The sequence below is a fragment of the Synechococcus sp. BS56D genome (assembly GCF_004332405.1).
In the GTDB taxonomy this organism is placed as follows: Bacteria; Cyanobacteriota; Cyanobacteriia; order PCC-6307; family Cyanobiaceae; genus Synechococcus_C.
Map to the genome: position 1 here is coordinate 227,649 of NZ_PHQU01000004.1, position 44,479 is coordinate 272,127.

50 protein-coding genes, 2 tRNA genes and 2 pseudogenes (1 of these 54 running past the window's edge) are annotated in these 44,479 nt (G+C 62.1%); 26 read left to right on the forward strand and 28 right to left on the reverse strand.

Going from position 1 to position 44,479, the window contains the following annotated elements; all coding sequences use genetic code 11:
- Positions 1–149 carry the 3' portion of a DUF3146 family protein gene (locus tag CWE17_RS07630; RefSeq protein WP_131455877.1) on the forward strand. It extends 109 nt beyond the left edge of the window, so only the last 149 of its 258 coding nucleotides appear in the window; its start codon lies beyond the left edge, outside the window; the stop codon is at positions 147–149.
- Here CWE17_RS07630 and CWE17_RS07635 read toward each other — a convergent pair.
- The 4 genes from CWE17_RS07635 to rph form a co-directional block, all read right to left on the reverse strand.
- Entirely contained in the window at positions 119–571 is a 453-nt protein-coding gene (locus CWE17_RS07635) for a pre-16S rRNA-processing nuclease YqgF (protein ID WP_131455878.1), read from the reverse strand. The genes CWE17_RS07630 and CWE17_RS07635 overlap by 31 nt on opposite strands.
- Positions 572–1,777: a DUF3084 domain-containing protein gene (locus tag CWE17_RS07640; protein WP_131455880.1), complete on the reverse strand. Its 1,206-nt coding sequence runs from the start codon at positions 1,775–1,777 to the stop codon at positions 572–574.
- Between the two features lie 63 nt (positions 1,778–1,840).
- On the reverse strand, positions 1,841–2,590 hold the full coding sequence (gene ntcA / locus CWE17_RS07645; RefSeq protein ID WP_131455882.1) for a global nitrogen regulator NtcA: 750 nt from the start codon (positions 2,588–2,590) through the stop codon (positions 1,841–1,843).
- A 68-nt stretch (positions 2,591–2,658) separates the two neighbouring features.
- Complete coding sequence (gene rph / locus CWE17_RS07650; RefSeq protein WP_131455884.1) at positions 2,659–3,393, reverse strand: ribonuclease PH; 735 nt, start codon at positions 3,391–3,393, stop codon at positions 2,659–2,661.
- A 153-nt stretch (positions 3,394–3,546) separates the two neighbouring features.
- Between rph and CWE17_RS07655 the strand changes: the two genes are divergently transcribed.
- On the forward strand, positions 3,547–4,155 hold the full coding sequence (locus tag CWE17_RS07655; protein ID WP_131455886.1) for a cob(I)yrinic acid a,c-diamide adenosyltransferase: 609 nt from the start codon (positions 3,547–3,549) through the stop codon (positions 4,153–4,155).
- Positions 4,155–4,748: a dCTP deaminase gene (dcd, locus tag CWE17_RS07660; RefSeq protein ID WP_130128322.1), complete on the forward strand. Its 594-nt coding sequence runs from the start codon at positions 4,155–4,157 to the stop codon at positions 4,746–4,748. The genes CWE17_RS07655 and dcd overlap by 1 nt, the downstream gene beginning before the upstream one ends.
- Positions 4,749–4,764: 16 nt before the next feature.
- Here the strand turns inward: dcd and thyX are convergent, their stop codons facing one another.
- Both thyX and CWE17_RS07670 read right to left on the reverse strand, forming a co-directional pair.
- Positions 4,765–5,490, reverse strand: coding sequence for an FAD-dependent thymidylate synthase (thyX, locus tag CWE17_RS07665; protein WP_131455888.1), 726 nt, complete (start codon positions 5,488–5,490; stop codon positions 4,765–4,767).
- Positions 5,491–5,576: 86 nt separating this feature from the next.
- Entirely contained in the window at positions 5,577–6,137 is a 561-nt protein-coding gene (locus tag CWE17_RS07670) for a thioredoxin domain-containing protein (RefSeq protein WP_131455890.1), read from the reverse strand.
- 122 nt (positions 6,138–6,259) lie between these two features.
- Here CWE17_RS07670 and CWE17_RS07675 point away from each other — a divergent pair, with 122 nt between their 5' ends.
- The gene (locus CWE17_RS07675) at positions 6,260–6,790 is read left to right on the forward strand and encodes a hypothetical protein (protein WP_131455892.1); all 531 of its coding nucleotides are present in this window, start codon (positions 6,260–6,262) and stop codon (positions 6,788–6,790) included.
- Here CWE17_RS07675 and CWE17_RS07680 read toward each other — a convergent pair.
- On the reverse strand, positions 6,732–8,759 hold the full coding sequence (locus CWE17_RS07680; RefSeq protein WP_370318288.1) for a transglycosylase SLT domain-containing protein: 2,028 nt from the start codon (positions 8,757–8,759) through the stop codon (positions 6,732–6,734). The two genes, CWE17_RS07675 and CWE17_RS07680, sit on opposite strands and share 59 nt — an antisense overlap.
- Before the next feature lie 51 nt (positions 8,760–8,810).
- Here CWE17_RS07680 and CWE17_RS07685 point away from each other — a divergent pair, with 51 nt between their 5' ends.
- Both CWE17_RS07685 and glmM read left to right on the forward strand, forming a co-directional pair.
- Positions 8,811–9,014 (forward strand): hypothetical protein, encoded by a 204-nt coding sequence (locus CWE17_RS07685; RefSeq protein WP_131456009.1) that lies wholly within the window; start codon positions 8,811–8,813, stop codon positions 9,012–9,014.
- Between the two features lie 46 nt (positions 9,015–9,060).
- Entirely contained in the window at positions 9,061–10,458 is a 1,398-nt protein-coding gene (gene glmM, locus CWE17_RS07690) for a phosphoglucosamine mutase (protein WP_131455896.1), read from the forward strand.
- Here glmM and CWE17_RS07695 read toward each other — a convergent pair.
- The 4 genes from CWE17_RS07695 to CWE17_RS07710 are packed head-to-tail and all read right to left on the reverse strand — an operon-like array spanning position 10,445 to position 14,694.
- Positions 10,445–11,416 (reverse strand): BadF/BadG/BcrA/BcrD ATPase family protein, encoded by a 972-nt coding sequence (locus CWE17_RS07695; protein ID WP_131455898.1) that lies wholly within the window; start codon positions 11,414–11,416, stop codon positions 10,445–10,447. The two genes, glmM and CWE17_RS07695, sit on opposite strands and share 14 nt — an antisense overlap.
- Positions 11,413–12,723, reverse strand: a complete 1,311-nt coding sequence (locus CWE17_RS07700; RefSeq protein WP_131455900.1) for an IctB family putative bicarbonate transporter — start codon at positions 12,721–12,723, stop codon at positions 11,413–11,415. Before CWE17_RS07700 ends, CWE17_RS07695 begins: the two co-directional genes overlap by 4 nt.
- Entirely contained in the window at positions 12,716–13,432 is a 717-nt protein-coding gene (gene trmB / locus CWE17_RS07705) for a tRNA (guanosine(46)-N7)-methyltransferase TrmB (protein WP_131455902.1), read from the reverse strand. Before trmB ends, CWE17_RS07700 begins: the two co-directional genes overlap by 8 nt.
- Positions 13,432–14,694, reverse strand: coding sequence for an FIST N-terminal domain-containing protein (locus tag CWE17_RS07710; protein WP_131455904.1), 1,263 nt, complete (start codon positions 14,692–14,694; stop codon positions 13,432–13,434). Before CWE17_RS07710 ends, trmB begins: the two co-directional genes overlap by 1 nt.
- 70 nt (positions 14,695–14,764) lie before the next feature.
- Between CWE17_RS07710 and CWE17_RS07715 the strand changes: the two genes are divergently transcribed.
- Positions 14,765–15,376 carry a DUF3177 family protein gene (locus tag CWE17_RS07715; RefSeq protein ID WP_131455906.1) on the forward strand — a complete coding sequence of 204 codons (612 nt, stop codon included), beginning with the start codon at positions 14,765–14,767 and terminating at the stop codon, positions 15,374–15,376.
- Entirely contained in the window at positions 15,366–15,674 is a 309-nt protein-coding gene (locus CWE17_RS07720; RefSeq protein ID WP_131455908.1) for a hypothetical protein, read from the forward strand. The genes CWE17_RS07715 and CWE17_RS07720 overlap by 11 nt, the downstream gene beginning before the upstream one ends.
- A gap of 27 nt (positions 15,675–15,701) precedes the next feature.
- Here CWE17_RS07720 and ileS read toward each other — a convergent pair whose 3' ends face one another.
- Complete coding sequence (ileS, locus tag CWE17_RS07725; RefSeq protein ID WP_131455910.1) at positions 15,702–18,608, reverse strand: isoleucine--tRNA ligase; 2,907 nt, start codon at positions 18,606–18,608, stop codon at positions 15,702–15,704.
- A 22-nt stretch (positions 18,609–18,630) separates the two neighbouring features.
- Positions 18,631–19,209, reverse strand: coding sequence for a Ycf66 family protein (locus tag CWE17_RS07730; protein WP_131455912.1), 579 nt, complete (start codon positions 19,207–19,209; stop codon positions 18,631–18,633).
- Between the two features lie 55 nt (positions 19,210–19,264).
- On the opposite strand from CWE17_RS07730, the gene CWE17_RS07735 reads away from it, so the two are divergent.
- Positions 19,265–19,346 (forward strand) — tRNA-Leu (locus CWE17_RS07735).
- 58 nt (positions 19,347–19,404) lie between these two features.
- A complete protein-coding gene (gene crtR / locus CWE17_RS07740; protein ID WP_206338368.1) occupies positions 19,405–20,424 on the forward strand; it encodes a beta-carotene hydroxylase in 1,020 nt (339 codons plus the stop codon).
- Between the two features lie 53 nt (positions 20,425–20,477).
- On the opposite strand, the gene gatC is transcribed toward crtR, so the two are convergent.
- Genes gatC through CWE17_RS07760 form a run of 5 tightly spaced genes read right to left on the reverse strand, consistent with a single transcriptional unit; the run spans position 20,478 to position 22,999 of the window.
- Positions 20,478–20,771: an Asp-tRNA(Asn)/Glu-tRNA(Gln) amidotransferase subunit GatC gene (gatC, locus tag CWE17_RS07745; protein ID WP_131455914.1), complete on the reverse strand. Its 294-nt coding sequence runs from the start codon at positions 20,769–20,771 to the stop codon at positions 20,478–20,480.
- Positions 20,768–21,556, reverse strand: a complete 789-nt coding sequence (locus CWE17_RS07750) for a creatininase family protein (protein WP_131455916.1) — start codon at positions 21,554–21,556, stop codon at positions 20,768–20,770. Before CWE17_RS07750 ends, gatC begins: the two co-directional genes overlap by 4 nt.
- Before the next feature lie 19 nt (positions 21,557–21,575).
- A complete protein-coding gene (locus tag CWE17_RS12235) occupies positions 21,576–21,719 on the reverse strand; it encodes a hypothetical protein (RefSeq protein ID WP_164498747.1) in 144 nt (47 codons plus the stop codon).
- Positions 21,720–21,754: 35 nt separating this feature from the next.
- Positions 21,755–22,513 (reverse strand): queuosine precursor transporter, encoded by a 759-nt coding sequence (locus CWE17_RS07755; protein ID WP_131455918.1) that lies wholly within the window; start codon positions 22,511–22,513, stop codon positions 21,755–21,757.
- A 3-nt stretch (positions 22,514–22,516) separates the two neighbouring features.
- A complete protein-coding gene (locus CWE17_RS07760) occupies positions 22,517–22,999 on the reverse strand; it encodes an HXXEE domain-containing protein (protein WP_161971423.1) in 483 nt (160 codons plus the stop codon).
- A 65-nt stretch (positions 23,000–23,064) separates the two neighbouring features.
- Between CWE17_RS07760 and CWE17_RS07765 the strand changes: the two are divergent.
- The 5 genes and pseudogenes from CWE17_RS07765 to CWE17_RS07780 form a co-directional block, all read left to right on the forward strand.
- Positions 23,065–23,328: pseudogene (locus CWE17_RS07765) on the forward strand (DNA-3-methyladenine glycosylase); the annotation flags it as partial.
- 79 nt (positions 23,329–23,407) lie between these two features.
- Positions 23,408–23,563 carry a hypothetical protein gene (locus CWE17_RS12240; protein ID WP_164498748.1) on the forward strand — a complete coding sequence of 52 codons (156 nt, stop codon included), beginning with the start codon at positions 23,408–23,410 and terminating at the stop codon, positions 23,561–23,563.
- Between the two features lie 41 nt (positions 23,564–23,604).
- Positions 23,605–23,883, forward strand: a pseudogene (locus CWE17_RS07770) (DNA-3-methyladenine glycosylase); the annotation flags it as partial.
- Positions 23,884–24,098: 215 nt separating this feature from the next.
- On the forward strand, positions 24,099–25,169 hold the full coding sequence (locus tag CWE17_RS07775; RefSeq protein WP_240789311.1) for a site-specific integrase: 1,071 nt from the start codon (positions 24,099–24,101) through the stop codon (positions 25,167–25,169).
- Positions 25,170–25,487: 318 nt separating this feature from the next.
- The gene (locus tag CWE17_RS07780; protein WP_131455926.1) at positions 25,488–26,042 is read left to right on the forward strand and encodes a hypothetical protein; all 555 of its coding nucleotides are present in this window, start codon (positions 25,488–25,490) and stop codon (positions 26,040–26,042) included.
- A 646-nt stretch (positions 26,043–26,688) separates the two neighbouring features.
- On the opposite strand, the gene CWE17_RS07785 is transcribed toward CWE17_RS07780, so the two are convergent.
- Positions 26,689–27,396 (reverse strand): hypothetical protein, encoded by a 708-nt coding sequence (locus CWE17_RS07785; protein ID WP_131455928.1) that lies wholly within the window; start codon positions 27,394–27,396, stop codon positions 26,689–26,691.
- Positions 27,397–27,458: 62 nt separating this feature from the next.
- On the opposite strand from CWE17_RS07785, the gene CWE17_RS07790 reads away from it, so the two are divergent.
- Together CWE17_RS07790 and CWE17_RS07795 are read left to right on the forward strand one after the other, a co-directional pair.
- The gene (locus CWE17_RS07790; RefSeq protein WP_131456014.1) at positions 27,459–28,082 is read left to right on the forward strand and encodes a DNA-3-methyladenine glycosylase; all 624 of its coding nucleotides are present in this window, start codon (positions 27,459–27,461) and stop codon (positions 28,080–28,082) included.
- Positions 28,079–29,137, forward strand: coding sequence for an aspartate carbamoyltransferase catalytic subunit (locus CWE17_RS07795; protein WP_131455930.1), 1,059 nt, complete (start codon positions 28,079–28,081; stop codon positions 29,135–29,137). Before CWE17_RS07790 ends, CWE17_RS07795 begins: the two co-directional genes overlap by 4 nt.
- On the opposite strand, the gene CWE17_RS07800 is transcribed toward CWE17_RS07795, so the two are convergent.
- The 6 genes from CWE17_RS07800 to CWE17_RS07820 form a co-directional block, all read right to left on the reverse strand.
- Positions 29,080–30,591, reverse strand: coding sequence for an NAD(P)/FAD-dependent oxidoreductase (locus CWE17_RS07800; RefSeq protein WP_131455932.1), 1,512 nt, complete (start codon positions 30,589–30,591; stop codon positions 29,080–29,082). The genes CWE17_RS07795 and CWE17_RS07800 overlap by 58 nt on opposite strands.
- Positions 30,592–30,655: 64 nt before the next feature.
- On the reverse strand, positions 30,656–30,997 hold the full coding sequence (locus CWE17_RS07805) for a DUF565 domain-containing protein (protein WP_131455934.1): 342 nt from the start codon (positions 30,995–30,997) through the stop codon (positions 30,656–30,658).
- Positions 30,998–31,231: 234 nt separating this feature from the next.
- The gene (locus CWE17_RS07810; protein WP_131455936.1) at positions 31,232–31,432 is read right to left on the reverse strand and encodes a hypothetical protein; all 201 of its coding nucleotides are present in this window, start codon (positions 31,430–31,432) and stop codon (positions 31,232–31,234) included.
- A 56-nt stretch (positions 31,433–31,488) separates the two neighbouring features.
- Positions 31,489–31,647, reverse strand: coding sequence for a hypothetical protein (locus CWE17_RS12245; RefSeq protein ID WP_164498749.1), 159 nt, complete (start codon positions 31,645–31,647; stop codon positions 31,489–31,491).
- Entirely contained in the window at positions 31,644–31,805 is a 162-nt protein-coding gene (locus CWE17_RS07815) for a PCP reductase family protein (RefSeq protein ID WP_131455938.1), read from the reverse strand. The genes CWE17_RS12245 and CWE17_RS07815 overlap by 4 nt, the downstream gene beginning before the upstream one ends.
- Positions 31,806–31,826: 21 nt before the next feature.
- Positions 31,827–31,899: transfer RNA gene (locus tag CWE17_RS07820), tRNA-Ala, on the reverse strand.
- 59 nt (positions 31,900–31,958) lie between these two features.
- On the opposite strand from CWE17_RS07820, the gene CWE17_RS07825 reads away from it, so the two are divergent.
- A complete protein-coding gene (locus tag CWE17_RS07825; RefSeq protein WP_131455940.1) occupies positions 31,959–32,171 on the forward strand; it encodes a DUF2555 domain-containing protein in 213 nt (70 codons plus the stop codon).
- Between the two features lie 23 nt (positions 32,172–32,194).
- Entirely contained in the window at positions 32,195–33,466 is a 1,272-nt protein-coding gene (coaBC, locus tag CWE17_RS07830; RefSeq protein ID WP_240789312.1) for a bifunctional phosphopantothenoylcysteine decarboxylase/phosphopantothenate--cysteine ligase CoaBC, read from the forward strand.
- Here coaBC and CWE17_RS07835 read toward each other — a convergent pair.
- Positions 33,439–33,756, reverse strand: a complete 318-nt coding sequence (locus CWE17_RS07835) for a hypothetical protein (RefSeq protein WP_370318289.1) — start codon at positions 33,754–33,756, stop codon at positions 33,439–33,441. The two genes, coaBC and CWE17_RS07835, sit on opposite strands and share 28 nt — an antisense overlap.
- Positions 33,757–33,873: 117 nt before the next feature.
- Here CWE17_RS07835 and CWE17_RS07840 point away from each other — a divergent pair, with 117 nt between their 5' ends.
- From CWE17_RS07840 to CWE17_RS07860, 5 genes are all read left to right on the forward strand, one after another.
- Positions 33,874–34,698, forward strand: coding sequence for a photosystem II manganese-stabilizing polypeptide (locus CWE17_RS07840; RefSeq protein WP_131455947.1), 825 nt, complete (start codon positions 33,874–33,876; stop codon positions 34,696–34,698).
- A 106-nt stretch (positions 34,699–34,804) separates the two neighbouring features.
- Positions 34,805–35,974, forward strand: a complete 1,170-nt coding sequence (gene sat / locus CWE17_RS07845) for a sulfate adenylyltransferase (RefSeq protein ID WP_131455949.1) — start codon at positions 34,805–34,807, stop codon at positions 35,972–35,974.
- Between the two features lie 46 nt (positions 35,975–36,020).
- Entirely contained in the window at positions 36,021–37,871 is a 1,851-nt protein-coding gene (ftsH3, locus tag CWE17_RS07850; protein ID WP_131455951.1) for an ATP-dependent zinc metalloprotease FtsH3, read from the forward strand.
- Positions 37,846–38,550: a bifunctional 4-hydroxy-2-oxoglutarate aldolase/2-dehydro-3-deoxy-phosphogluconate aldolase gene (locus tag CWE17_RS07855; protein ID WP_131455953.1), complete on the forward strand. Its 705-nt coding sequence runs from the start codon at positions 37,846–37,848 to the stop codon at positions 38,548–38,550. Before ftsH3 ends, CWE17_RS07855 begins: the two co-directional genes overlap by 26 nt.
- Before the next feature lie 39 nt (positions 38,551–38,589).
- A complete protein-coding gene (locus tag CWE17_RS07860) occupies positions 38,590–39,315 on the forward strand; it encodes a histone H1-like repetitive region-containing protein (protein ID WP_131455955.1) in 726 nt (241 codons plus the stop codon).
- Between the two features lie 3 nt (positions 39,316–39,318).
- Here CWE17_RS07860 and aroC read toward each other — a convergent pair whose 3' ends face one another.
- Positions 39,319–40,410, reverse strand: coding sequence for a chorismate synthase (gene aroC / locus CWE17_RS07865; protein ID WP_131455957.1), 1,092 nt, complete (start codon positions 40,408–40,410; stop codon positions 39,319–39,321).
- A gap of 37 nt (positions 40,411–40,447) precedes the next feature.
- Positions 40,448–41,731, reverse strand: a complete 1,284-nt coding sequence (locus CWE17_RS07870) for a glycosyl transferase (protein ID WP_131456016.1) — start codon at positions 41,729–41,731, stop codon at positions 40,448–40,450.
- Between the two features lie 67 nt (positions 41,732–41,798).
- Between CWE17_RS07870 and CWE17_RS07875 the strand changes: the two genes are divergently transcribed.
- On the forward strand, positions 41,799–43,541 hold the full coding sequence (locus CWE17_RS07875; RefSeq protein WP_240789313.1) for an alpha-amylase family glycosyl hydrolase: 1,743 nt from the start codon (positions 41,799–41,801) through the stop codon (positions 43,539–43,541).
- Positions 43,542–43,543: 2 nt separating this feature from the next.
- A complete protein-coding gene (locus tag CWE17_RS07880; RefSeq protein ID WP_240789314.1) occupies positions 43,544–44,335 on the forward strand; it encodes an HAD-IIB family hydrolase in 792 nt (263 codons plus the stop codon).
- Positions 44,336–44,479 lie beyond the last annotated feature (144 nt).

Genomic DNA, 44,479 nt, shown 5'->3' on the forward strand with positions numbered 1-44,479 from the left:
GCTGGGCCTTTGATCGCGGCGAGCTGACGGTGGAGCCATCCCTCGGCAGGGCCTTGATCCAGGACGCCCTCCAGCGATTTCTGGTCAAGGCTGACTATCACCTCGAGCCTGGCGGCGATTACACCTTCACCGTTCGGGCGCGATTTTGAATCGGTGGAGGGCAGGCCCATTCCAGGGGCCGGCCAAGGTGGTCTTCGAGCAACACCAGAGCAGCAATGGCATCCAGCTCCACAGGAGGCAGGTCGAGCCCGCGAGGCAGCAAGCGTCTCCAGCCTTGCGGTGGCCATAGCTGCCAATAACGCTCTCTCGCTCGCAGGGTGGTGCCCCGCTCGTCCATGAGCTCAGGCTCCAGCTGAAGTTGCTCCTGCAAACGTTCACGCCAGAGGCTGCTGCCGGTGCCATTGCCAAGAAGGACCTGATCGATCGGACTGCTGCTGCTCCAGTGCTGGATCTGATCGAGCACTGTGTCGATGGGATACACGCCTGATGCAATCACCTGGTGGCGTTCCTTGTCGCAGAGCACCAGGCCGCATTTGCTGCGGCCAGGGTCGATGGCCAGGAGCCGTGCCATTTAGGTGGGGCCTGAGACCTGGCCTGGGCGCACCCCATTGATGGGGCGCAGCTCCACGACGATCGGGTCTGCGGTGTCGCTGCTGCGCAGGGCCACGACCTCAAGCTCAACGCGGGATGGTGCTCGGCTCAGGAGCTGTTTGCCAAGGCTGTTCAGGGCTGTCGCGTCAAACTGAAGTCCCTGACTGAGGGATCCCCGGCGCTGGACCTCCGCCAGGGCGGAGGCGAGCAGGAGGTTGAGCCGATTGCGTACGGCTTCCCCGTCAGTTTCCTGGCGTTCGAGGGAGGTGCGGGCCAGCACGTCGCCGGTTTTCACGATGCGGGTGTTCGGACGAGCTTCTGGGAAGGCGTACACCACCTTTTCGCCCAGAAGAACATTCGCTGCCGAGCGCACATTCACCACCCAGGTGCCCGGTTGGCGGATGGTTTTTTCAAGTCGTTCGATGTCGCTGCGAGGCACCAGCAGGATCTGTCGATCGGGTTTTACCCCTGGGAGGACCTGCTGGTAGGCCTGCAGGTTCGCTTCCCGCAGCAGCTGATCAATTACCTGTTTCGCCTGTCTGGGGTTGTCGAGCCGCAGGGTGGCGGTGGCCAGGGGCTGGCCGCTGCTCAGCACCACGTTCCCCTGCCGCAGTGCGAGCACGTTTTTCTCGAGTTGGCGCAGCTCCGCTTCACCGTTGCTGATGCGCTGCCGCACGCTGGCCAGCTCCGCTTCGGTGCGTCGGATTTCCGCATCCCGAGCCTGCACGTCGCGACTGAGGCGAGTCCGTTCTGCTTCCAGACGTTCCCGCTGCTTGTTGAGGGGAACCAAGGCTTGGCGCAAGGTCTCTGCCTTTGCCTTCGCTTCCGCAAGATCCCGTCGGGTCCGTTCCCGTTGCTCCTGGGCTTGCGCCAGTTCTCGGGTTGCTTCCTTCTGGGCTCTGCGGCTGCTCTCAAGGGCCGTGCGGCTGTCATTCAGCCGCTTCTGCAAGGCATCCAGTTCAAAGAGGCCCACGCGCAGCTGGCGGCTCACCAGCAGCATCAGCCCAAGGGACAGCGCTGAGATCAGGCTCCCTGTGAGCACCGTGATCAGCACGGCGGTGCGGCGGGGGCGCATGCCCAGCAGGCTGAGACGGGCCTTCCCGACCTTGGAGCCGAGTCGATCGCCCAGGGTGGCGAGCACGCCACCGAGCACAAGCAGGGAGAGGATCAGCAGCCAGCCGGTCACGAATTCAAGGGCGAGGGAAGGCGAGCTGAGGCCGTCCGGGCTCCATCTTCTCCCGTGACCCGCTCAGCTGAAGCGTTTCGCCAGGGCGATTGGATCGAGCACCGTGATTTTCTTGCGGTCGATCTCCACCAGACCAGAGTTGCGCAGATCCCCGAGCAGGCGCGTAATCGTGACCCGGGTGGAGCCGATGGCCTCGGCGATCGACTGGTGCGAGAGGCGCAGGTCAATGGTGATTCCCTTATCGCCAGGCACTCCGAAGTCACGGCAGAGCACCAAAAGAAAACTCACCAGGCGGGACGACATGTCGCGATGGGTGAGGGTTTCGATCATGGTCTCGGTTTGCAGGATCCGGCTCGAGAGACCCTGCAGCAGCAGCAGGCCAACACCGGTATCGGCTTCAATCGCCTGGCGCACCGAGGCAGCTGGTGCCGTGACCATCTCCACGCGGGTGAAGGCCACGGAGTGATAGAAGCGATCGGAGCGATGGCCGGTCAACAGGGACAGCACGCCGAACAAGCTGTTTTCCCTGAGCAGAGCCACGGTGATTTCCTCCCCGGACTCGTAGACCCTGGAGAGGCGAACCGCCCCGCGCCTGATCAGATAAACCCGTTCAGCGGGATCTCCGGGGAAGAAAATCGTCTTGCCGCGTTCCACCAGCTCCGTGCTCGCGCCCTCGAGATCTCGGATCACTTCCAGCAGCGTGCGTGCGTTGGCTGCAGGAGCGTTCGCCAGGGTGACTCCCGCTCCGGCACTGGCCGTTACGGAGGCGGTCTGCGGTGAATATCGGCTGAAGCCGCGTGTGGCTCCGACCATGGCGACTTTGCAGTTGGCAGGACGCTACGGATGGTCCTGGCTCCACCTTGTAGCAACCCACACGAAATTCAGCGTTGATGCAGGGCGCTGCGTTGGTGCTGCATCAACTCCGTCAGGCCTGGTTCGGCAAGGTCCAGGAGGCCGTTGAGGGCGCTGCGACTGAACGGAGCTCCCTCCGCTGTGCCCTGCAGCTCCAGCAGACGCCCTTCGCCGTCCATCACCACATTCAGGTCCACGTCGGCCCGGCTGTCCTCGCTGTAGTCCAAGTCGAGCAGGGGGGTTCCCTGCACTAAACCCACGGAGACGGCCGCCACCTGCTGGCGGACCGGTTGACGCGTGATGACCCCGTTCGTCAGGAGTTGGTTGCAGGCGTGCTGAAGCGCAATCCAGGCGCCGGTGATCGAGGCCGTGCGCGTGCCTGCATCGGCCTGGATCACATCGCAATCGATCAGCAACGTGTTTTCACCCAGAGCTTCCATGTCGAGGCAGGCCCTGAGGCTGCGGCCGATCAGGCGCTGGATCTCCTGAGTGCGACCCGAAAGTTTGAGCAGCTCCCGGTTCTGGCGTTCGGGAGTGGAGCCAGGAAGCAGCCTGTATTCAGCACTAAGCCAGCCCTTGCCTTCCCCCTGACGCCAGCGCGGGACACCTTGTTCATGGCTGACGCTGCAGAGCACGGCGGTGCGGCCCGTGCGCACGATCAGGGAGCTGATGGCAAAGCCCATTGGATCCCACTCGATCGCGAAGGGGCGCAGCGCGGCGGCATGGCGACCGTCGTGACGGAGTGGGGGCTGGTGGCTGGTCATCAACCGCAGAAGCGCTGCAATTGAGCCTGACAGGGCGGCTGTCACCAGCAGGCGGGGCGCTCAAACACCATCAGTGGTGTATCAGGGGCTTGTGAGCTGCGTCTCCGGCGCTAGATTTTGCTTCTGCCGGCATGCCGGCCGTGTGAGGAATCAATGACCGCCAGCCTGAGCTCCAGTCATCGCCCTGCCGATCCGCGCACTGCGGATCACCGGGCACTGGAGCGAGCGGGTCTACGGCCTTTGCCCCCTGTGCCGCCCCGGGCACCCCTCCATCTGGTGGCTGCCGAGGGTCAGCTGCAGGTGCATACCGCCCCCTACCGCGGCAGTTTTTCCAATGTGCTCAGCCAAGCGTTGCGTGCTGCCGGTCTGGGCAGCCGTGTGCTGATTGTGCAGTTCCTGAAGGGAGGGGTCGACCAAGGCCCGGAGCGGCGTCTGACGCTCTGCGGTCGGCTCGGCTGGTTAAGGCCTGCTGTCTCCACTTGCCTCGATGGGCCTGCCGTTGACCAGGGTCAGGCTGTGCAGGAGGCGGTGGAGCAGGTCTGGCAGGTCTGCCGACGTGAGCTACTGGCTGGCGAGCTCGATCAGCTGGTGCTTGATGAGCTGGGGCTGGCCATTGCCCTGGGCTACCTCAGCGAGGAGGAGGTGCGTGCGACTCTGGAGCGCCGCCCCGGCTCGGTGGACGTGATTGTCACCGGACCCTCCATCCCCGAGTTCTTGATGGGGCTTGCCGATCAGGTCACTGAACTGCGTCGAGGCTTCTGATGCTCAAGAACGATCGCTGGATTACTGAACAAGCTCAGGCCGGCATGCTTGAGCCCTTCCAGGCGGGGCTGGTCCGTCATCTAGAGCCGGATCAAAAGCAGCGCCCGGTGCTCAGTTTCGGTTGTTCGTCCTATGGCTACGACCTGCGCCTGTCACCTCAGGAGTTCCTGATCTTCAAGCACGTGCCGGGCACGGTGATGAATCCCAAGCGGTTCAATCCGGCCAATCTGGAGCCCACAGAGCTTCATCACGATGAGGATGGTGATTACTTCATCCTCCCGGCCCATTCCTACGGGCTTGGTGTGGCCCTCGAAAAGATGAAGGTGCCCGCGAACATCACGGTGATTTGTCTTGGCAAGAGCACCTATGCGCGCCTGGGAATCATCGTGAACACCACCCCGGCGGAAGCGAGCTGGGAGGGACATCTCACCCTGGAATTCAGCAACAGTTCCGGTGCTGATTGCCGCATCTATGCCAATGAGGGCATCTGTCAGCTTCTCTTCTTTGAAGGTGATCCCTGCGACACCACCTACAGCGACCGCCAAGGCAAATACCAGCATCAACCGGAACGGGTGACGCTGGCGAAGGTGTGATCAGGGATCAACCTGATCAGGGCGCCAGCCTGGCTTTATGGAGGCGACTCTTTTCGTACCAGGCTGCGAATTCAGGGGCCCATTCCTGCAGGTGCGGCCACATCAGGTCGCACAGTTCGCGGATCTCCTGCTGAGCATCGAGCTTGGCGCGGAGGTCCATGAAGTGCAGGAAAGCTCGCAGGCTGAAGCTCACCACGAAGTGCTGGCGGTAATCAAAGGGCAGGATCCCGCGCGCGTGTTCTTCCGCGAAGCCTGCCTGGAGAAGATCCCGATAGCGGGCAGCAGCCTGCTGGCAAAGCTCCAGATCCTGGCGGCGCAGATCTTCGCTGTAGTGATACTTCTTGCCTTGACGATCGCTGTAATCCCCCACCGGCCGGAGGTAAAACACCTCCTCGAGGGGGAGCTCGCCGTTGGCGGCTTTACAGATGCGATCGCCGGTGTAGCGCATCGACTGCACGTCGAAGCTCACACCCACCCGGTGGGTGCGGGCCTGTTGCATCACCGAGTGGGGGAACCAGCCCACGTTGAGCACGATCTGGGCATGTTCGAGCGGTCCGTAATGGCCTCGCTCACCCGCCAAGAGCCGTTTGACGCAGATTTCTCCGGCCCGCGTTTCATCCGGCCATTGCTCCCGATCAGCGGCTACGAAGCCTTCGCTGTAGTCCTGGTGCATGCCGGCATACACACACTGCTGAGGGTTGGGTGTCGCGGCAATCAGGTCGACCCGGAAGCGGGGATCCATGGCGGGCGTCAGGTCGGAGTGAACGGTTGTGGGCTGATCATGGCCGGTTCGCGCCTGGATGGCCGCCCTTCATGAAGGCTCAGCCCTCAGGAATGGCTGCGCGGACCGGGGCTGCTGACCAGGGAGCTGGCTGTCGTTTCGCTGGCGGTGAGTGCCGAGAGGCTGCCGATGCCGGCCAGCTGTGGGAGCTTCGTGTTGTCGATCAGAGCGTTGCTGATGGCCTCCAACTGGGCAGCGCTACGCACCCCCAGAGAGCGGCCCCGCAGGCTCCCGTCAGCGGCGAACAGATTCAGTTGAGGGATGCCATTGACCTCGTAGCGATCGATGAGGTCTTGCCAGCGAGGGTTCTCGATGTTGACCAGCACCACGTTCATGCGGCCATTGGTGCGGCGTTCGGTCTCCAGCATCGCTGGAGCCATTTCCCGACAGGCTTCACACCAATCGGCGTAGAACTCGAGCATCGTTGGCTTCTGATTGCTGAGCGCTTGCTCGGGGGTCAGAGAACGTCGCGCCAGCTGATCCATCGGCGACTCCACGCTCAGGCCATTGCGAAGCAGAAACAGGATCAGCGCCAGTGCGATGGCACCGATCACAAGCAGGGCCTTCTGGCCGACGGAGAGGCTGGCGGATGGTGCGCTGCCGGTCATGCCTCGAGCGATGGACGCTTCGCCACTCTGGCAGGACTCCCGCGTCAACGTTGCTAGTTTGAGCGCGGCTTTCTGGCTGTTGCGGCGCTCTGCCGGATGACCCGAGTCCTGATGTTCTCCTGATGGCTCTGCTGCGTTTCCTGGCCCTGCCGTTCCGCGCGCCGCTGTTGCTGGTGTTGTTCGTGGTGGCGATCCTGCTTGGTCACCACTGGACCATCTTTCAGCAGGACTTAATGAATGATCGGGGAATTGACCCTCAGCTGTTCTGGACCGTGGAGGTGGTTCAAGCTCTGGTGGTGGTGGTGGTCTGCACGATGCCCGATCTGCTGCTTCGGCAGGTGTCGATGTTGATGGCCTCCAGCAGGGTGATCAGTCTTGTGGTCACCCTCCTGCTGGTGATCACCGGTGGCTTGTATGTGCTGCAGCTGAGCCTGCTCTCCGATGTGCTGATCCTGTCCTCGGCGGTCTTGTTGGCCCGCCTGGATCTCACGCGCATCAAGGTGGTGCCACCGCCGGTTGTGATGGCCGCCTGGATGTCCGTGATCGTGCTCTGCGGGGTGTGGCTCGGCCACGTGCTGCCCAATCCATTTGCGATTAGTCCCCTGGGGGCCGAAGCGCTTCGCTTCTTGTACACCCCTGGTCTGCCGGCTTGAGATAGGCCCAGAGATTCCCCAGCACTTTCTTGGTATAAAGCCGCGTTTCTGGATAGGGGATCCGCTCAACCCAGAGCTCCGGGTCGCGTGTCAGTTCTTCGTTGCGCCAGCGGCCTGCGGCGCCTGGGCCTGCGTTGTAACTGGCGATTGCCAGCCAGGCATTGCCTTGCCACTGCCGGAGCAGCTGGGACAGGTAGCGCGCTCCGAGCCGGGCATTGGCGCTTGGCTCCTGCAGTTCCGCCTCGCTGAGGGGGGCACCGGCCAGCTCCGCCGCGGTTTCCGGCATCAGTTGCATCAGCCCGATCGCTCCCACGGGTGAGGCCACCCCTGGTGAGAAGCGTGATTCCTGCTTGGCGATCGCTTGAAGTAACTCTCTGCGAACGCTTGCCTCCTGGCCGGCAGTCGACAGGTGGTCGAGGAAGGTCTGGGGCTGCTGACTGCGATGCACCAGGGTGCGGGTGGAGCAGTCGTCAGACACCAGGCGGAGGCTGGCACGCCAGAGACGCTCGAGGCCGTTCCAGCTGTCGCCGTTGGCCAGCCGCAAGCGGCCCTCCACCACCCCTTCTTTGGCAGTGGGCGGCTGGGGATGGCGGCTCTGCCAGGTTTCAAGGGCGGTCTTGACAAGCCCCAGGCGCCAGAGCTCATCCACCTCCTGGTCGCCACTCTGCAGTGGTTGCCAGGGGGCCAGCTCCGGGGCCGAACTGGTGGCTGTATCCAGGGCTGGCAGGGGGGTGCCTTTGAGCCGATGCTCCGCCCGCCAGGTGTAAAAGCCGGGAGGATGCTCCGCCAGCAGACGTTTCCAGATGTCCGCTGCGGCCTGAGGGCGTCCCTGTTTAGCGATCGCTAGCCCCAGCCAGAACTGCTGACGTGCTGCCAGAGGTTCCGGCAGCTGATCGGAGGGAATGCGCCCGAGCCAATCTTCCGCCTGTCGCCATTGCCTTTTCAGCAGAGCCTCCCGGGCAAGATCCCATTGCAACTGCCAGCTGGCGGGATGTTGGGGCCAGCGACTCAGCACCGCGGCCCCATCACGGCGACGACCCAGACGGACCTCGGCAGCGGCCACATCGGCGGAGCGATTGCGAACTGCTTTGGGGATCGCCTCCAACAGCGCGGTATCCGGTTTCAGGGGGGCGCTCAAGAGTTCCGCCGCTGCCAGGGGGATGTCGATCTCTTGCGACCCCTGCGCTGGCGTGGACTGGATCTGGCTGAGCTGCACGAGCATGGCTTCGGCAGTCCGTTGCTGTTGGGCATCTCCCTGCAGCAGCGCCCGTGCCAGAGCCAGCGCTGTGATCGGTTGAGGGGGTTGTCCGTTCAGGCAGCGCAATGCCGCAGGGCCATCGCCCAGCTCTGCGAGGCCCCGGGCCAGCCACTGGCGCTCATTGGCAGTCGCCGCTGACAAGGGTGCGTTGCAGGCCCGACGCAGGAGTGCTGCAGCGCCGGGATGCCTCGGGGCCCAGCGGGCCAGGTGCAGCGCCTCGCCATCGCGGACGGCGCTGTCGAGAGCAGCGGGGTGGGTCGGTTGGCGTCGGCGCAGCTCCCGCTGGAGGGCTGGATTGGTTGCGCTGAGGTGATAGCGCGCATCGGCGCTGGCGGCGCTGTCTGGAAAGCGCTGCAACAAGTCGCGCCAGAGCCCTTGTGCTGCTTCTGAGGCCTGGCGCTGTTCGGCGGTTTGGGCCTGGCGTTGCAGGGTGACTGCCGCCAGGGGGGAGTGCCCCCAGCCCTGCCCAGCCAGCAGTCGTTGCCTGGTGCTGGCGTCGTTCACCGTTGTGCTGAGCAGCAGTGCCGCCTGGCGGCGCTGACCTGGATCGCTTGACCAGCGGTATTGGTTCCAGAGGGTGGTTCCATCGAGTTCGGGCGTGAGCTTGAGCTGCAGCTGCTGCAGGAGTGGCTGGCCCGCCAGGATCACCGCAAGGCTGGCGATCGCCGTGCCACCGATCAGCAGCAGCCCGCGGGGGAACGACTCGGACACGCCACAAGCGATGACTGCTGGCATTCTGGGCGCAGTCAGGGACCGATGGCGATGGCAGAGGATCCGCGCTGGACGCGCCCAGGACAGGGTCAGCGCCGCCGCTGCGGACTCGCCTGGTTGCTGTTGCTGCTCGTCTGGGGGTTCCGCTGGCTCTGGCCCCTCCAGTGGCTTCCCGGTTGGGTCGTGGTGGCCGTGGCGGTTTGGGCCATGCTCGAGCTGGTGGGGCTGCTGGTCGCGCCGCGGCGCTGGCGCTGAGTGCATGGGCTGGGCCCCGTAATCTTGGTTGCCTTCCCTGGATCCCATGGACGAGATCGCGGTTCCGCCCTTGGGCACGCCACACCCTCCCTCCCAGGTCAGCTTCGGGACCGATGGTCTGAGGGGACGGGTTGGCTCCGCGATTACCCCTGCCCTGGCGCTGCAGGTGGGCTTCTGGTGTGGACGGGTGCTGCCGCAGTCTGGTCCAGTGCTGATCGGGATGGACTCCCGCAGCAGCGGAGCGATGGTGGTGGCCGCGCTCACCGCCGGGCTGACGGCCGCCGGTCGTGAGGTTTGGACCCTCGGACTCTGTGCCACCCCCGCCGTTCCCGGACTGATTCGCCGTTGCGGTGCCGCAGGCGGCCTGATGGTCTCGGCGAGCCATAACCCCCCGCACGACAACGGCATCAAGGTGTTTGGCGCCGATGGCAGCAAGCTGCGAGCGGAGTTGCAGCAGGCGATCGAAGCCGGACTGCGTGGTGAGCGGGATGCCGGGCCTGCCGATGGGCTGCTCAGTTGCGCAGCGGCGCACCATCGGCCGGAGTTGCTGGTTCAGTACCGGGACTCCTTGCTGGACAGTGTGGGCGGCCAGCGCTTGGACGGGGTGCCGATTGTGCTGGATCTCTGCTGGGGATCGGCGACCGCCTGCGCTGCGGATGTGTTTGCAGCCCTCGGCGCTGAGCTGACCGTGCTGCATGGTGAGCCGGATGGAGCACGGATCAATGTGAATTGCGGCTCCACGCACCTGGAGCCCCTGCGCCAGGCCGTGCTGCAGCAGGGGGCTGCCATGGGTTTTGCCTTTGATGGTGATGCTGACCGCATGCTTGCGGTGGATGGCAGAGGCCGAGTGGTCGATGGCGACCATGTGCTTTTTCTCTGGGGTGCCGCCCTGCAGGACGCCCAGGCCTTGCCGGAGCAGCGTTTGGTCGCCACCGTGATGTCCAATCTCGGGTTTGAACGGGCCTGGCAGGCGCGGGGTGGCGTGCTTGAACGCACGCCGGTGGGCGACCAGCACGTCCATGCCGCCATGGTCAGCACGGGCGCGGCCCTCGGCGGAGAGCAGTCGGGCCACATCCTTTCCGCGGCCCATGGCCTGGCCGGTGATGGGGTGCTGACCGCTTTACAGCTCGCCAGTCTTTGTCAGGCCCGGCAGCTGACCCTGGCTGATTGGTTCGATCAGAGCTTCCAGGCCTATCCGCAGAAGCTGGTGAACGTGCGCGTTCCTGACCGAACGCGCCGCAAAGGTTGGGCCGACTGTGCACCGCTTCAGGCTCTGGTGCTTGAGGCTGAGGCGGCCATGGCCGATCAGGGCCGGGTGCTTGTGCGGGCCAGCGGAACGGAGCCCCTGCTGCGGGTGATGGTTGAGGCAGCGGAGCAGGCTGTGGTGGAGCACTGGACGAGTCGCCTGGCTGAGGCGGCTGATCACCATCTCAACGCGGCCTGAGCAGCCCCTTCGCGAGGGCCAGTGCTCCGGTGCAGGCGTCGCCACCGCCCTGCTGCCAGTGCCAGCCCGGTAAGCGTTCGCCGAGAGCGTCCTCCACAAGGTCTCGCATCAGCGGTAGGTGACTGAGCACGCCGCCTCGGGGACTGATCGCAGGAGCCCTGAGCGCCAGGGTTGTGGCCACGGCCGTAACCGCTTCCGCCAGGGCCTGAGCCGAGTGCTGCACGATCCTGCGGGCGTCGTGATCCCCATGGCCGGCGGCCTCCACCACGAGCGGTGCCAGTTGGGCTAAAGCGGCCACGCTTCGCTCCGGTCGCACCACCAGGGCCTTGATCTCTGCCGCACTGTTGCAACCCAGGGCATCCCAGAGCCGATGACGCAAGGGGGCATCGGCCATGCGGCCATCGGCCATGCGCAGGCTCAGCTGCAGCCCTTGATGGCCAAGATCGAAGGCGCTGCCGCCTCCATCCAGCATCCAGCCCCAGCCACCACTGCGGGCCTCAACGCCTTGGTCATCCCTGCCGACGGCGATCATGCCGGTGCCACTGATCAGCACGATGCCTGGGCGATTCGGGAAGGCGCCGTGCAGGGCGGTGCGCTCATCACCGGTGGCCAGACAATGCTCCGCCGGCAGTCCAAGGGCTGCAGCCATCAGTGCTTGGGCTCGCCCCTGCAGGGCGGTTCCCTGCTCCAGGCCGCTGGCGCCGATCACCGCGGCGAGCGGCGCTGCCGTTGACGGCAGACCCGCCGCTGCCTTGGCGGCGGTCAGGCTGCTGTTGATGGCAGCGATGAAGCGGGCTTCACCGTGTTCAGCATCAAGGTGGCTGACACCAGACCCCTCGCCATCTCCAAGCGTTGGCTCGTCGATGCCGTCGCTGGGGTTGGTCGGGTCCCAGCGCAACAGCCGGCAGCGGCAGGTGGTTTGGCCTGCATCGAAGCCGGCCACAAACTGGGGACTCATCGGTCGCTGGGCTCCGCCGTCAGGGGCTGCGCCAGGGTCGCCAGACAGAACCAACCGATGATCTGCACCTCCGGTCGGAAGAAGATCGTGTCGGTGGCGCCCTGCACCAAAAGGCCGGCGATGGCCGCCAGGGCCGCCAGGCGGGGCAGGCTGAGGTTGCCGCGCTCCCGCAGTCCGATCAGGCCCTGCTGCAGGCTGCTCCAGGCCAGGCCAAGGCAGGCGATCAGGCCGGGAACACCGGTCTCAACCAGGATCTCGAGGGGCACCGAGTAGGCGCTCAGGGCATTGAATTTGGGTTGTTGGTAGAGGGGGTAGATGCTGTTGAAGGCGGCATTGCCAGGGCCAATGCCGATCCAGGGGCGGTCTTGGATCATGTCGACTGCGGCGAGCCAGACGTTGATCCGGAAGTTGTTGGAGCTGTCGCCACGGCCGGCCAGCAGGCTCACCACCCGGGTGCGGATTGGCTCGATCTGGGTGGCGGCGATGGCGATGGCCAGTCCGGCCAGCACGAGCAGGGCCAGGGGCAGCAGCCTGCGCCAGAGGGCAGGCCAGTCGCGGATCGCCCGCAGCAGCAGCACCAGCACGAACAGCCCAAGTGCAGCGAGCATGCCCAGCCAGCCACCGCGGCTGTAGCTGAACAGGGTGGCTGCGCTGCCCAGCAGGAGGCAGCAAGCGGCGAAGAGCCGCTGCCCCCAGCCGCGCCAGCGGATCAGGGCCACAGCGGCGATCGGCAGGATTGGCACCAGATAGCCAGCCAGCAGGTTGGGATTGCCCAAGGGGCCGTAGATGCGGATCGTTCCTTCGGCCACGGAATTGGGATCGGCCCAGCGGGCTAGTTCTTCGGTTGGGCCATAGAGCTGACGCAGGGCGATCACGCTGCTCACCAGTTCTCCGGCCAGCAGGGCAGCCACGAGTCGGTCCCACCAGGCCGGCTGGCTTGCCAGCAGCTGTCGCATCAGGGCGTACACGCCCAGATAGCTGAGCAGTTTGGCCAATCCTTTGGCGGCAGCCATCGGCACCGGTGAGAGACCCGTGGCCAGTACTGCGATGCCCAGGAAGAGCAGCAACCAGCCGCTGATGGTGCCGATCCGTCCGGAGGGGGTGCAGGCGGCCCAGAGCAGCCACAGCGCTCCGGCGCTCAGGACCACTAGGCCGAGGCCGGTTCTGCTGATCAGGGGTAGGCCCGCGAGCAGGGCGATCAGGATCAGACCCGCCCAGGTGCTCAGCCGTTGCCTGAGGGCATAGCTGCTGGGAAGCAGGCCCTGCCAGCGCAGGAGCAGAGGAGTCGGGGCCGCAGCCTCAGCCATCGGGGGTGCCTGGGGTGTCGTCTGCCGGATTATCGACCCGTTCCCAGGCGGTTTCGAGTGCCTCCCGCCCGGGCAGTGGGCGATCGTTGCGACGGAACAGTGCCCGGTAAACCGGCAGGTCCTGGGCGAGCACGTAGCGCTCCCGTTCGGTGGCGACGGGTAGGGGATTATCTCCGCGCCAGGGCCTTTCATCCTCTGGAGGCCTGGAGAAGACCCCGGACAGCTCCGTGAGCTGCACCATCGGTTCAATCACTTCGAGAACATCGCTCTGCAGGAACAACTCCCGGCCGGGGGCGAGGGCCGCGGCGATGGCAAGCAGCAGCGACGGTTGCAGCACCCGTCGCTTGCGATGGCGCTTTTTGAACCATGGGTCGGGGAACTGGATCGAGACCCGCTGCAGGCGGTCGCTCGCTAGTGCGCCAAGCCAGCCCTCCAGGCTGACGTTGGCGTTGCAGAAGAGGAAATGAAGGTTGCCCAGCTCCAGCTGTTGGCATTCGCGCTGGGCGGCGTCCACGAGGGGCCGTCGAATCTCCACGCCCAGATGATTCCAGTGCGGTTGCACGGCGGCGAGATCGAGCAGGAAGCGACCGCGGGCACAACCGATGTCGAGGTGAATCGGCTGCAGGGGATCGTTGAAGAGCTCGGTGGGACCAGGCAGCTCACGGGGCAGCTGGAAGAACCGGCTGAGGGGATTGACGTGCTGACGCATCAGACGTTGAGAGGGGCATGTCGCAGAAGCCCCCAGCAGGCGGTGTAGCCGTGGAGGTGGGTGCTGCCGCCGAGGGGACCGATCTCGCCGTTGCAGAAGGCGCCGGCGATGGGCAGATCGGCCATCACGCTGCGGGCGATCGAGACATCCCCGTCGGCGCAGCCAAAGAGCCCGCTGCCGCGGCCCAGGCAGGCGAAAAGTAGGCCCATGAGCGGAGCGCTCTCGCAGCGTTCGCGGGCCGCGCAGAGCAGCTGACTGGCCTCCTGGCGGGAGGCATTGGCTTCCCGCAGCTGAAACTGCACGTTTTGTCCGGGGCGCACCCGCTCCGCTACCGCAACAGCGCCGTTGCGGGGATCCACGCCGATCAGATTGCGCACCAGGAAGGCGCTGCCTGGCCCCGCGTCGTCTTGATGACCGACCACCCAGTCACGACGTTCGACACCAAGGAAGAGGGAATCCTTGGCCTGTTCCCGCTCCTCGTCGGAGAGACCGGCCAGCACCCGCTGTAGGCAGTCCACAGGGCTAGCACTGGTGTTGTTGGCACTGAGCTGCAGGAGCACATTGCGGTGCGACTGCTCAATGGCAAACACCGGCCCAATCGGCCGGCAGCCCTGGGCGACCACCGGTTCGAGGGTCCAATCACCACCGATGCCGAGCCCGATCGCTCCATTGCAAACCTGGTCACCGATCAGCAGGGAGCCGTGGGGAGCGTTGTGGGGCGCTGCGATGCCGCCGATGCAATCCGCCCCGGCATAGGCATAGTCGCGACCGCTGATGAGATCGTTGATGCCACTGCTGCCTGGATCCACCAGCAGCAGCATTGAGCGCGTGGTCGCGGGGTCGAGATCAAACCATTCCTGCCACCGCTCGGCGGGGCCATCGAGATCCGGCAGTGTCTCGGTGGTGACGGCAAAAGGCTTGAGGATTGCCCCCGGCAGGTTGAGCAGGGTCACGCTGAGGGCTGCACTGCGCTCAAGCTCTGAGGCCTGGCCACTTCGGTCTGTGCCGACGACTCCACCCCCGGTGCAGCCCAGCCAGTGTTCCGCCTTCAAACGCTCCCTCAGCAGCGGCAGCAGACGGGGGAGGTCACTGGCGAAATGACTGGACACAAAGACAAGCGCCAGATCAGCTGAAGCACTGCCCAGTTCATCCGCCACCTGTTTTACGGCCGCGTCCAGGGAGGTCTGGCTCGAGAGGGCCGTGCGGCATCGGGCCTGCGCAGCGGGCGAGCGGAACCAGTTGAGCGGCGAAAACGGCGTCATAAATCGGACCCTACCAACGGCGGCGGTCCTTGCGCCGGCGTCGATAATGGCGCCTTCCCGAACCTTCCTGGTGCCTGATCTTCCCTATCGCAGCCTGGTCTGGCTCACCTACAGGCTGGGGGCCACATTCGCCTTCGGTGTGCCGCTCCTGCTCCTGATCTGGGCGGCCGTGCGCCGGGAGGGGGCGATGGTTCGCCTGCTCACGATTTACTGGAAGGTGGCGAGCCTGATGGCGATCAGCCTGCTGCTGCTCACCGATCAACGGCCCCTCGGCTACATCGTTCTCTTCATCGCGCCGATTCTCATGTTGGTGTCGGTGTGGTTCTGGGTGGATCTGAATGAGGAGCTGGCGGATCTGCCCCCTTGGCGTCCGCTGCCGCTCACTGTGCGGGTCTGGCGCTGGGCCCTTAGTGGCTTCGCTGTGCTGGCGACACTGATGGCCGCCAGCAGTCTTCCTTGCAGTCGTGTTTTGGCGACTGCCGATTGCAAGGCATGGCTGGAGGCGCCCCAGGGGCTGCACCGGGTGGTGGAGCGATTGTTTGATTTCGTCTTCGGTGGGCAGTGGACTGAAGCAGTGGCCGCCTTCATTGGCTATGTGGTGCTGGTGGCTTACCTGGTGGGCTTGATCCAGTGGCTGCTGGTGCGGTTGCCGAAGCAGGGGCGGGTCGCTGGTGAGTTCTGAACTGCTGCAAACGCTGGAGACGATCAGCCGCGAGCGGTCGGATCGGGTCGTGCGTCTCAGGGGGATGGTGACGGCTGGTGATGGGGGGGCAGAGCCCCTGGAGGTTTTGATCTTTCGCGGTTTCAGCAGCTGCACGACGCATCCCACCGCCTTCGATCCCGATCAGAGCGTGCTGCCTGATGGAGCCTGCATCCAACACGCCGATCTCCTGCAAGGGCCCCTCAACCCCCTCCAGGAACAGCTGCTCCTGGAGGGGGTGCCTCCGGAAAGGCTGCTGGACCCTTTGGCCTGGGGTTGAGTGAAGGGTGCTGGAGCGACGGGCGAATTAGCGCCGTTCCAGCACGGCCACGCAGCGGCCGCAGAGGCTGGGGTGGGCACTGTGTTGGCCGATATCGCCCTCGTAATGCCAGCAGCGCTCGCATTTCTCGCCGCGGGCGCGGGCGACTTCGATCACAGCGAGGTCACTGTTGTCGCTGGCCAGCAGCTCTGCCCAGGGTTCACCCCCGAGTTGCAGCTGGGAGACCAGCAGCCAATCCCGCAATCCATCGACCTCCGGATCACCATGACTGGTCAGCCAGGACAGCGCTGACTGGAGCGTTTCGGAGCAGGCGTCGATTCGCACGGATGCCTCCAGGGAAGCCCCCAACTCCTGACGGCCGCGGCAACCCTCCAGCACCCGGTTCACAGCACCGCGCAGGTCGCGCAGCTGTTGCATCGGTGCTTGCAGGCTGTCATCGCGCCAGCTCTCTGGCACCACGGGCCAGCCACGACGGAAGACGGAGTCGTCCTTCACCGGATAGGGCAGGTTCTGCCAGATGTCTTCGGCCATGTGGCAGAGAACGGGCGCGATCGCTCCGGCGAGTCCTTCGATGATCAGAGCCATCACCGTCTGGCAGCTGCGCCGCCGCCTGTCGTTCGGTGCGCTGACGTAGAGCCTGTCCTTGGCGATGTCGAGGTAGAAGTTGGAGAGATCGGCAACGCAGTAGTTCTGCAGGATCTGGAAGAAGCGGAAGAACTCGTAGCGTTCGAAGGCTTCGCTGATCTCATCAAGCACCACGGCGGTGCGCTGGAGCATCCAGCGATCCAGGAGCGGTAGCTCCTCCACTGGCATGCCATCGCGGGCGGGATCGAAGTCGTGGAGGTTGCCAAGCAGATAGCGAGCGGTGTTGCGCACCTTGCGGTACACGTCGGCCAGTTGGCGCAAAATTCCGGCACCGATCGGCACGTCGGCGGAATAGTCGACTGAGCTCACCCAGAGGCGCAGCACGTCGGCGCCGTAGGGAGGTTCCTGTTTCTGGTTCTTTCCACCCTCGATGATCACCATCGGATCCACGACATTGCCGAGGGATTTGCTCATCTTGCGGCCCTTCTCGTCGAGGGCGAATCCGTGGGTGAGCACCGTCCGGTAAGGGGCATGGCCATTCACCGCCACGGAAGTGAGCAGGGAGCTTTGGAACCAGCCGCGGTGCTGATCCGATCCCTCGAGGTAGAGATCGGCCGGATAGCTAAGACCATCGCGCTGACTGGCAACGGCGGCCCAGCTGGAGCCGGAGTCAAACCACACATCCATCGTGTCGGTGCCCTTGCGCCATTGGTCAGCCTCGCCCTGATGGCTTGGGGGGAGTAGCTCGGATTCGTCTTTCTCCCACCAAACGTCGGCACCGTGTTCGGCGATCAGTGCCTGGATGTGCGCAATGGAGTCGGCGTTGAGCAGCACATCGCCACGACTGCGGTGATAAAAAACCGGGATTGGCACACCCCAGGTGCGCTGACGGGAGATGCACCAGTCACCCCGTTCCGCCACCATCGATTCGATCCGGTTGCGCCCGGAAGCCGGCAGCCATTCCACCGCGTCGATCGCGGCGAGGGCTTCGCTGCGGAATCCCTCCACCGAGGCGAACCATTGTTCGGTTGCGCGGAAGATTGTCGGCTTCTTGGTGCGCCAGTCGTAGGGATAGCGGTGGCCGTAGTTCTCCTGCAGCAGCAGCGCACCGGAGGCCTCGAGGGCTTCGAGGATTGCCGGGTTGGCGTCCTTGAGAACGTTCAGGCCCGCAAAGGGGCCTGCCTCCTCCGTCAGGTTGCCGGCTTCATCGACGGGGCACAGCACGGGCAGGCCGTGCTTGCGGCCAGTGTTGAAGTCATCAACGCCATGGCCAGGGGCCGTGTGCACAAGGCCTGTGCCCGATTCGGTGGTGATGTAGTCGCCACCGATGACCACCGGGCTCTGACGCTCGAGTAAGGGGTGGCGGTAGCTGAGACCCGCCAGCAGGGCGCCCTTGACGACCGCTTTGGCCTGAAGTGGGCGCTCGAGTTTGCTTGCCAGGGTTTCGCGTAATTCGGCTGCCACGATCAGCAGTCGGCCACTGCCGTCATCGGCTAGGCAGTACTCGAGCCGATCATTCACCGACACCGCCAGGTTGGCGGGCAGCGTCCAGGGCGTGGTGGTCCAGATCGCCACCTGCAGGGTGCTCTGCAGGCTGTCCCCATCAGCGGGTAGATCAACGCCCTGGTCCTGCAGTGCCGCACGAAGCTGCTGCGGTGCCTCAACAGCAGGGAACGCCATATAGACGCTCGGGCTGGTGTGACCGTCGGGATATTCCAGCTCAGCTTCCGCCAGGGCGGTGCGGGAGCTGGGGCTCCAGTGCACCGGCTTGAGGCCTCGATAGATGTGGCCCTTCAGAGCCATGCTGCCGAACACCTCGATCTGAGCGGCCTCGTACTCCTTCTGGAGGGTCAGATAGGGGTTGTCCCAGTCGGCCCAGATTCCCCAGCGCTTGAAGCCGGCCATCTGGCCATCCACCTGTTTGCGGGCGTAGGCGGCTGCTTTTTTGCGCAGTTTGAGGGGGGTCAGTGTCTGGCGCTGCTCCTGGTCCATCGCCTGAAGCACCTTGAGCTCGATCGGCAGGCCGTGGCAGTCCCAGCCGGGCACGAAACGCACTTGGCGGCCCTGCATCAGCCGGTGCTTGTTGATGATGTCCTTCAGCACCTTGTTGAGGGCATGGCCCATGTGCAGGGCCCCGTTGGCGTAGGGCGGCCCGTCGTGCAGGGTGAACACCGGGCCCGGATTGTTCAGTCCCAGCTCGAGATCGATGCCTCGCTCGCGCCAGAGGGCTTGAAGTTCCGGCTCGCGCTGGATGGCATTGGCACGCATCCCAAAACCAGTCTCCAGCAGGTTGAGGGTGTCCTTGTAGGACGGTCGCGCATCAGCGTCAGGGCGCGTCTGCTGGGTCACGGTGGCGCTGCAGCAACCGGAATTATCCGTCTTTGCTGGCACCTGCGGTGGATTGCGGCTCCGCTGTGGGTTCTGGATCGTCTTCAGCAGACTTCACTGGGGCTGATGAGGCTCCTGCATCGGCGTCCTCTGCCTGTGAAGCCGTGTCCGTCGTTGCGGCTGGCTCGGGTCTGACCCAGCGCTTGCCGCTGCGGTTGCTGCCTTCCGGGCGGTTGTCTGCCGGAGCAGCTGGTTTCAGGCTGGAGAGCGCAGTGCCGGCATTGCCGGCCAGGCGGGTGATCGCGGCGATCAGCTGCTGGAGGCTGGTGGTCCAGCGTTCGCGGGAGCCAAGCCGTTGCTGCTCCTCGGGGGTGAGTTGATTCCATCGGTTCTGGCCCACTTCCGTTCCCAGGCGGGCGATTAGCAGGGAGGCGCAGACCACGGCGAGCATCGGTGCGCCCCGTAGACGATCACTGCTGGTCACCAGGACCAGGCCAAGGAGCAGGACGACCGCTCCCCAAACCCCATCCCGGGGGCGACTCAGTTCGGTGGCCAGCAGGGGCAGCAGCAGCACCAGCAGGCCGAGGAGGAGGCAAAGGTCTCCAGTGAGAGAAGCAAGCATGTCGGAGAGTCGCCGCTTGGCTCCATTGTGGGTGGATGCCTAGAGTTCGTCCCTTGCCCATCTGGCGGAATTGGTAGACGCGCTGGTTTTAGGTACCAGTGGCTTCGGTCGTGGGGGTTCAAGTCCCCCGGTGGGCATCACGAGTCCTCTAGGGTTCAGAGGGTTCGAGGCAAGGTGAGAGGGCTGGGTCCACTGATGACACAAGTTGTGACTCCAGCTCCTTCTGCGGCATCGCCGACTCGCTTGGCTTCAGTGCCGAAAGAGTTTCTTGATCCTCCAGCCGCCTGGAATCCCACGGTTGCCCTGTTTTTGGGCGGTTATGCCTTGGCGGCGATCACGATCTGGGGTTGGTTTGTTGCTGGTTGGCCGCTGCCTGTGCTGCTGATCACAGGGTTTCTGGCTCTCCACCTTGAAGGCACCGTGGTGCACGACGCCTGCCATAAGGCGGCCCATCCGGTGCCTTGGATCAACCAGGCCATGGGCCATGGATCAGCCTTGCTGCTCGGTTTCAGTTTCCCTGTCTTCACTCGGGTGCACCTGCAGCATCACTCCCATGTGAACGATCCCAAGAATGACCCGGATCACATCGTGAGCACCTTCGGGCCGCTCTGGTTGATTGCTCCGAGATTCTTCTATCACGAGCTTTTCTTTTTTCAGAGGAAGCTCTGGAAGCGCTGGGAACTGATGCAGTGGGGTTTCGAGCGGGCCGTCTTCTTCACGATCATTGCGGCAGCGGTGAGCTTCGATTTCTTGCCCTTCATCTTCAACTGCTGGTTTGCTCCGGCGTTGATGGTGGGAGTGACCCTGGGGCTGTTTTTCGATTATTTGCCCCATCGGCCATTTCTCTCTCGCAACCGCTGGCAGAACGCCCGGGTGTATCCAGGGCGCACCATGAATTGGCTGATCATGGGTCAGAACTATCACCTGGTTCATCACCTCTGGCCGTCGATTCCCTGGTTTGAGTACAAACCGGCTTATGAGGCCACCAAGCCTCTTCTCGATGCGAAGCAATCACCCCAAAGGTTGGGTCTGTTTGAAACCCGTCGTGATTTCAATAACTTCCTCTACGACATCTTTCTGGGCGTGCGCAGCCACAAATCCCATGGCAGCAAGATGCGTCCCCTGGCTCGTCTGATGCCGACAGCACGCATGCGCCGGGGTTGGCTCAACCTTTTGCAGCGCACTGCCGTAACACCAGCACGTCGGCGTTACTGAGCTAACGCGCCAATGGCACGATTGCGTGTCATTGGCTGGTTTGGCTGGCCGGTTCAGTCCGCCAGGATTTTTGGCACCCGGAAGAAGTCGCCTTCTCGCAAGGGCGCTTGGTTCAGCAAGTCTTCGCGCACGTCGGTGGTCTCCACCCGATCGTCACGGGTGGCATTGACCACCTCCACCGCGCGCGTGGTGGGGGCAACCCCTTCGGTGTCCACCGCTTGCAGCTGGTCGACGTAATCGAGGATGCGCTCGAGCTGACCGGTGTAGGTGGCGATGGTCTCCTCGGGAAGCTCCAGCCGTGCAAGCTGGGCCACCTTGCGCACGTCATCGGCGGTGATCTTGCTCATGCGGCGGCCAGGAACGTCTCGAGATCATCGCGCAACGCCATCGCTGCCTTGCTGAGAAACTCAGCGCCGTGTTCTGGTTTGGCCAGATAGGGATCCGATCCCATGCGTCCATCCGGATGGCGGCGGCGGAAATCGGCTGGTCCATGGATGGCACCGCAAGGCGCCGGCTCCGGCAGGGGGCGTTGCTTTTGGATCAGGCAGTCGTGCAGGTGCAGGGTGAGGGCAATCTCGCTGGGGGTGGCGTGCTGGCCCTCCCGTTCGCCATAGAGCGCCCGAGCGTGCTGCATCACCGGGCCGGCCATAAACCAGTTCGCCAGACGGCAGCGAAGACGGGGAGCCACCGGCAGTCCTCGGCTGGCGGCGGTGCCGTAGGCCTGGGCGAAGGCAGCCTTGGCCGTGGCGATGTTGCCGCCGTGCCCATTCACCACAAAGATTCGCTCGAAGCCATGGGTGGCCAGGGAGAGCACCAGGTCGTGGAGCACCGCCAGCAGGGTGCTGGGCTGGAGGCTCATGGTGCCCGCAAAGCCCAGGTGATGTTCGGCCATCCCAAAGGCTTGGGCTGGCGTCACCAGAACGCCGCTGAGGCGGCCTAGCTCCAGGGCTACCGCTTCGGCTGTGAGTGCATCGGTGCCGATGGCGCCGGTGGGGCCATGCTGTTCGGTGGATCCCAGGGGGATGATCACCCCTCGGCATTGCTGCAGATAGCTCTCAACCTCAGGCCAGCTTTGGAGGGCTAGGCGAATGGCGTCAGTGCTGGCGACGGGACCGGGCAGGAGTGATGTCATCGCGCCAGTCTGAATGGCATCAGTGAGCGGTGCCGTTGCCGTCGTATTGATCGGTGTTGTAATAGCCGCCCCGGGTGCCGAAGTAGAGCGTTGCGAGCACGAACAGGCCACTGCCGAAGAGCAGCACGGTGCCCAGATTGAAACCGGAAAGAGCTGCGTCCATCAGACATCGTCCATCTCTTTAAAGCCTGGCAGGGATTAGGCGCTTGTCACGCTTCCAGTGCGCGCTTCGTCATCGAGATCGCAGCCGATTTCGCTCCCGCGCCTTGGTACGTCGAGCCATTGGCGCAGCCAGCCGGTGAGCCAGATGAAAGGCATGGTGTCGGCCAGTGCGGCAAGGGCTTTAAACAGATAGCCACTGGCAATGAACGCGCCGAGCTGAGGCAGCACCGGTTCGCCGGCGCGCACGGGCAGCACGTGGGCGCCGTAGTGGCTGATCAGGACGACCGCACTGGTGTCGACCAGCTGGCTGATCAGCGTGGAGCCGTTGTTGCGGAGCCAGAGTGCTTTGCCATTGGTGCGTTGTTTCCAAAAATGGAAGAGGCGCACATCCACGAACTGGGCCGTGAGATAGGCCGCCATGGAGGCCCCCACCGAGCCGAAGGCGAGGCGTTGAATTTCAAAGAAGGTGCCCTCCGGCGCACCGGCCAGTCCTGGCAGGAGGCCTCCCAGCCAGAGGATCAGCACCACCCAGCCATTGAGCAATAAGCCCACCCACACCACCTGGGAGGCGCGTTCCTCCCCCCAGAGCTCGCTGATCAGATCGGTGCAGAGAAACGTGATCGGGTACGGAAGGGCGCCAACGGCGACCACGATCGGCCAGGAGCCGATGTGCCCGAGTTCGAGAAACCGTGTGAGCCCAAGGATGTTGAGCATCCCGAGGGTGCCGAGGAACAGGCCTGCCAGCACCAGGAAGCAGAGGTCGCGGCGTTTCTGGAGGGTGGCGTTGATGGGCATGGGTTAGCCGAAGGCCAGCAAGGGTTTCAGTTTCAGCATCACCACCGGGAATGCCATGAGCAGCACGGACACCGGCATCGCAAGCAACAGCGCCCTGCGGTGATGGCGAAATGCGGTGATCACACACCAGCCTCCGAGCGGTAGAAACAGCACCAAGGCAGAGATCAGGCCGGGGGAATAGAGCCCGGTGCTGATGGTGGGAAGGATGTGGAAGCCCACCATGTTCACCAGCATCACCCCGGGGAGTAACAGCGAGGCGGCAGGGACGCTCCAGCCCAGGCTTCCGGCCAGCAGTCCCAGGGGCACAACGCCGAATCCGTTGGTGATAAAGAAGTCGCCCCAGGTCACCGGCAGCCCCAGCACCTCCACGGCCCAGGGTTGCCAGCCGAGGTCGTATTCCTCAATCACATGCAATCCGTAGGCCAGCAGACACAGCCAGAACACCGAACGTCCCAAGGGGGAGCTGGTTGAGAAGCGTTCGTTCATGGTTGAGCTGAGACAGGAGGGCGCGCTGGACAGCGTTAAAGGCATGATCGAGAGCCCTTGAGCATTTGTCCATCGCTTGCTCAGCCCTGACTTCAGCCTTCTTCTGCCGCCCTGCTCAGCTCGTCGCCCCCGACCTGATTGGCTGCAGGTTGGTGAAACGCCAAGAGAGTGGCGAGTTGCTTTGGGGCGTGATTGTGGAAACGGAGGCGTATTCCCAGGAGGAGCCTGCCTGCCACGGCTATCGGCGCAGGAGCCCTCAAAACGAAATGCTCTTTGGTGAGCCAGGGCGGTTTTATGTGTATGTGAGCTATGGCATCCACCACTGCGTGAAATGAGTCCTGACGCAGAAGATCCAAAGCTGGGCTTGAGATTTCTGAAGTAGTATTCGTTGGTTGATATTCAAGACTGATGCCTAAGAATCCTCTTCAGTCCGTGGTTCAAGGAGATCGCAATGCCTATTTCTGGATCAAGAAGAAGCTCAACCTGAGTGAATACCAGATGGGAGCCCTTGTCTGGTTCTCAGCTCTCATCCTCGGAATCGTGATTGGAGCCTGTCTCGGGTAGTGATAGTTCAGAGCTAACTAGAAAGACAATCATTTCAACCAATAGCCACCACGAACAACACCCAGCACCCCCCAGCGCTCCCCCAAGCCTTCTTCTGCCGCCCTGCTCAGCTCGTCGCCCCCGACCTCATCGGTTGCCTGCTGGTGAAACGCCAAGAGGACGGCAGCCTGCTCTGGGGCGTGATTGTGGAAACGGAGGCGTATTCGCAGGAGGAGCCTGCCTGCCACGGCTATCGGCGCAGGAGCCCTCAAAACGAAACGCTCTTTGGTGAGCCTGGGAGGTTTTATGTGTATGTGAGCTATGGCATCCACCACTGCGTGAAGCGAGCCGTGAAGCAGAAGACCCCAAGCTGGGCTTGATTTTTGAGTGGTCGCCCTGGGTCTCCCAGCCAACTGCCAAGCCACTCCCAGAAAAATCCCCGATTTTTTTTCTCCCAACGACGCCCCCAGCTACGAAGGGCTACAAGCCCAGTTGACTGGCTTGGCTGGGTCAGTGGTGCAGCCGTAGCCCTGGTGTCAGCAGCGGCGGCAGCACCTTGAAGAAACCACCCTCACTCCGCAACAACAACGGCAGCCTCCAGGTGCGGGTGCGGATTGATGGGAAAGATGCCTTCATCAACCGCCTGGGTCGCTGGGACGACCCTGTGGCAGTGGCTACAGCCCACGCAATCGCCGCCCAGATTTGGAGCGACTACCAGCAGGGCACCTTTGACCGCAGCCTGATGGCGTATCAGCCCCTCATCAACGGCAAGGAGGTGGGGGTGCTGGAGGCGTTGAGGGTGAGGGCAGAGACCAAGCGGCAGGCAGCAGCCATTCACGCCTACAGGGTGCTGCAGCGGTATGGAAAGCCCATCCGCACCAGAAGCGATGCAGAAGGCTTCCTGGCTTGGCTACGGGCAGAGGGCTTGAGCGACTGCACCATCGCTGGCTTGATGACCCACTACCGCCAGTGCTCGGGTGGAAACCGCCACCTGTTTTCCCACAAGCTCAAGTGGCAGCGGCGGTCAGTGCAAAGCGATGTGCTGAGCGTGGAAGATATCCAGGTGGTGCTGGCTGACCTGGAGAGCAACGAGCCCTGGTATTACCCGTTGTTTTTGCTGTGGCTCAGCACAGGGATGCGTAATGCAGAAATCAGGGGTTTGACCTGGGACTGCATCCGCTGGGAAGACGGCGAGGTGCTGGTCTGTAAGAGCCTGCGGCGTGATGGCTACTCATCAGGGCATCACAGCTGGGCGTCTACCAAGACAGGGAAGGAGAGGGTGGTGCCACTGACCGCACAGGTGCGGGAGGTGTTGAGACAGCACAAGGAGCAGATGGAGCAGCTGGCTATCTACGACCCTTATGGGCTGGTGTTTGTCGCCCCCACCAGCTACAGCAACATCTACGACCATCTGGTGGGTCGTGTATGGAAGCGGTCGCTTGAGCGTTGTGGATTGAAGCCCCGCCGTCTTTACGCCCAACGCCATAGTTTCCTGTCTCACGCATTGGCGATGGGAAACTCACCAGCTGACTTGGCAGCGGCAGCAGGTCATTCCACCAAGATGCTGCTGGATACTTATGCCAAACCCACAGGCAGATTGAAGATGCCGAGTTGGCAGACACCCTGAAGCCGTTAGCCAAAAAAGATGTTGCAATTCAAGCTATAAAAGTGGTTACATCACAGGGCTTTAGTGCGGTAAAGCATGAATAAAACTGGCTTGATCTAATCATCTCTTTTGTTGCCTTTGCCTGTAGGTGATGAAGTGTTAGTAAATCAACATATGCCGACCCTGTAAAAACTGCAACTCGCATAAATAATCATCCCCTGCAGTGCTTACTCGGTGGATTGAGAAGCAAAAGCTGCAAGTAACTAACAGAAGAGATTTCCTGGGTGCCAAGGAGTTGGTGTCAGTGTCTCAGCGTGGCAAGCGATAGGAAAAATACAAATGACATCAATAAAAACTCAAGACCAACAACAAGAGCGGCAACAGGCTCAAAGATTAAAACGGAATATCAAATACCTCATCCGTAATGAGCTCCAAAGCATCAACCCCTGGTGGCTCATCAGCTTTCACTACCGCGACCACCACAGCAAGGAAGATGAGTTACTCCAAGATGTTGCCGACCTCAAGCGGAAACTTCATCGCATCATCTACAAGAGCCGTGATAAGAGCATCAAGGGTGCTGGTGAATACTTCTACCCACGAATGCTGTTTTTCCACGAAACCAGCCACCAGGGCACAGGTCAATTTCATACGCACCTCATCACCGAAAAATTGCCAGCAAGCCTAAATAGTCAAGTTGGGATGGAAACCCTGTTTCATCAGCGATTGCCCCAGAAAGTCCAGGCGTTGTCTAAGTGGAAATCCATAGATATTCAACGCATTAATCCTGATGAGCCCGATTACAGACGCATCAGTAGCTATTTGGGAAAACAGACCAACTTGGAGCTGATTGCCCTTGATCCATTCAATAGTGACCTATCAACGAGAAAGAGATGAGACGAAACCAACTCACGATTACCTACCCCGAGGGAGAGGCTCAACAACTTCATCAGGCACTGCTCCTCCTGAAGACAAGCCGCTGCTTGAATATCTCAGCATTTTGCAGAGCAGCGATTGCGGAGAAGCTGGAGCGATTGGAGTCAGTTAAATGAAGAGCATCACCATTCGCCTGCCTGATGTGGAGGCAGCGATGCTGGTGGAGGTGCAGAGGTCAAATCCAGCCTATAGAGATCTCTCAAAGCTTCTGATTTCTTTGATCCGAAAAAGCTATCAACGAAAGTAGTCCTCCATTTGGCTCTCGAACTGAAGAAGTTTTTGATCCTCTTCTCTCTTTCTCTGTTCTTCTGCTGCACGTTGCTGTTGATATCTTTCACTGTTTCTCCTGGCTCTTTCTCTTGCCCTTTCTTGGTCTGCCTCGTGGTTGCGGATTAATCTATTGGCATCCTTCATGCAGGAGTTGTAAGCCTTCTGAAGGTCGTATTGGAATGTGCTCGAATTTATATGAGACCTGGCTCTTGCGTAGTCGCTGCAAAATGCATGTCTTATGGAGTACTCGTACCCATAGGCTGATCCAGCTACCGTTAGAGGAGAGACCGCTAATCCTCCTAGTAAAAGAATTCTTATCGGTCGTAGCATGTCTAATCTAGAATGCGAATCCTGGCGCTTTCTGTATGTAGCGGGGCTTTATTATGTACTTCACGGTCATCACAAGTAGTGGTGAGTCATAGCTCTCTCCGTATTCGTTCGTCAGCTTCATCTTGAATGGATATACACTCTTGTAAGTGAGGTTTTCGTCAAGTGTGTTGCAGGACAGCGAAAAGGCGCCTCGGTGATTTGTGTGAATGTCAATCTTGTTTCCTCTCCCGTCCAAGGCATGCCCGTAGTAGGGCGTGTAGTGATGCTTGTCAAAAACAATGGAAAGCTCAGTACCATCTGCGTTCTGGAATATGAATCTGTCGCTCTTCCTCGGGTATGAGCCCCTTCTCCATAGATCATAGCCTTTGATCGTGTATGAGGTTTGGGGTTTTATGTCTCTGGCTAAAAATGTTTTAGTTACTGAATTTAAGTTGCCGATATTCCCCTTTGCTATGGCTATCCAGGCGTCAGAGTCTGCGAGAGGAAGGCTGAATGAACTGGCTCGGTACATATTTGTTTCCCATTTCCTAAGGTGCGCTGCGCCTCCTGGGCTCTCGGGGATGTTGTCTAATGGAAGTACTCTGTTGTCACTAGGGCAGGTCCAGTAGTTCCCTTTTTGCACCATTGAAGGTCCAGGCGAAGCAATAGCTCTTCCTGTGAAAATGAATATGAAGGAAGTGCTGGTGAGAAATATTTTTTGTAGTTTTGAATTCATTTTCTTTGTGTTGGCTCATCTCTACTTTAAATCCTAAAGCCATTCCCATAGCCATCCAGCCCATCACCAAGTATTTCCCAGCCCTGCCCCAGACCTTCTTCGCCCGCCCCGCCGAGCTAGTCGCCCCCGACCTGATTGGTTGCCTGCTGGTGAAACGCCAAGAGAGTGGCGAGTTGCTGTGGGGCGTGATTGTGGAAACGGAGGCGTATTCGCAGGAGGAGCCTGCCTGCCACGGCTATCGGCGCAGGAGCCCTCAAAACGAAACGCTCTTTGGTGAGCCTGGGAGGTTTTATGTGTATGTGAGCTATGGCATCCACCACTGCGTGAATGTGGTGACCGATCGGGCGGACTGGGCCAATGGTGTGTTGCTTAGGGCCGTGGCACTGCCTGGTGAGCCTGAGCGCGTGTCAGCGGGGCCTGGGCTACTGGCCCGTCGCTTCGGGATCGACCGCCGCCATGACAGCAGCTCCGTCTGTGGGGAGAATGACGTGTGGTTGGCGACCCGGCCTTCCGTTCTCGGTCATCCTGAGCTTGTGAGCACCACACGGATCGGCATTACCCAGGGGCAGGATCTGCCCTGGCGCTGGTACCTCAGGGGCAGCCGCAGCATCAGCCGTCGCGCCTCTGGTGATCGCATGCCCGGGAAGGCGCAGGCCTGGAGCCCCGACGGGCTGGAGTCTCCATGAGTCGCTGGACCCATCGCCACATCCTCGATCTTGCGGCCTTCTCACGGGAGGACTACGCCGCTGTCCTTGAGCTTGCCCATCGGTTCCGGTCCATGCCGGTCACCGGTGCCCGCAAGCTCCCTGCCCTGCAGGGACGCCTCGTGGCGACCCTGTTCTTTGAGCCCAGCACCCGCACGCGCAGCAGTTTCGAGCTGGCGGCTAGGCGTCTGTCTGCCGATGTGTCGAGTTTCTCGCCGGGCAGCAGTTCTCTGAGTAAAGGGGAATCACTGCTCGACACGGCCCGCACCTACGTGGCCATGGGCGCGGATGTGCTCGTGGTGCGCCATCAGTGCACCAGTGTTCCTCAGCAGCTGGCGGAGGCGTTAGAGGCCTCTGGTGAGCGCACGGTGGTTCTCAATGGTGGTGATGGACTCCATAGCCACCCCAGCCAGGGACTGCTGGACCTTTACACCCTGGCCCATCATTTCGATCCTCTGCACCCACTGCCTGAGGCGTTGCGGGGTAAACGGATCTTGATCGTGGGCGACATCCTGCATTCGCGGGTGGCCCGCTCCAACCTCTGGGCCCTCACCGCCTGCGGTGCTGATGTGGTGCTCTGCGGCCCCCCCAGTCTTCTGCCGTCCGCTTTTGCCAGCTTCGTGGATGCGCCACCACCTGGACAGTCTGTGGACCCGGTGCCCGATCGCGGTTCCGTGACCGTGAGCCATCGGCTCGATGAGGCCTTGCCTGGTGCCGACGCCGTGATGACCCTGCGCCTGCAGAAAGAGCGCATGAGCCAGCACCTGCTCACCGATCTGGATCGCTATCACCGCGACTATGGCCTGAGCCATGCCCGGCTCGAGCGGTGTGGCAAGCCAGTGCCGGTGCTCCACCCCGGCCCGGTGAACCGCGGGGTGGAGATGACCGGGGCCCTGCTCGATGACACTGGCCGAAACAGTGGCCGTTGTCTGGTGGAGGAGCAGGTGCGTCATGGCATCCCGATCCGGATGGCACTGCTCTATTTGATGGCAGCTGCAGAGTCGTCTGCTGATTCGGCACTGGCCTCGGTGGGTTGATGGCCCTGGCCTGACATCTGATTGGAGTAATACTCCATGGCTGCTTGCAGAGCCGCATCCGGTGAGGCGATCGAGGGGCCGCTGCCGCTCTTCATCGGGAATGGCGCGTCGGGTGCATCAAGACCCATGTGCTGGCTGGGCATGCCAGTGAGCAGCATGGAGGCCCGGGCCTGGGAGACCACGGCGAAGATCCACTTCAGCAGGAGGGAGAGACGATTTTCCCGATCGGGCATGAAGGCCAGGTGGGCAGCAGCCCAGAGCAGCCAGCCGATGCCGCCTGAGAATTTGAAGCCGCGCAAATCGGCGACGGCATCCACTCGATCGAGCACGGCCATGCTGCCGAAGTCGAACCAGCTGAAATTTGGACGATTGGTTCCGGCGATGATCGCTGCAATGTCCTTGCCCACGAAGCCCCCCGCTTGTGTGGCCGGGCCGGCCATGCCCGGGAGTGGGTTGCCGTCGCGGGTGTGCTTGTAGCAGCAGAGATCACCCACGACGCGGATCTCGGGGTGCCCTTTCACGGAGAAGTCGGGTTCCACGATCACCCTGCCACCACGGTCCAGTTCACACTCGATCGAGTCGGCCAGCTTGCGCCCCAGGTGGGAGGGGCGAACACCGGCGGTCCAGATCACGGTGGCGGCCTGGAGGCGTCGATCGCCATTGGGGGTGCCAACCGTCACTTCGCCTGGTTGCATCGTCTGCACCCGACCTTTGAACAGCATCTCCACACCAAGACCCTCCAGAGTCTTCTGGGCTCGCTCCGACAGCAGTTCAGGCATGGCCCGCAACAGTCGCTCCCCGGGATCGACGAGCACGATCCTGGTTTTGGCTGGGTCCAGCTGTCTGAATTCCCGGCGCATGGCGTTACGCATCAACTCGGAAACCGCGCCGGCCATCTCACATCCGGTGGGGCCACCACCCACAATCACAACGGTTTGAAGGAACTGACGGGCCTGAGGGTCAGGCGTCTGCTCGGCCTGCTCCATGGCCATCAGCAACCGGCGGCGAATCTCCTCGGCGTGCTCGAGGATCTTCATCGGCGGCGCGAAGGTGCGCCAGTCTTCATGGCCGAAGAAGGTGCTGCCGGAGCCGGTGGCCAACACCAGGTGGTCGTAGCTGTAGGCCTTGCCGTTGAAGACGATCTGCTTGCCTTCTGGATTGATCTGGGTGACTTCCCCCAAGAGCACCTGCACATTGCGCTGGCGGCCGACCAGTTGGCGCAGGGGGGTAGCCACATCCCCGCGGGAGACCAGTCCGGTTGCCACCTGGTACAGGAGTGGTTGAAACAGGTTGAAGTTGCGCTTGTCGATCAGGGTGATGCGCACGTCTGCATTGGCCAGGGCTTTGCAGGCGCGCACTCCGGCAAAGCCACCGCCCACGATCACCACATGGGGGGCATGGCGAAGTCGCTCCTCAGGTGGTTCGAGCTCCAGAAAGAAATGGTCTCCAGCCATGGGACAAGACGCAGTAGGGCTTTCCCGAAGGGTATGGATAACCCGGCGATTTGTCCGTGAGCCGTCAGAGCAGTTTGAAGCCTTCGAGAAGAAGGCCATACAAGAGCCCGAAGCGGCCCATGTCGAGGACTTGCAAGGCCAGGCCCCCTTGATTGAGGGGACGCCAGCTGCGCCGGAGCCTCACCATCAGTTCCAGCAGTGCCACCGTCACCAGGGCGGCGATTGGATCGAGCTGGCCGGTTGCGCCGGCGATGCTCGCCACTGAACTTCCGAAAAAAAAGCCACCCATCAAGACGATGGCCAGCAGAGAAGCGCGTCGCCAAGGATTGTCTGCCCAGGCCTCAAGACGGCTAGCCCACTCGCCCAAATTGCGCTGGAGCCTGGTGGATTGCAAACGCGCGGCCATGAGTCGACGGCTCGAACGTCAGAAAAAAGGAGGCAGGGGGTGAACCGAACGATCCCCATCACCCGGCCCGTAGCCCTGCCAATGCCTGTATACACCATTTCTGGTGATCGTGCCGTCTTCTGGCGCTACAGATGGGGTATTGCTATGAAAAAGCTCGGGCGAGCCCGAGCCGGGTGATGGGGTCTGGCGAAGGAAAGCTTGCCTAGGTCCCCTTGGCAAGGGGGGCTGAAGCAATCAGTCGGAATCAGCCTTGGCTTTGCGGGACCCTTTGCCTTCGAGTAACTCGAGAAGTGCTTCCATCTGGGCCATCACCCCGCGCACTTCACCTGCTTCGGGCAGCAGGCCATCTTCCATGACGCCCTGATGCATCTCACGAAGTTCCTGGCGGATGTAGCGCAGATGGCTCACCACCTGTTCGCGTTTCGACTGAGACATCGGTGCGTATACCCCTCAACCTCTCTTTTACCAAATCGTCATCCCAGGCTGGTCGCTCAGGGCTGTCGACGCCCTTCGCTCCACTGCCCAGCAAGGGCGATCAGCGCAAAGGTCAGAAGGGCGGAGGGCCTGGCAATCACGCTCAAGGTCACCAACGCACCCAAGCCCGTCAGCAACGGGGGGCGGGGGAGCGAGCTGGGCCAGGGGCTGCTCATGACTGGCCAAACCGGGCGCGGGCCTCGGCGTAGAAGGCGGCATCAATGCTGGATCGACCGCTCTCCTTGGCCATCGACTCAATGCGCTTGCGCACGGCTGGACGCACGAAGAACGGCACTTCTTTGAGAGCCTGCTCTGCGTCTGCGCTCCAGTCCACGTCTGGTCCTGTTGGTCTCAATGGAGAATAGGGGACTCGAACCCCTGACCTCTGCGGTGCGATCGCAGCGCTCTACCAGCTGAGCTAATTCCCCCCAGGCGAAAAACTAGCGTCTGAGCCCAGGCAGAATGGATGGGCGCGCCAGGCGGCCCAATGTCCAGTGCAGGTATCACGGAGGAACAGCTCGCCCGCTTTGATGAGGAGGGTGTTGCCGACCTGGCCAGGCGTCTGGAGGACGATGACTACGCCACCCCGTTTGCTGGTCTGGCTGACTGGCACCTGTTGCGGGCCCTCGCGATTCATCGCCCAGAGCTCACGTTTCCCTATGTGCATCTGATCGATCAGGAGCCTTTTGATGAGGACTAGTTCCCTTGGCTGGCACTGATGGCGTGACTTCCTCGCCTCTTCAGGGAAAGCGTCTTCTGGTCGCTGCCAGCGGAAGCATTGCAGCGGTGAAGACACCCCTGCTGGTGAGTGCCCTGGTTCGGGCCGGCGCCGAGGTGCGCTGCCTCATCACGCCCAGTGCCTCACGCCTCGTGAGCGCTACGGCGTTGGCCAGCCTCAGCCGCCATCGTTGCTATCAGGATGAAGACCAGTGGGACCCTGCAGAACCCAGGCCCCTCCATATCGCCCTGGCGGAATGGGCCGATCTTGTGATCGTTGCCCCCTTGAGTGCCACCAGCCTGGCCCGCTGGAGCCAGGGGCTGGCAGAGGGACTGCTGGCTGGGGTACTGATCGCAACGGAGCGTCCCGTGCTCGCGGCCGCGGCCATGAACACCGGCATGTGGAGGCATCCGGCCGTGCAGCGCAATTGGCAGGAGTTGCAGGCCCATCCCCGGGTGCTGGCTCTGGGTCCGGAATCCGGCCTGCTCGCCTGTGATCGGATCGGCGATGGGCGGATGGCGGACCCCGCGTTGATCGAGCTTGCGGCCTCCAGTGTTCTGGAACAACAGGCTGCCGGCGGGACGCTGTCTTTCGATTGGTCTGGCCGTCGGTTGCTGGTGTCAGCCGGCCCCACGCGGGAGCAGCTGGATCCAGCGCGGTTCATCAGTAATTGCAGCAGCGGTCGGATGGGCGTGCTGATCGCCCAGGCAGCTCGCCTGCGCGGAGCGGAGGTGACGCTTGTGCATGGCCCCCTCGATGTGCCGCACACCTGGCTGGAGGGGCTTGCCTGTCATCCAGTGACCAGTGCCCTCGCCATGGAGCAGGCCCTAGGGCAGCACTGGCCTTCGTCCGATGCCCTGGTGATGGCGGCCGCTGTTGCTGACTGGCGTCGACGCGGTGGCCCCTCCGGCGTCAAGCTGCCCAAGCAGCAGATGGTCGCCGATCTGTTGGCGGATCTAGAGCCAGTGCCAGATCTGCTCGCAGGGTTGATGCAAACCCGTCGCCCCGGCCAGGTGGCTCTGGGATTCGCCGCCCTCAGTGGTGAGTCATCGGCTCTGCTCGAGCAGGCCCGGAGCAAACGTCAAGCCAAAGGTTGTGATCTGCTGTTTGCCAATCCGGTGGACCGTCCCGGCCAGGGATTTGGTGCGGTCAACAATGGTGGCTGGCTGCTCTTGCCCAAGGATCGGGTGGAGGAGTTGCCGGTCACCAGCAAATTACGGCTGGCCCACCAGCTGCTGGACAGCCTGATTCAGGCTGCAATCGAGGCGGAATCCTGATCGAGGAGGGCGATGAAGGTCTTCAGCTGCAGGCGGGGGATGTAGGGCCAGCCGCCACTGCGCTCCAGGGTCTGAAGGAAGCTAAACAGCTTGTTGCGGTCTTCCGGAAGGCTGCTGCGGAAGGGGCCCTCCTGGATCGTGCGATGCAGAGCCTCGAGGCTGCGAAGGATTTCGAGCAGAGCCTCCGGATCGCCATTCTCTTCAGCGGCTAGGCCTTCCAGCGCCGACAGCAGGGGGCTGAGCCTCTCCTGCAGGTCTCCCTTCGTCATGGTTGGGTCGGTGCTGGACACGCGGTTCGCGACGGGTTGTTGAGAGCTGCAAAAGGCTAGCCGGTTCCAGGATTTAACCCCTGTAGGATCCGCCTGATCGGTGGATACCGTCATCGTCTGGCCTTTTGGCTTTCTTCCATGAGCATCCGTCCTCTGCTGGCCTTGGTGCTGGCTCTCTGTCTCACCCTGGTCACCGCATGCAGTGGTGATGCCCAAGCGGTGGACCGTACCAATGCCACCCGTTACGAAGACATCGTCAACACGGGCAAAGCCAATGATTGCCCGACCCTTTCTGATTCAGCTCGCGGCTCGATCAGCCTCAATGCTGGTGGCTCCTATGAGCTGCGTGGCATCTGCCTGCACCCCTCCCAGGTGTTCGTGAAGGGCGAGCCCACCAACAAGCGTCAGGAAGCTCAGTTCGTCGAGGGCAAAATCCTCACCCGCTACACCTCAAGCCTTGATGAGGTTTACGGCACCCTGACGGTGTCCAGCGATGGACTCAGCTTCAGCGAAGAGGGTGGCATCGACTTCCAGCCGATCACCGTGTTGCTTCCTGGCGGAGAAGAGGTGCCTTTCACCTTCTCCAGCAAGAATCTCCAGGCCAAGGCTGACGGTGCTGTTCTCAACACCAGCACCGATTTCGAAGGCGCTTATCGCACCCCTAGCTACCGCACCAGCAACTTCCTCGATCCCAAGGGTCGCGCCCTGACCACCGGCGTGGAGTACGCCCAGGGTCTGGTGGCCCTCGGGGGAGATGACGACGAGCTGAAGGGTGAAAACGTCAAGCGCTACATCGACGGCACCGGCCAGATGAGCCTCTCGATCACCAAGGTCGACAGCGAAACCGGCGAATTCGCTGGCGTGTTCACGGCGATCCAGCCTTCTGACACCGACATGGGTGGTAAGGAGCCTGTTGACGTGAAGATCAGTGGTGAGCTCTTCGGTCGCCTCGAAGAGGCCTGATCGGCTGACCGCTTCCATCACAGCGACGGATCGGGGGGGCAAGGCCCCCCTTTTTTGTGCGATCTGGGAGAATCGCGCCGTTGTCTGAATCCAGCCAAGGCCTGCCATGACCGCGACCTCCTCCCCCTCCCGGGCCTCCGGCGTGATCGCTCCCTACGGGGGAACTCTGGTGGACCTGATGGTTCCGGAGGCGGAGCGGGCTTCCCTGAAGGCTTCTGCCACGCGGACTCTGGAGTGTTCCGACCGCAATGCCTGCGATGTGGAATTGCTTGTGGTCGGTGGCTTCTCCCCTGAGCGGGGGTTCATGCATCAGGCCGACTACGACGCAGTGGTGGCGGGTCATCGCACCACCTCCGGCTATCTCTTCGGTTTGCCGATCGTGATGGATACCGATCGCGACGATGTTGCTGTCGGCGACAAGGTGCTGCTGACCTACAAGGGCCAGGACCTGGCGGTGCTCACGGTTGAGGACAAGTGGGAGCCCGACAAGGTGGTTGAGGCCAAGGGTTGCTACGGCACCACCTCCATCGAGCACCCCGCCGTGCGCATGATCACGATGGAGCGCAAGCGGTTTTATCTCGGCGGTTTGATCCAGGGCCTGGAGCTGCCCAAGCGTGTGTTTCCCTGCAAGACCCCGGCGGAAGTGCGCGCCGGGCTGCCTAACGGCGAGGACGTGGTGGCGTTTCAGTGCCGCAACCCGATCCACCGAGCCCATTACGAGCTCTTCACCCGTGCGCTTCATGCCCAGAACGTGAGTGAGAACGCTGTGGTGTTGGTGCATCCCACCTGCGGTCCCACCCAGCAGGACGACATCCCTGGTGTGGTGCGCTTTCAGACCTATGAGCGCCTCGCCGCTGAGGTGAACAACGACAGCATCCGCTGGGCCTATCTGCCCTATGCCATGCATATGGCTGGCCCCCGCGAGGCCCTTCAGCACATGATCATCCGCCGCAACTACGGATGCACCCACTTCATCATTGGTCGGGATATGGCTGGCTGTAAGTCCTCACTCACCGGTGATGACTTCTATGGCCCTTACGACGCCCAGAACTTTGCCAAGGAGTGTGCAGAGGAACTGATGATGGAAACGGTTCCGTCTCTCAACCTCGTCTACACCGAAGAGGAGGGATACGTCACCGCCGAACATGCCGAGGCTCGAGGCCTGCATGTGAAGAAGCTCAGCGGCACCCAGTTCCGCAAGATGCTCCGCAGCGGTGAGGAAATCCCCGAGTGGTTCGCCTTCCGTAGCGTTGTTGACGTGCTTCGGGCCGCCTGAGTCCTCAGGATCCCATTAACATTCCTTCATCAGAGGCAAGACAACCTTGAACAAGCGCTGGCGCAACGTGGGGCTTTATGTCCTCCTGGTGGTGGTGGTGATCGTCGTTGGTACGGCGTTTCTGGATCGTCCTGATCCAGCCACTGCTGCCCGCACCCTTCGTTACAGCGACTTCGTGGAGGCGGTTCAGGAGAACCAAGTCAATCGTGTGCTGATTTCTCCCGATCGGGGCACCGCGCAGGTGGTTGAGAACGACGGACGACGCGCTGAGGTCAACCTCGCCCCCGATAAGGATCTGCTCAAGCTGCTCACCGACCACAACGTCGATATCGCAGTGCAGCCCACCCGTCAGCCAGGTGCCTGGCAGCAGGCGGCAGGAAGTTTGGTCTTCCCCCTGCTGCTGCTGGGTGGCTTGTTCTTCCTGTTCCGCCGCGCCCAGGGTGGTGGTGGTGGCGGGAACCCCGCCATGAACTTCGGCAAGAGCAAGGCCAGGGTTCAGATGGAACCCTCCACCCAAATCACCTTTGGTGATGTCGCCGGCATTGAAGGGGCCAAGCTCGAGCTCACCGAGGTTGTCGACTTCCTCAAGAATCCCGACCGCTTCACTGCAGTTGGAGCCAAGATTCCCAAGGGCGTTCTGCTGGTCGGTCCTCCCGGCACCGGTAAGACTCTGTTAGCCAAGGCCGTGGCCGGTGAAGCAGGGGTTCCCTTCTTCTCGATCTCCGGCTCCGAGTTCGTCGAGATGTTCGTCGGCGTTGGTGCCAGCCGCGTGCGCGACCTGTTTGAGCAGGCGAAAAAGAATGCTCCCTGCATTGTTTTCATCGACGAGATCGATGCCGTTGGTCGTCAGCGGGGTGCAGGTCTCGGCGGTGGCAATGATGAGCGCGAGCAGACCCTCAACCAGCTGCTCACCGAAATGGATGGTTTCGAGGGCAATACCGGGATCATCATTGTGGCCGCCACAAACCGGCCGGATGTGCTGGATGCCGCTCTGATGCGTCCAGGTCGTTTCGATCGTCAGGTTGTGGTGGATCGCCCTGACTACAACGGTCGCCTGCAGATCCTCAAGGTTCATGCCCGTGGCAAGACCCTCGCCAAGGACGTCGATCTCGACAAAGTGGCCCGCCGTACTCCCGGCTTCACCGGCGCTGACCTCTCCAACTTGCTCAATGAAGCGGCGATCCTCGCGGCCCGTCGTGAACTCACCGAGGTCAGCAATGACGAGATCAGTGACGCGATTGAGCGTGTGATGGCTGGTCCGGAGAAGAAAGACCGGGTGATGAGCGAGCGTCGTAAGCGCCTTGTTGCGTATCACGAGGCTGGTCATGCTCTGGTTGGCGCCCTAATGCCCGACTACGACCCGGTGCAGAAGATCTCGATCATTCCTCGCGGCAATGCTGGTGGTTTGACGTTCTTCACCCCGAGTGAGGAGCGCATGGAATCCGGCCTTTATTCCCGCGCCTACCTGCAGAATCAGATGGCTGTGGCCTTAGGCGGTCGTGTCGCTGAGGAGATCGTTTACGGCGAAGACGAAGTCACGACCGGTGCCTCCAATGACCTTCAACAGGTCGCCCAGGTGGCTCGCCAGATGGTCACGCGTTTCGGCATGAGCGACAAGCTCGGCCCGGTGGCTCTTGGTCGTGCCCAGGGCGGCATGTTCCTCGGCCGCGATATCGCCGCCGAGCGTGATTTCTCGGAAGACACTGCGGCAACGATCGATGAAGAGGTCTCTGATCTCGTTGCGGTTGCCTATCGTCGCGCCACCAAGGTGCTGAACGACAACCGCTCTGTTCTCGACGAACTGGCCGACATGCTTGTTGAGAAGGAGACGGTCGATGCGGAGGATCTGCAGGACTTGCTGATCCGTCGTGATGTGCGGGTCGCTGAGTACGTCTGACCCTGGTGTCGGGGAGGTCAGCTGCTGGCAGAGCCGGCAGCTTGATCTGATCGCCTCGTTGCGGCGGCAACCACTTCTGATGGTGGTTCGCCCTCAAGAAACAGATCTCAATCGGCCCTTGGCTGAGGTTGGTTCGTTGTGGAGGCTGCTCGAAAGCCTCGCCCTCCATGGCGTTCATCATGTGGAGGTTGCCTGGAGTCGGCACCCACGCTGGCCGGAGCTGATCCAGGCAATTCAGCACCGCTTTCCGGCCTTTTCCCTCGGGGCTGCCTCGATCGTCTGCAGGGATGGATTGGAGTGTGCGGCCGAGCTTGGGCTCGCTTATGCGATGTCTCCTTGCCTTGATGACGATCTGATCGCCCATTCCCGCGCCCTCGGCCAGGTGCTCGTTCCTGGTGTGATGACACCCACGGAGATTCACCGTGCTGCTTTACAGGGCTGCCGACTTGTCAAACTTTTCCCCGCAGCGGCACTGGGGATTGACTACCACCGGCAGTTGTCGGCTCCCATGGGGTCCTTGCCGTTCATGGTCGCAGCCGGTGGGCTGCGCGTGAATCAGCTGAGCGATTGGTTGCATGCCGGCTATGACGCTATTGCGTTGGGTCGATCGGCGATCCACGCTGATTGCCTCGACCCGGTGCTGCATGCATGGCTGGAAAGCAATCGCTGGTCGACTTGAGTCCCGGATGCTACAGATGAGATAGGTATTTGTGGATTCATGTCTCAGCTGTCGATCAAATTGAGCGACAAGGCCGATGCTCTGATCGCTCAACTTCAGAAGGAGATCTTCAACCGTCGCCGCAAAAAGGTCACTGCGGCAGGTGTCGTGGAATCTCTTGTCGAGAGTGGTGCCCGCTCTCAGTCCGACAAGCGTTTCGCGACGTCCTGGACGAATCTGATTCAGGACATTGAGAAAGCAGCCAAGCTTGCGAATGCCCATGGCAGCAAGCCTTCATCGCTCACCGATGAAGAGTGGGTGATGGTGCTCAGTCACCGGGCCCGAGCACAGTCTTCTCCCGTGCGATCGGCGAAGAAAGCTGTTGCGAAGACAGCCGTCGTTAAGAAAGCCGTTGCCAAGACAGCTGTTGCGAAGAAAGCTGTTGCGAAGAAAGCTGTTGCGAAGACAGTGACTGCCAAGAAGCCAGCGGCCAAAAGGTCTGCTGTTGCAAAGACTGCTGCGAAGAAACCAGTCGCTAAGAAACCAGTCGTGAAGAAGGCTGTTGCGCAGAAGGCTGGTGTGGCGAGATCAGGTACGGCGACAGCCACAACCGTCGTCTCCAAACCCAGGCCCGCTCGTCGCGCCCGCAAAACGGCTGCGTCAGGAAGCACCAGCACCTCGGTGGCCAAGCGCATGGCCAAGGCAGCGGGGCGTCTGGCCAGCGGCGGCAGCTTGCTGTCAACCACCGCTGGAAGCAACGGGATCAATTCTCCGGCCCGTAGCTAAGCGTCACGCCAGCAGGCTGCACTGACCCTGTTGGCGCAAGAGGTGATCGGCTAACACCAGATTCACCATCGCTTCCACCATCGGTACGGCCCTTGGCAGCACGCAGGGGTCGTGCCGTCCCTTTGCAGCCAGGGTCGTGGCCTGGCCGGCGGCATTGATCGTTTGTTGTTCCTTGCGGATGGTGGCGGTGGGTTTGAAGGCCACCCGGATCAGAATCGGTTCGCCGTTGCTGATGCCTCCCTGGATCCCACCGGAGTTGTTGGTGGCAGTGCGCAGGCGACCATCGTCTGTGGGCAGAAAGGCATCGTTGTGCTCGCTGCCTTTGAGCAGAGTCCCGGCGAAGCCCGATCCGATCTCGAATCCCTTCGTGGCGGGTAGCGACATCACCGCCTTAGCCAGATCGGCCTCAAGCTTGTCGAACACCGGCATCCCCAGCCCCACAGGTGGCTGGCGCACGATGCATTCGATCACGCCGCCACAGGAATCGCCATCCCGTCCGATCGCCTCGATCCGCTCGATCATCCGCTCGGCCATCAGCGGATCAGGGCAGCGAACGATGTTGGCCTCCACCGCATCGGCCTGAACGCTTGCAGGATCGATGCTTGCCTCCAAATCATGGATCCGTTTCACCCAGGCGATCACTTCCGTTCCATGGGTTTTGCGAAGTAATTGACGAGCGATCGCGCCGGCGGCCACGCGACCAATGGTTTCCCGCGCCGAGGCGCGACCGCCACCGCTCCTGGCTTGGATGCCGTATTTCGCCTGGTAGGTCGCATCGGCATGGGAGGGCCGGAAGGCCACTTCCATTTCCTTGTAGTCCTGCGGACGCTGGTCCTTGTTGCGCACCACCAAGGCAATGGGTGTTCCAAGGGTGACGCCATCCAGCAGTCCACTGAGGATCTCGACCCGGTCGTCCTCCTTGCGCGGCGTGGTGATTTTGCTCTGCCCCGGTTTACGCCGGTCGAGCTCCGCTTGGATGGCCTCAAGATCCAGTTCCAGCCTCGGTGGGCAGCCATCGACGATCACGCCGACGCCTCCCCCATGGGATTCACCGAAGCTGCTGATGCGGAAGAGATCGCCGAAACTGCTGCCCATGGGGGCTCCTTGCTAGCAAGAGCGTAAAGACTCGTCTTCAGGCTGCGGGTGCGGCGGCAGGCCGAGGGCGTCGAGCTGTGGCAGGACGATGGCGCAAGGTCGGGCGTTGATGCAGTGCTGTGATGCTGGAGCTCTTGATTGATCCAGCTGCTGCCAGATCGTTTTGCAACCCATGGGTGCAGCTGACCAGACGCGACCAGCTAGGGAGCTGATGGGCGACTGGTGTCTCCATCAGCTGGTGGATTCCAGGCTTCAGCAGAGTGGCAAAGCTCTGGAGCGCGAGCTCTTCGCTGTGGCGGTCATAGGGAAGACGATTAATCGCTGAATCCAGTCCGAACTGCCGCACCCGGTCTTCTCCCACCCTGCGGTACAGCACTTCGAGGGTGGCTAATTCTTCCGGCGCCAGGCTGCGTCCTTCATGCTCCATGACTCCGCGAAGCACGGTGCGCAGGATTTCAGCCGCCATCCGCTGCAGTCCTTCCGCAGGGGTGGCACCAAGGGTTTTGTGTTTGTGATCAAACAGTCCCAGGTCCACTTGGGCGATTCGGCTGGACGCCACGTGGCGATAAACCTCAGAGAGAAGACCGATCTCCAGCCCCCAGTCGGAGGGGATCCGCAGGTTCATGGCCAGATCGCGGCTGAAGGCGAATTCACCTGCGAGCGGGTAGCGGAAGCCCTGGAGGTAGCGCAGATAAGGCAGTGGCCCGAAGATCTGTTCCAGGCTCGCCAGTAGAGGACCAACGAACAGCCGTGTCGCACGTCCCTGCAGGGCTTGTGTTTCCAGGGAGAGCCTGCTGTAGAAGGCTTTGACGTAGGCCACGCCGTGGGAAGGGTCCAGGAGTGGTCTCAGCATTCGCTCCGGGTAGGCCGGAGAGAAGGTGCGAATGTCGGCATCAAACAGGCCGATCACCTCCGCTTGACGGCAGGCCACCCCCAGACCCTGCCAAACAGCCCAGCCTTTACCTGCCGGTCCAGTGACGTCGAGGCCCAGCTCGCGCATCGACTCCAGCAATTCACGAACGGCTGGTCCATTGGTCCAATGCACACGCACCGGGAAGGGCATGCCGCTGAAGAAGGCTTCGGCTGCGGCGACATCCTCCGGGCTGTCTGCTGCAAGGGCAATCACCAGTTCATGGAGCCCTTGCAGTTCCCCGAGCACGTCACGGATCAAGCCCAGGGCCGGCCGGCTGAATTCCTCCATCAGACAGGGGATCAGTAGGGCTGTAGGGCGTTGCTGGAGCTGGCGCCGGAAGCCGGGAAGATCCAGATTGCCAAGCCCGTAGTCATGAATGGTGGCGATCAACCCCTGCTGAAAATCCATGTGGTGATTAATGCGACAACAGGTCGTAGAGCGCTGTCCCATACCTGGGGCAGTTGCCGATGGATCGATGCAGCAGCAGCAGCGGATGCAGCATCAAACGTTGCCATCGCTTCTCGCGGATCTCTACGACCAGCATTCTTCGGAAGAACTCGAGACGCTGTCGTCGCAATTGCTGCATTCCCGAGTGGCGTCAGGAAATGGCCATGCCGAGATTGCTGCCGAACGCCGCTGGAACGGTGCCACGTGTGTATTGATCGCCTACGCCGATGCGGTGACGGCGGAGGGTGAGCCTGGCCTGCGCAGCTTGAAGTGGTTGATCGACGATCATCTCGCCCCCCTCGCCACGGTTCTGCATGTGCTGCCGTTTCTGAGGTCCACCGGTGATGGTGGCTTCGCCGTCTCGAGTCATGAGGAGCTGGAGGATCGCTTCGGTTCCTGGAGTGATCTGGCGGCGCTTGCCAACGGGCGTTGCTTGATGGCCGATCTTGTGTTGAACCATGTGTCCGCCTCCCATCCCTGGGTTCGGGGTTTTCTGCGCGGTCAGCAATCTTCCGCGCGCTGCGTTCTGGCCGCTTCACCCAACCCCTGCTGGGATCGAGTGGTGCGTCCACGCAGTTCGTCGCTGTTCACCACCCTTGCGACGGATCATGGGCCGGAAACGGTCTGGACCACGTTTGGGCCCGATCAGGTGGATGTGAACTGGCGGGACCCGGAGGTGCTGCTTGGCTTCAACCGTCTCTTGGAACGTCTCTGCAGCCATGGCGTCGGCTGGCTGCGCCTGGATGCGGTTGGTTTTGTCTGGAAAGAGCCCCACACCGACTGCATCCACCGTCCTCAGGCCCATCGGTTGGTGGAGATCCTGCGGCTCCTGCTGGAGGCTCGCTGCGTGGACGGGGTGGTGGTGACGGAGACGAATGTGCCTGAGCAGGAGAACCTTTCTTATCTGCAATCTGGGACTGAAGCCCATCTCGCCTACAACTTTCCACTGCCGCCCTTGCTGCTAGAGGCCAGCCTCAGTCGGCGGGCTGATCTGCTCAACAGCTGGTTAGCGCGTTGGCCTCAGCTTCCGCCGGATACGTCCCTGCTCAATTTCAGCGCCTGTCATGACGGAATCGGTTTGCGCCCCCTTGAGGGCTTGATGGAGCCTGATCGATTGCTGCAGTTGCTGCAGCAGTGTGAGCAGCGAGGCGGGCTGGTGAGCCACCGCCGTCTTGAGGACGGTCGCGAGGTGCCCTATGAAATCAACATCAGCTGGTGGAGCGCCATGGCTGATGCTGGTATCGACGCCTCACGCCTGCAGCGTCAGCGTTTCTTGCTGACGCAGCTGCTTGTGCTCGCCCTTCCGGGGGTGCCCGCCTTCTACCTTCCGGCGCTGCTGGCCAGTCCAAACGATCGCGCCTCGTTTCGGCGCACGGGCCATCGGCGCGATCTCCACCGAACGCGGTATTCAGTGGATCACCTGCAGCGGCTTCTCGCTGACCCAACGACTGAGGCCAGCAGGGTGTTGTTCGCTCTGCGTCAGGCGATGAAGGTGCGAGCTGAGCAACCAGCCCTACAGCCTTGGGCACCGATGCACGTGCTTAGCCAGGGGCGTTCCGATTTGGTGATCCTTCAGCGGGGCGAAGGAGCAGAAACGCTGCTTGCTGTTCACAATTTCAGTGATGCTCGACTGAGTGTTCCCTTGCGCGCTTTGATCGCTACCCCTCCTGGGTCCCGATGGCAGGATTTGCTCTCCGGTCAGACCTTTTCCGAGGCCCAACAGGCCTTTGATCTGGAACCTTTTGCAGCGCACTGGTTCACGACAGCATGAGCATGCCTGCCTCCTCGTCATGGTCTTGGTGGGTGGTGAGCGACCTCGATGGAACCTTGATGGACCATCGCTACGACTGGCAGCCTGCTCGGGAGACGATTGGCTGGTTGCAGGATCGAGGGATCCCTCTGATCCCTTGCACCAGTAAGACGGCTGAGGAGGTTCGCCTCTTTCGAGCGGAGGCTGGTCTGCACGATCCCTACATCGTTGAGAACGGTGGGGCCGTGCATGGCGAGTCCATGGATGGCCAGCCTTGGACCTTGGCGCTGGGCGTGCCTGCAGCTGATCTGCGGCCCGTGTTGCTCGAGCTGGAGCATCGTCTCGGCACATCGTTGCCAGCGATTGATGTTCTCTCAGGCATGGAAGCCCGCGCTTTGCTTGGTTTGGAGGGGGAGGCGTTGCGTCTGGCCTGTTGCCGGAGCTGGAGTCTTCCGTTTGTTCCTCCGCCGCAGGATGAGCGCGCGCGACTTTCGGAGTTGGCGCAGTCTCTTGGTGTGGCGGTGGTGCAGGGGAACCGCATGGGGCACCTGCTGGGTGCGGGGGTGAGCAAGGGGCGAGCACTATGCGCTTTGCAGGATCACCTGCAGCCCCACAGGGCCAAGGTTTTGGCCCTTGGGGATTCCCCAAACGATTTACCGCTTCTGAATGCAGCGGATGTTTCCGTTGTTGTCCCCGGGCCAGCGGGCCCTCATCCAGTGTTCGCTGAGGCTCTCGATTCAGGCCGCTTCCTGCTGGCGGAAGCACCCCACGCAGCTGGGTGGGCGTTCGCCGTGCGCAGCGTGATTGCAGCCTGAGTTTTCAAGCCAAGAAGCGCACAACAAAAAGCCCCCTCCGAAGAGGGGGCTTTCCGGTTCAGTTGACCTGAACCTGATGTTGATTCCAGATCAACCGATGGCGGGAGCTTGCAGAGCCACGGGGGTGGACTCAGCAGCAGCCAG

Coding starts and splice junctions, on each gene's coding strand:
- CWE17_RS07805 (WP_131455934.1), bottom strand. CDS start 30,997: ATGGCCGCGCGTTTGCAATCCACCAGGCTCCAGCGCAATTTGGGCGAG.
- CWE17_RS07750 (WP_131455916.1), bottom strand. CDS start 21,556: ATGACATCACTCCTGCCCGGTCCCGTCGCCAGCACTGACGCCATTCGC.
- CWE17_RS07675 (WP_131455892.1), top strand. CDS start 6,260: ATGGCTCTGCTGCGTTTCCTGGCCCTGCCGTTCCGCGCGCCGCTGTTG.
- sat (WP_131455949.1), top strand. CDS start 34,805: ATGACCGCGACCTCCTCCCCCTCCCGGGCCTCCGGCGTGATCGCTCCC.
- CWE17_RS07760 (WP_161971423.1), bottom strand. CDS start 22,999: ATGAACGAACGCTTCTCAACCAGCTCCCCCTTGGGACGTTCGGTGTTC.
- CWE17_RS07875 (WP_240789313.1), top strand. CDS start 41,799: ATGCAGCAGCAGCAGCGGATGCAGCATCAAACGTTGCCATCGCTTCTC.
- CWE17_RS07870 (WP_131456016.1), bottom strand. CDS start 41,731: ATGGATTTTCAGCAGGGGTTGATCGCCACCATTCATGACTACGGGCTT.
- crtR (WP_206338368.1), top strand. CDS start 19,405: ATGACACAAGTTGTGACTCCAGCTCCTTCTGCGGCATCGCCGACTCGC.
- dcd (WP_130128322.1), top strand. CDS start 4,155: ATGCTCAAGAACGATCGCTGGATTACTGAACAAGCTCAGGCCGGCATG.
- CWE17_RS07635 (WP_131455878.1), bottom strand. CDS start 571: ATGGCACGGCTCCTGGCCATCGACCCTGGCCGCAGCAAATGCGGCCTG.
- CWE17_RS12245 (WP_164498749.1), bottom strand. CDS start 31,647: ATGAGCAGCCCCTGGCCCAGCTCGCTCCCCCGCCCCCCGTTGCTGACG.
- CWE17_RS07695 (WP_131455898.1), bottom strand. CDS start 11,416: ATGAGTCCCCAGTTTGTGGCCGGCTTCGATGCAGGCCAAACCACCTGC.
- CWE17_RS07780 (WP_131455926.1), top strand. CDS start 25,488: ATGACATCAATAAAAACTCAAGACCAACAACAAGAGCGGCAACAGGCT.
- CWE17_RS07730 (WP_131455912.1), bottom strand. CDS start 19,209: ATGCTTGCTTCTCTCACTGGAGACCTTTGCCTCCTCCTCGGCCTGCTG.
- CWE17_RS07670 (WP_131455890.1), bottom strand. CDS start 6,137: ATGACCGGCAGCGCACCATCCGCCAGCCTCTCCGTCGGCCAGAAGGCC.
- CWE17_RS07785 (WP_131455928.1), bottom strand. CDS start 27,396: ATGAATTCAAAACTACAAAAAATATTTCTCACCAGCACTTCCTTCATA.
- ntcA (WP_131455882.1), bottom strand. CDS start 2,590: ATGGTCGGAGCCACACGCGGCTTCAGCCGATATTCACCGCAGACCGCC.
- thyX (WP_131455888.1), bottom strand. CDS start 5,490: ATGGATCCCCGCTTCCGGGTCGACCTGATTGCCGCGACACCCAACCCT.
- CWE17_RS12235 (WP_164498747.1), bottom strand. CDS start 21,719: ATGGACGCAGCTCTTTCCGGTTTCAATCTGGGCACCGTGCTGCTCTTC.
- glmM (WP_131455896.1), top strand. CDS start 9,061: ATGGACGAGATCGCGGTTCCGCCCTTGGGCACGCCACACCCTCCCTCC.
- CWE17_RS07860 (WP_131455955.1), top strand. CDS start 38,590: ATGTCTCAGCTGTCGATCAAATTGAGCGACAAGGCCGATGCTCTGATC.
- CWE17_RS07810 (WP_131455936.1), bottom strand. CDS start 31,432: ATGTCTCAGTCGAAACGCGAACAGGTGGTGAGCCATCTGCGCTACATC.
- CWE17_RS07700 (WP_131455900.1), bottom strand. CDS start 12,723: ATGGCTGAGGCTGCGGCCCCGACTCCTCTGCTCCTGCGCTGGCAGGGC.
- aroC (WP_131455957.1), bottom strand. CDS start 40,410: ATGGGCAGCAGTTTCGGCGATCTCTTCCGCATCAGCAGCTTCGGTGAA.
- CWE17_RS07710 (WP_131455904.1), bottom strand. CDS start 14,694: ATGACGCCGTTTTCGCCGCTCAACTGGTTCCGCTCGCCCGCTGCGCAG.
- CWE17_RS12240 (WP_164498748.1), top strand. CDS start 23,408: ATGCCTAAGAATCCTCTTCAGTCCGTGGTTCAAGGAGATCGCAATGCC.
- CWE17_RS07840 (WP_131455947.1), top strand. CDS start 33,874: ATGAGCATCCGTCCTCTGCTGGCCTTGGTGCTGGCTCTCTGTCTCACC.
- trmB (WP_131455902.1), bottom strand. CDS start 13,432: ATGCGTCAGCACGTCAATCCCCTCAGCCGGTTCTTCCAGCTGCCCCGT.
- CWE17_RS07755 (WP_131455918.1), bottom strand. CDS start 22,513: ATGCCCATCAACGCCACCCTCCAGAAACGCCGCGACCTCTGCTTCCTG.
- CWE17_RS07880 (WP_240789314.1), top strand. CDS start 43,544: ATGCCTGCCTCCTCGTCATGGTCTTGGTGGGTGGTGAGCGACCTCGAT.
- CWE17_RS07655 (WP_131455886.1), top strand. CDS start 3,547: ATGACCGCCAGCCTGAGCTCCAGTCATCGCCCTGCCGATCCGCGCACT.
- CWE17_RS07685 (WP_131456009.1), top strand. CDS start 8,811: ATGGCAGAGGATCCGCGCTGGACGCGCCCAGGACAGGGTCAGCGCCGC.
- gatC (WP_131455914.1), bottom strand. CDS start 20,771: ATGAGCAAGATCACCGCCGATGACGTGCGCAAGGTGGCCCAGCTTGCA.
- rph (WP_131455884.1), bottom strand. CDS start 3,393: ATGACCAGCCACCAGCCCCCACTCCGTCACGACGGTCGCCATGCCGCC.
- CWE17_RS07825 (WP_131455940.1), top strand. CDS start 31,959: ATGTCCAGTGCAGGTATCACGGAGGAACAGCTCGCCCGCTTTGATGAG.
- CWE17_RS07795 (WP_131455930.1), top strand. CDS start 28,079: ATGAGTCGCTGGACCCATCGCCACATCCTCGATCTTGCGGCCTTCTCA.
- CWE17_RS07855 (WP_131455953.1), top strand. CDS start 37,846: ATGTGCGGGTCGCTGAGTACGTCTGACCCTGGTGTCGGGGAGGTCAGC.
- CWE17_RS07800 (WP_131455932.1), bottom strand. CDS start 30,591: ATGGCTGGAGACCATTTCTTTCTGGAGCTCGAACCACCTGAGGAGCGA.